This window comes from Pedobacter aquatilis, from assembly GCF_032678425.1.
Lineage (GTDB): Bacteria > Bacteroidota > Bacteroidia > Sphingobacteriales > Sphingobacteriaceae > Pedobacter > Pedobacter aquatilis_B.
The window spans coordinates 1-57,671 of the sequence record NZ_JAVTSG010000007.1; the positions used below are offsets into that span (position 1 = coordinate 1).

General features: G+C 38.2%; 38 protein-coding genes and 2 tRNA genes. 28 read left to right on the plus strand and 12 right to left on the minus strand.

Annotated features, from left to right (window positions below; genetic code table 11):
- On the plus strand, positions 1 to 1,013 hold a 1,013-nt coding region (locus tag R2Q16_RS18380; RefSeq protein ID WP_316739280.1), incomplete at its 5' end, for a glycosyltransferase family 2 protein.
- A 394-nt stretch (positions 1,014 to 1,407) separates the two neighbouring features.
- Here the strand turns inward: R2Q16_RS18380 and R2Q16_RS18385 are convergent.
- Complete coding sequence (locus R2Q16_RS18385; protein WP_316739283.1) at positions 1,408 to 1,545, minus strand: hypothetical protein; 138 nt, start codon at positions 1,543 to 1,545, stop codon at positions 1,408 to 1,410.
- A 450-nt stretch (positions 1,546 to 1,995) separates the two neighbouring features.
- Here R2Q16_RS18385 and R2Q16_RS18390 point away from each other — a divergent pair, with 450 nt between their 5' ends.
- Complete coding sequence (locus tag R2Q16_RS18390; protein ID WP_316739284.1) at positions 1,996 to 3,021, plus strand: transposase; 1,026 nt, start codon at positions 1,996 to 1,998, stop codon at positions 3,019 to 3,021.
- Between the two features lie 53 nt (positions 3,022 to 3,074).
- On the opposite strand, the gene R2Q16_RS18395 is transcribed toward R2Q16_RS18390, so the two are convergent.
- From R2Q16_RS18395 to R2Q16_RS18420, 6 genes are all read right to left on the minus strand, one after another.
- A tRNA-Glu gene (locus tag R2Q16_RS18395) sits at positions 3,075 to 3,146 on the minus strand.
- A 29-nt stretch (positions 3,147 to 3,175) separates the two neighbouring features.
- A tRNA-Met gene (locus tag R2Q16_RS18400) sits at positions 3,176 to 3,251 on the minus strand.
- A 239-nt stretch (positions 3,252 to 3,490) separates the two neighbouring features.
- Positions 3,491 to 4,690, minus strand: coding sequence for a site-specific integrase (locus R2Q16_RS18405; protein ID WP_316739285.1), 1,200 nt, complete (start codon positions 4,688 to 4,690; stop codon positions 3,491 to 3,493).
- Between the two features lie 221 nt (positions 4,691 to 4,911).
- Positions 4,912 to 5,214, minus strand: a complete 303-nt coding sequence (locus R2Q16_RS18410) for a hypothetical protein (protein WP_316739286.1) — start codon at positions 5,212 to 5,214, stop codon at positions 4,912 to 4,914.
- Between the two features lie 516 nt (positions 5,215 to 5,730).
- On the minus strand, positions 5,731 to 7,308 hold the full coding sequence (locus R2Q16_RS18415; protein ID WP_316739288.1) for a 7TM diverse intracellular signaling domain-containing protein: 1,578 nt from the start codon (positions 7,306 to 7,308) through the stop codon (positions 5,731 to 5,733).
- 152 nt (positions 7,309 to 7,460) lie between these two features.
- Complete coding sequence (locus R2Q16_RS18420; RefSeq protein WP_316739290.1) at positions 7,461 to 7,820, minus strand: hypothetical protein; 360 nt, start codon at positions 7,818 to 7,820, stop codon at positions 7,461 to 7,463.
- Positions 7,821 to 8,205: 385 nt separating this feature from the next.
- Between R2Q16_RS18420 and R2Q16_RS18425 the strand changes: the two genes are divergently transcribed.
- The 15 genes from R2Q16_RS18425 (at position 8,206) to R2Q16_RS18495 (ending at position 32,150) form a co-directional block, all read left to right on the plus strand.
- Positions 8,206 to 8,514, plus strand: a complete 309-nt coding sequence (locus R2Q16_RS18425) for a hypothetical protein (RefSeq protein WP_316739291.1) — start codon at positions 8,206 to 8,208, stop codon at positions 8,512 to 8,514.
- A 1,328-nt stretch (positions 8,515 to 9,842) separates the two neighbouring features.
- Entirely contained in the window at positions 9,843 to 11,516 is a 1,674-nt protein-coding gene (locus R2Q16_RS18430) for a DUF6377 domain-containing protein (RefSeq protein WP_316739293.1), read from the plus strand.
- A gap of 369 nt (positions 11,517 to 11,885) precedes the next feature.
- A complete protein-coding gene (locus tag R2Q16_RS18435; protein ID WP_316739295.1) occupies positions 11,886 to 14,834 on the plus strand; it encodes a TonB-dependent receptor in 2,949 nt (982 codons plus the stop codon).
- Positions 14,835 to 14,840: 6 nt separating this feature from the next.
- Entirely contained in the window at positions 14,841 to 16,313 is a 1,473-nt protein-coding gene (locus R2Q16_RS18440; protein WP_316739296.1) for a RagB/SusD family nutrient uptake outer membrane protein, read from the plus strand.
- Between the two features lie 69 nt (positions 16,314 to 16,382).
- Positions 16,383 to 17,738 carry an alpha-amylase family glycosyl hydrolase gene (locus R2Q16_RS18445; protein WP_316739297.1) on the plus strand — a complete coding sequence of 452 codons (1,356 nt, stop codon included), beginning with the start codon at positions 16,383 to 16,385 and terminating at the stop codon, positions 17,736 to 17,738.
- Positions 17,739 to 17,769: 31 nt separating this feature from the next.
- The gene (locus R2Q16_RS18450; protein ID WP_316739298.1) at positions 17,770 to 19,608 is read left to right on the plus strand and encodes a glycoside hydrolase family 13 protein; all 1,839 of its coding nucleotides are present in this window, start codon (positions 17,770 to 17,772) and stop codon (positions 19,606 to 19,608) included.
- Between the two features lie 1,169 nt (positions 19,609 to 20,777).
- Complete coding sequence (locus tag R2Q16_RS18455) at positions 20,778 to 21,011, plus strand: hypothetical protein (RefSeq protein WP_316739300.1); 234 nt, start codon at positions 20,778 to 20,780, stop codon at positions 21,009 to 21,011.
- Positions 21,012 to 21,276: 265 nt separating this feature from the next.
- Positions 21,277 to 21,510 (plus strand): hypothetical protein, encoded by a 234-nt coding sequence (locus R2Q16_RS18460; RefSeq protein ID WP_316739302.1) that lies wholly within the window; start codon positions 21,277 to 21,279, stop codon positions 21,508 to 21,510.
- 69 nt (positions 21,511 to 21,579) lie between these two features.
- A complete protein-coding gene (locus R2Q16_RS18465) occupies positions 21,580 to 21,789 on the plus strand; it encodes a hypothetical protein (protein ID WP_316739304.1) in 210 nt (69 codons plus the stop codon).
- Between the two features lie 95 nt (positions 21,790 to 21,884).
- A complete protein-coding gene (locus R2Q16_RS18470; RefSeq protein WP_316739305.1) occupies positions 21,885 to 23,090 on the plus strand; it encodes an HlyD family secretion protein in 1,206 nt (401 codons plus the stop codon).
- Entirely contained in the window at positions 23,087 to 25,303 is a 2,217-nt protein-coding gene (locus R2Q16_RS18475) for a peptidase domain-containing ABC transporter (RefSeq protein ID WP_316739307.1), read from the plus strand. Before R2Q16_RS18470 ends, R2Q16_RS18475 begins: the two co-directional genes overlap by 4 nt.
- Before the next feature lie 282 nt (positions 25,304 to 25,585).
- Positions 25,586 to 26,422, plus strand: a complete 837-nt coding sequence (locus tag R2Q16_RS18480) for a methyltransferase, TIGR04325 family (RefSeq protein ID WP_316739309.1) — start codon at positions 25,586 to 25,588, stop codon at positions 26,420 to 26,422.
- Positions 26,423 to 27,943: 1,521 nt separating this feature from the next.
- Positions 27,944 to 29,329, plus strand: coding sequence for a PAS domain-containing protein (locus R2Q16_RS18485; RefSeq protein WP_316739311.1), 1,386 nt, complete (start codon positions 27,944 to 27,946; stop codon positions 29,327 to 29,329).
- A 129-nt stretch (positions 29,330 to 29,458) separates the two neighbouring features.
- On the plus strand, positions 29,459 to 30,784 hold the full coding sequence (locus tag R2Q16_RS18490; RefSeq protein ID WP_316739313.1) for a paraquat-inducible protein A: 1,326 nt from the start codon (positions 29,459 to 29,461) through the stop codon (positions 30,782 to 30,784).
- Positions 30,785 to 30,815: 31 nt separating this feature from the next.
- On the plus strand, positions 30,816 to 32,150 hold the full coding sequence (locus R2Q16_RS18495) for a paraquat-inducible protein A (protein ID WP_316739314.1): 1,335 nt from the start codon (positions 30,816 to 30,818) through the stop codon (positions 32,148 to 32,150).
- 29 nt (positions 32,151 to 32,179) lie between these two features.
- On the opposite strand, the gene R2Q16_RS18500 is transcribed toward R2Q16_RS18495, so the two are convergent.
- Complete coding sequence (locus R2Q16_RS18500; protein ID WP_316739316.1) at positions 32,180 to 33,058, minus strand: hypothetical protein; 879 nt, start codon at positions 33,056 to 33,058, stop codon at positions 32,180 to 32,182.
- Positions 33,059 to 33,423: 365 nt separating this feature from the next.
- On the opposite strand from R2Q16_RS18500, the gene R2Q16_RS18505 reads away from it, so the two are divergent.
- The 3 genes from R2Q16_RS18505 (at position 33,424) to R2Q16_RS18515 (ending at position 39,227) form a co-directional block, all read left to right on the plus strand.
- Entirely contained in the window at positions 33,424 to 36,696 is a 3,273-nt protein-coding gene (locus tag R2Q16_RS18505; protein ID WP_316739317.1) for a TonB-dependent receptor, read from the plus strand.
- Between the two features lie 34 nt (positions 36,697 to 36,730).
- Positions 36,731 to 38,254 carry a RagB/SusD family nutrient uptake outer membrane protein gene (locus R2Q16_RS18510; RefSeq protein WP_316739319.1) on the plus strand — a complete coding sequence of 508 codons (1,524 nt, stop codon included), beginning with the start codon at positions 36,731 to 36,733 and terminating at the stop codon, positions 38,252 to 38,254.
- Between the two features lie 70 nt (positions 38,255 to 38,324).
- Positions 38,325 to 39,227, plus strand: a complete 903-nt coding sequence (locus R2Q16_RS18515; RefSeq protein ID WP_316739322.1) for a glycerophosphodiester phosphodiesterase family protein — start codon at positions 38,325 to 38,327, stop codon at positions 39,225 to 39,227.
- Between the two features lie 308 nt (positions 39,228 to 39,535).
- Here the strand turns inward: R2Q16_RS18515 and R2Q16_RS18520 are convergent, their stop codons facing one another.
- Together R2Q16_RS18520 and R2Q16_RS18525 are read right to left on the minus strand one after the other, a co-directional pair.
- Entirely contained in the window at positions 39,536 to 40,099 is a 564-nt protein-coding gene (locus R2Q16_RS18520) for a hypothetical protein (RefSeq protein ID WP_316739323.1), read from the minus strand.
- Positions 40,089 to 40,640 (minus strand): hypothetical protein, encoded by a 552-nt coding sequence (locus R2Q16_RS18525; protein ID WP_316739324.1) that lies wholly within the window; start codon positions 40,638 to 40,640, stop codon positions 40,089 to 40,091. The genes R2Q16_RS18520 and R2Q16_RS18525 overlap by 11 nt, the downstream gene beginning before the upstream one ends.
- 525 nt (positions 40,641 to 41,165) lie before the next feature.
- Here R2Q16_RS18525 and R2Q16_RS18530 point away from each other — a divergent pair.
- The 8 genes from R2Q16_RS18530 (at position 41,166) to R2Q16_RS18565 (ending at position 53,669) form a co-directional block, all read left to right on the plus strand.
- The gene (locus R2Q16_RS18530; protein WP_316739325.1) at positions 41,166 to 41,891 is read left to right on the plus strand and encodes a hypothetical protein; all 726 of its coding nucleotides are present in this window, start codon (positions 41,166 to 41,168) and stop codon (positions 41,889 to 41,891) included.
- 919 nt (positions 41,892 to 42,810) lie between these two features.
- Positions 42,811 to 43,401 carry an RNA polymerase sigma factor gene (locus R2Q16_RS18535; protein ID WP_316739327.1) on the plus strand — a complete coding sequence of 197 codons (591 nt, stop codon included), beginning with the start codon at positions 42,811 to 42,813 and terminating at the stop codon, positions 43,399 to 43,401.
- Between the two features lie 67 nt (positions 43,402 to 43,468).
- Positions 43,469 to 44,407, plus strand: coding sequence for a FecR family protein (locus tag R2Q16_RS18540; protein WP_316739328.1), 939 nt, complete (start codon positions 43,469 to 43,471; stop codon positions 44,405 to 44,407).
- A gap of 51 nt (positions 44,408 to 44,458) precedes the next feature.
- Positions 44,459 to 47,803, plus strand: coding sequence for a TonB-dependent receptor (locus tag R2Q16_RS18545; RefSeq protein WP_316739329.1), 3,345 nt, complete (start codon positions 44,459 to 44,461; stop codon positions 47,801 to 47,803).
- Between the two features lie 8 nt (positions 47,804 to 47,811).
- The gene (locus tag R2Q16_RS18550) at positions 47,812 to 49,347 is read left to right on the plus strand and encodes a RagB/SusD family nutrient uptake outer membrane protein (protein ID WP_316739330.1); all 1,536 of its coding nucleotides are present in this window, start codon (positions 47,812 to 47,814) and stop codon (positions 49,345 to 49,347) included.
- Between the two features lie 12 nt (positions 49,348 to 49,359).
- A complete protein-coding gene (locus R2Q16_RS18555; protein ID WP_316739331.1) occupies positions 49,360 to 51,141 on the plus strand; it encodes a metallophosphoesterase in 1,782 nt (593 codons plus the stop codon).
- A 123-nt stretch (positions 51,142 to 51,264) separates the two neighbouring features.
- Positions 51,265 to 52,617: an ectonucleotide pyrophosphatase/phosphodiesterase gene (locus R2Q16_RS18560; RefSeq protein WP_316739332.1), complete on the plus strand. Its 1,353-nt coding sequence runs from the start codon at positions 51,265 to 51,267 to the stop codon at positions 52,615 to 52,617.
- A gap of 170 nt (positions 52,618 to 52,787) precedes the next feature.
- A complete protein-coding gene (locus R2Q16_RS18565) occupies positions 52,788 to 53,669 on the plus strand; it encodes a DUF808 domain-containing protein (protein ID WP_316739333.1) in 882 nt (293 codons plus the stop codon).
- On the opposite strand, the gene R2Q16_RS18570 is transcribed toward R2Q16_RS18565, so the two are convergent.
- Entirely contained in the window at positions 53,656 to 54,474 is an 819-nt protein-coding gene (locus R2Q16_RS18570) for a response regulator (RefSeq protein WP_316739335.1), read from the minus strand. The two genes, R2Q16_RS18565 and R2Q16_RS18570, sit on opposite strands and share 14 nt — an antisense overlap.
- The gene (locus tag R2Q16_RS18575) at positions 54,459 to 57,629 is read right to left on the minus strand and encodes a two-component regulator propeller domain-containing protein (protein ID WP_316739337.1); all 3,171 of its coding nucleotides are present in this window, start codon (positions 57,627 to 57,629) and stop codon (positions 54,459 to 54,461) included. The genes R2Q16_RS18570 and R2Q16_RS18575 overlap by 16 nt, the downstream gene beginning before the upstream one ends.
- Between the last annotated feature and the right edge of the window lie 42 nt (positions 57,630 to 57,671).

Here is a 57,671-nt window from a genome sequence, read left to right on the forward strand (position 1 = left end):
GCACTTTTAAACTGGTTGAAGCTACATTCGGTAAACATCCTGTAGTAAAGGCATTTTCAAAACCAAATGGCGGGAAAGCTTCAGCTTTAAACTTTGGTATTACCCAGGCTTCATCTGATTACCTAATCTGCATCGATGCCGATACGCAATTGAAAAAAGATGCGGTTCAGGAATTGATGCTTTACTTTAACGATGAAAGTACTGCCGCGGTTGCCGGTACAGTAAAGGTTGGAAATGCAAAGAATTTGATTACCCAGTGGCAATCCATTGAATATGTTACCTCACAAAATATGGACCGCAGGGCTTTCGACCTGCTCAATACCATTACCGTTGTGCCCGGGGCCATCGGTGCATTCCGAAAAAATGTGGTTTTAGAGGTTGGCGGCTTTACTACGGATACCTTGGCAGAAGACTGTGATTTGACCATGCGTATTCTGCGTGCTGGCTACAAAGTGAGAAACTGTTCGACTGCCATAGCCTATACAGAGGCGCCGGAAACTATAAATATGTTATTGAAACAACGTTTCAGATGGAGCTTTGGTGTAATGCAGAGTTTCTGGAAAAACAAAAAAACGCTGTTCAATAAAAAGTATGGGTATTTCGGACTGGTAGGCCTGCCCAATATTTTGTTTTATCAGATAATCCTGCCAATATTTTCTCCTTTGGCTGATTTTTTTATGCTCATATCGCTTATCAGCGGACTTTTTTCGCTGGCCACAATAAACAACTTTACCCTGTCAGGATTCTCTGGTCTGCTGAGCCCGGAAAATGGCTTTGCGCAGGTTCTGTTTTATTACCTGCTATTTATCCTGGTTGACATTATCTTTGCTGCCATTGCTTTCAGTATGGAGGGCATGAGTTATAAAAAGCTAATTTACATCTTTCCACAACGTTTCTTCTGGAGGCAACTGATGTACATTGTACTGTTCAGGGCATTAAGAAAAGCAATAAAAGGAGAACTCAGTCAATGGGGTACATTGAAGAGAACCGGAAATGTTACGGTTAAAAATTAAAAAAAGTTGCTATTGATTTTTAAAGTTCGAGAAATAACTGTTGCGAAGCTCAACATCCCAATAATGCTTCACCTACATATATCTCATGATTAAAATTTGCCTGCACCATAATTAATTCAAATTATCGTGAAAAACTCATTTTATCAACTTACGGAAATCAATCAACACAAAATTTAAATACGTGAACATGCAATCTCAAGGCATATGAGGGCTTGGCAGAAACTTATGAAGTAACTAAAGATTTTAAAAATGCGATTAATATTTGCAAAAAAAAATCTGGAGATTGAACCGTTAACACAAATGCTAGTAAAAAACTTGATGCTTTCAAAAACAATTAGAATTACAGACTACTCATTTTATAGACTTTAGCAATTAAAAGGATGCAGTTATCCGTCTAAATCATGAAAACGGCAACTGCAGAACGGGCAAAAACCTTTTGAAGATTCTGAAGGTAAATATCGATTGTGTATTTGATTATAGTAGAGATTTCGGCATTTATCTTGTTTAAATTGTATAATATCGAATTACTCATTATTGGGTATTTTTTAGCCGTAATTTATATTGTAAAGCGGTAACATTTTGCTAAGCATTGCTAAATGATCAAACCACTACGCGAAGATAATTACCCCGAATCGAATAAAAATAATTATCTTTAAGTACACCTCTGATTATATGCACATAATCTAATTTGCCAGCCTGAGAGTGATAAGTCGTTTGGCTGCGGGGAGATTAACTCCCAACTGATAGGCTTACTATCCATACTTATTATTCAGATTGAAAGCTATAGATGCCCTGAACTTTACTATATGATGGTAATTGAATAAAGGCCTAAGTAAACCATTAATTTAGAGCATTAAGGTATGATTGAGGAGAATTTGATTCGCGGATTTATAGTATGACAGCCGGACGGAATTAGTATTAAAATTAGGTAGGACCTGGATTACGATGTAATGTCCGGCTGGCCAGGGCAAAAAAATGGAGTATGAAAAAATTCGGATTTTTTATCGGCTTTGACATCGGCAAGCTCTACCTGGACGTCTGCGTAACAGATGGAACCCGCCCCTTAGTTAGCGATCGAATAAATAATAAAACAGATGACATAAAGGTATTCTTAGCTGCCCTGAAAGCATCTACTGGTGTAAAGGCTTCCAATACTGTTTTTGGAATGGAACAGACGGGTATATATGGCAATCATCTGTTAGCTGTTTTGCTAAAGATGAAAGCTTCAATCGTAAATGAAAACGCAGTACACATCAAAAATTCTTTGGGGCTTTTAAGGGGTAAAAATGACAAACTTGATGCATTCCGCATTGCAGAATATTTATTTCGTTCCAGAGACAGGCTTTCACTATGGAAAGGTAAACGCGAAATACTTATCGAGCTATCCGCGCTATTAAGCTTAAGAGAACGTCTAATGAGTATGTTGCACATCTTAAAAGTGCCGTTAAAGGAAGCGGAAGGCTTCACCAAAAAAACTTCTTTAAATCAAAACCTGCTGCTTTGTTTGGGAACCATTAACGCAGTGAAGGTGGATATCGTGCAGGTCGAATCCAGCATCACCTCCCTTTGGTCTTCAGATGAGCCAATCGCTGCACAAATGAAAATAATCTGCTCTATTCCCTGCATCGGAGAACTCACCGCACTAAATATTATTATCACGACAAATGAGTTCAAAAACATCACTTCAGCCAAGAAGTTTGCCTGCTATGCTGGTATCGCTCCCTTCATGCGTCAGTCGGGAAGTTCTGTAATGGGTAAGAGCAGGATTTCCCATATTGCCAACAAAAAAACCAAATCGTTATTGCACACCTGCGCCATACTGTCTGTGCGTTTTGTTCCTGAACTTAAAGCTTATTTTATCCGCAAAACTGAAGGTGAGCATAAAAACAAAATGCTGGTCTATAATGCAATCCGTTCAAAACTAGTTTTAAGGGTTTTTTCCTGTATAAAAGCAATGAGGATGTTTGAGCAAGATTACGATTATAAACAAATGCAAAGTCATCCGTAGCGCCGGAGGAAACATAAAAAAAGCGCTGAATCAGTAAATTCAGCGCTTTTCTGTAGCCCGTAGGGGAATCGAACCCCTGTTTCCAGAATGAAAATCTGGCGTCCTCACCCCTAGACGAACGGGCCATTTTAAATTGAGTGTCTTTCAACTCATTTGGTAGCGGGGACACGACTCGAACGTGCGACCTTCGGGTTATGAGCCCGACGAGCTACCAACTGCTCCACCCCGCACTCTATACCTCATTCTTTTTCTTTGTTTGAGGGAGTGCAAAAGTAGGAATTGTTTTTGAAAATGCAAGGCCTATCGACAAAATTTTGAAGGGATTTTTGCTGAAATTATAATTTTTATTTTCAATTAACTGTATTTAAGCGTCTTATCTCGTTGTTTTTTTTAATAAAAAAAGTTGACTCAACAACCGATAACTTCAAAAGCTGTATGAATAAGTTCAATAAAAGAATAGCTACTAGGACTAAACCTTTTCAGATTTACTCTTTTCCAGATTGTAGGTGTCGTTTAATTTTTTCATGGACGTTATCAGGTCTGCCCGCAAGCTTTTGGCATAGATTTCGGTTCTTAAAATACTGCTGTGTCCGAGTAATTCTTTGACCTGGTTCAAGTAAGCACCATTTTCGATCAGATTGGAAGCAAATGAATGCCTTGCACAGTGAAAGCTGATGTTTTTGCGAATGTCAGCTGATTGCATCAATACTTTTATCTGCCGGTTGAGTACAGCCGCTGACATCTTAGGGAGTAGCGGGGATTCAGGGCTATGTTTGGATTGGTGGTGATATTTTTTAAGGATTGATTTAGCATTCAGGCTTAAAGGGATGATTAGGCTTCGCTGCGTTTTAATGATTTTAAGTTCAATCCTATCCGGCAATTTTTTAATGTGCTCGGCCTTTAAATTCATGATATCCGAATACCTTAATCCTGAAAAACAGCTAAATAAAAATAAATCCCTGACGCGGTTCAAAAACCCATTTTTTTCGGGAATATTAACGTTCATCACTTTTCTAACTTCCTCAATAGAAAGAAAGCTACGTTTGCTGTCTGATGCCCGGATTTTGAAATTTTTATATGGGTTTTCCAGAATATAACCTTTTAAAACTGCCTGATTGAGGATGGATTTAAAGGTTTTATGTTTGGTAAAGGCACCGTTGGCACTATTTTGCCTGACCTTCCTGAGGTAAAGTTCAAACTTTTGGATAAACTCGTAGCTTAAGTCTTCGAAATCCAGATCAGGCTTGAATATTTGCAGGATATTCAAAGTGGAACGATAACTTTTCAGTGTATTTGTTGCTTTGGCAAACTGCCATAAATCCAGTTGCTCTTGAAAGAAATCAAAAAAACTATTCTGATTAGCATCCTTGGCAAAGAAATCTTTTGCCGTTATGAGATTTACTTTTTTTCCCATGGATGCCTGGCATTCCAGGTAAGCCTCAAAGGCGGCGGCTGTTTTACTTAAAAACTTTGAAAGCAATTTTAATTTCTTTTTCTTTCGCTTTGGCGCACAGTGCTTTTGGCTCCAGTGTTTGCTTTGTATAAACTTTCCGGTGCTTATTTTTGCTGAAGCACCGCCAATATTTATTAGGAATTTGATGGGATAGGAACCATCTGCTCCGGGATTATCCAAATCAAGTATATTTTGGATGTTGAAAATAATTTTCATAAACGTATAAACTGTACCGTGTAATCCACATAAGTTGACCAAGGGATCGGCGTAGCCGACTTGTTTTTATTACGGACTCTAACAACCAATCGAATAAACTTCGTTAGGATAAAGATTTTACGGGCAGATTGAATTTGGTTAGCGGGTGCTAATCTACTACTTTTAGGAATGAGAACTGAGCCTTAGTTACAGAAATATTTTTGGTCTTGATTTGGCCTGCCTTAACCTTCTTCCTTTGCAAGCAAGAGTTTTAAAAGAGATGAATCCCGGTTGGCTGATTGCGAAATAGCGTTTTTAAGGCTTTGATTGTCCAGGCTCACATCTAAAAACATATTTCTAAGCCTTTGATTCTCGTCTTTAAGATTAACCATTTCACTAGCAATTTCCCCCAATTCACGGATGTAGGTATCGAATTGTTCCCGGCTAATATTCGATTCCAGACAGACTTGCTGTATATCCTGCCCCTGGTAGTAGGCTTGCAGTAAATGGACAATATCCTTAAATGAAAACTTTAATTCTTTCATAATCCTGTAAGTAAAAACTTGATTGGCGCTGAAATCATCCCTAACCAACGCCTGGGAAATCAGGTCGCACATTAATGGTTCAGCAAAAGACAGATTTTTACCCCATAAAGTTCAAAAATCAAATACGCAGAACTACGCAAGCCTATTAACTATTTGATGGTGAGCGCGAAAATATTTCCCTTGCATATTGTTGCAGATATATTTTGAACCAAATTTACGTTAATAATAAGCCATGCCGCCGGTGGTAAATAAATCATCCCAGATAAACCTTTTCCGTTGACATGGCTATTGCTAAAAGCGACCAAAGAAATTCATCAGATGGATTTTGTTTGGCTTTGACGATCATCTTGCTTTCAGGTATGCTCATGCAAACAGGATGCTGTTAAGCAGATTGACACATACGCACAACTACGCAGATGGTTTTAACCTGTTGTTTTTTAAGTGTTTGAATGATGTAAGTCATGGGGGTTCTGTCAGGCATAAATGCTTCTGCATCTTCCAAGAACTGTCTTGATTTTAGGACGTTTCAGCTAAATTCATTAGCCAAAGCTGCAGATTGGTTTCGCTATCCAGCCCGAGTTTCTTCCTGAGTCTGTATTTTCTGCTTTCTACGCCACGGACGCTCTGCCGGTAAGCCATTGCTATTTCTTTCGTGCTCAGATTCAGCCTCAGCAGTGCAGATAACTCCAGCTCAGAATTAACAAGTGTAGGGGCTATCGTTCTAAGTGATTGGATAAAGTGCTGCTCGTTTTCAAGAAATATGCTAAAAAATGCGGGATCTGCTTTTCGGGCCATGGCGGTAAGCTCGCTGAGCGTATAAAAATGCTTTTCCACTTTCACTTCCAGCTGGTTGCGATAGCCTTCCATCTGCATTCTCAACTCGATTTCCTGTTTGCGAAAATGCGCATTATGCCTGGAGAGCAATCTTAAACGCTGTCCAAATAAGCCAAGGCTTATCAAAATGCCTTCAATCATGCCCGCAAGACTTAAAACATTAAGGGTGTAAGATTGAAATGTCAGCACATCCTGCAAACAAAGCATCACATAAACAGAAACCAGTGCCACCGGTAGCCAGCCAATCACGTACAGCCTGTTCATCACATTGGGCAAACGGCTGTCTTTTTTAGCAATAACTTTCAGGCTGCTGTAAAAAATCAATACTGAGGTGCTAAAAGAAAGGCATTGTGTGATTACATTGGTAAGCGGGATGTTACCCAGAAGAGATAATAGTCCATGCAAGGCCCAAAGGCCGGTCAACCATTTAAAAAATTTAAGCATCAGTGGCATATTTTTGCGCAGTTTCAGAAAGCGATTATTGAACAGGATTGAACAGATGTAACCCCCGGCGATAAAGCAGTGGGCATGCCCCATGATAAACCGCGCGATATCAATATCGAATAGCAATCCATAGCCTTGCAGGTAAAAGACCATACCAAAATAATAAAGTAGCACAATTCTACCAATGTAAAGCGCAAACAGCCGGCTTCTGGTCGTCAGGTACATGAAAACATTGAAGATTAGCAAAGCAAGCCCAATTCCTGCATAAAAGAGCTGTAGTCCGTCGGTTTTCAGTAGCAGATTGTTAAGGGTGTTTTCGGGCAGAATTTTCACTGGGGCAAGCAGTGTATTGCTGGCTCGCATCCTTAAGTAAACCGTTCCGCTATTTTTTTTAAGTCCGTATAGCGGAAAAGCATACCCGGTTCCACTGATAAAACGGTCGCCTTTAGTGCCAAACATGCCTGAAGGGAAATGACGAACCTGCATCAGGCTGTCCCTGTAATATAAGTCGATGCTGTCAATATTAGCATAATTGATGTATAGGAAGGCCTGGTGATCCCCGCCGGTTGAGGCACTTAACTTCATCCACCAGACCATGCCGCTTGAACGCCCGTTGAATATTGCACTTTTACCGAGACGGAAATCCCGGCCTGATTTTTCTACCTCTTCGAAACTTGCATGTGTAGAGCTGTCAGGAAAGAAATAGGCACATTTCCCCTGATTTGTAAGCGGATATCGCTGCTGAAAAATCGCAGACTGGCAAAATACGGATTGACCGGAGAGGAGCCAGGCAAAAATAATAATCAGGATTCTCATAAAAGAAACCGTTTGTAATCTGATTGGGATGATTCATTTTACAGTCTTGGAAAATAGAAATTATTCACCATTACCTCCAAATTAAAATTTTACGCAAACGTTTGACTTTAAGAATTATTTTCAAAACTATTAAAATCACTCCACACGAATCATCATTTAATTGCTGTCAGTGTCCGGACCTTAGCCATAAGCACATCCAGGTCAAATGGTTTTTCCAGGTAATCATCCGCCTGTGCCAGCCTGGAAATTTCAGGCAGCTTAAAATTAGTGGATAGTAGCATCACTGGTATAGGATCGGCGCGCAGAATGCCCTTTACCTTGGCGCTGAACATTGCGGTGGTGGAAAGACCCGGATAATGATCGATAAGTACCAAAGCAACTTCCTGCCAGTTGATTTGATTGAATTCTGGAATATCACTAAAGCGAAGGGGATCAAAGCCTGCATCACGCATACAAAAATGCAAGATTTCGGCAATAGCATCATCACGCTCTATAATTATCACAATGGGCATCTCTCTGAGTAAATGTTTACAAAACAAAAGCATTTAAGCTTTCATACTTTAAGATGCAGCTACTCGATATTACGCGCAGCTGTTATCTTGCTGATATACAGTAAGTAAAATTTTGCGCAAAACCTTTATTAATCCGTCTACCTGGAGCATGTGGCGGGCTAAAGATAAATTGCCCGAATCATTTCATTCGCTTAAAAAACTACAGCAATGAAATGTAGGGAAGCTGCCATTTTCGATTCAAATAACACTGGATTTTTAATTAATTTTGTACGGCAGGAACTTTACAGTCCTGGATATAGTCACCATCACAACTGCTATTAAAAAATGATTTATTTACCCAAAGGATTTATAGATGAACGCGCCAGTCTCTGTGCAACTTAAAATTATGAACGCCGACTCGCAGGCAAAATTTAGTAGCGTGTCTGGCTTGGAACCTAACCATCATGCTGCTCAGAAGTTGCGATTCACGGATGGCAAAATTTTCGGAATTGCATTTTTAAGGTGGTTTGCGCAATCCCGAAAAGTCGTCTGCAAAGAAATGGAAGTTTTCTTATGGAATGATGAAACACTTTTATATAAATGGAAACTGCTCGATGTCACTTTGAGTGACTATCAGATCAGTGACAAACAGGCCACAGAGGAATATATGTTATTTGATTTCGTTGAACTGTTGGTGCAGCGGGTCGAAGCCTGAACTGGCAGTCTGGGCATAGTTCAATTTCTGAAAGCAAAATTTCAATGTGCGATGGTCAGGCATTTAGCTCTACGACTGATTGAATTGGCATAGAATTGCACAGATTGTGTAGCTGAATCGGTAAAGTACCTCTATGTATGCGCGGCTCTATCTAATCCTCGCGATGGCATGATAAATTTAAAACACCGTAAATAAGAACACTGCTAGAAGATGTAAAAAGGAAATAGTATACACTTGGATGCCGAATATAAGGTTCGCAGCAAAATAACCGATTGTTCACCGCTAGACGTTTGCTTTAACTAGCTAAATCAGCCATCAACAATTTCGATATTTGGTTGTGGTTAAATCCCCATTCTTTTCGTACATTGACAATCATTCCAAGCAAATCGGCATATGGTGCTAAGTTGTAAAGGATTTTAATAGGCTATTCTTCGATAACTACCCCCTTTAACCAATGGATGCTGCTCCATATTTTTAGTTCATAATCGGTTCGTAATTACCAACGATTTCTGAAATTTTTCTTATGTAATTTTTTGCTCAGATTAAATACCACTTTTGCCGGAATATCCCCTCTAGATAAACACAAAAAAATATTCCCCTCAGCACCAGTTTTTTAAGATGTCAGCTCATGCGGTTATGAATGCTAAAATTATATTTGCGTCATGACCGTAACCGTAATACCTACTTTCGAGACTGAATTCAAGCCATAGAATCCCTGGCAAAGATTATGAATGATCGCTTGGAGGGAATAGCAAAAGAACTCCAGACCCAGCACTTGAAATCCCTAAACGAACGTGGCTTTTCTACAGATGATTTAATAATTTACCTTTGTTATAATCCCAAATACAAAATCCGTTACTGCATAGTCTATGACATACCCGCAGATATTCAGTATTTCGTGGCAGAGCTATGGGGCCATTTAGGCTTTATACTTTGGAAAAGGATATTAGTCGAAGTCTAGTTTCAGGTTGATAGCGGATTAATTAATCAAGAAGATTTAATACTATAGTAGACTATTACGATATCTCCGTAGCCAGGATTTCTATAATAAATCATGAATGTTCATAATTAACCTGAATTATCACTAATAAAACCACTATATCTTTTGCTGAGCTTAATAATATGATCAAATCGAGAGTTGAGCGTTATTCGTTTGTAACATCCCTGGAGGAATAGAAATTTATTACCGTGTTTCATTATATTTGATTAGACCAAATATGTAAGTTTTGGAACTGTAACACTTTTCCAATACTTACCGAATAAACCAATATTGCCATATGACACGACGCCCGCTTTACTTTGAAAGGAATACATTTAAGTTTTGTGTGATGTTTATTATAGGTTTACTTATCTTTATAAATCCAATTTCAGCATCAGCGAAATCCGATAGCCTTAAAAAAGCACTCAATGAGGTATTGCAGAATAAAGCGAGTTTTGACGTAAAAAAAAGGCAATCCATTGGTAAATTAAAACAGAAACTTAAAATAAATTACCAGGATATTAATTTACGTTACCAAAATTATTTAGACCTCTTTAACGCCTACAAGTCTTATATCCATGACTCAGCATACATTTACTCCAGTAAGGCAGCTGATTGCGCTTACCAAATGAATGACAAGCAAAAAATCAACTATTCCAAAGTTAACCTGGGCTTTGTTCTGATCTCTTCAGGTATGTTCAAAGAGGGGCTTGATACTTTGCATAGTGTAAATCCTAATTTTCTGAATCCCCGTCAGCAGTTCGAATATTATTTTCTGATGGCAAGAAGCAATTTCGATCTTACGGATTATAATAAAATCCACGATTTCAGTGAGCACTATAAATCAAAAGGCTTAAAGTACTGCGATACCATTATCAACAGCTTTCCCAAAAACTCTTACGAGTATTTATCGGGTAAAGGTTTAAAACTACTTCGCAGTAAACAATACCAGGCGGCAATTGCGCCATACGAACAGCTGCTCACCATGAAATCCAGTTATCAGGATAGTGCCATCAATTACAGCTGCCTGAGTTATTTATATTTCAGCGTAAAGAAACCGGACCAAGGTTTGAACTATTTGTTTCAATCTGCGATTATAGACAACACCCATTCTATAAAAGAGTCGCTGGCGCTAGTCAACCTGGCCAAATATCTGTATGGAAAGGGGAGTGTAAAAGAAGCTTTTAATTACATCCATAACGCCATTGAGGATAATAATTTCTATGGGGCAAAACAGCGTAAAGTAGAGATCAGTAACATACTCCCGATTATCGAAAAAGACAAAATTAATGATATTGAAAAGCAAAAACGGTCACTTTTAATCTATGCCTCGATCATTACGGGACTAATCATACTCCTGATTTACTTTGCAAGCAAGACATTCAAACAATTAAAAAAAATCAGAATTGCAGACAGGCTGATCATCGAAAAAAATCACGACTTAAATAAGGTCAATGATGAGTTGCTTAAAATAAACACCTCGCTTGATGTCGCAAACCGATCTTTAACCAAGACCAACCGTAAGCTAGATGAGGTCAATCTGATTAAAGAAGAATATATCGGACATTTCTTTAATATCAATGCAGATTATATCGAAAAGCTTGAACGGCTCAAACGAAGCCTTGAAAAAATTGTACACTTAAAACAGTATGATGAATTGCAGCTGGTGATTAACCGCATGAATACCAGCACAGAAAGGGAGCATTTTTTTCAGCGTTTTGATGAGGTATTCTTAAACCTTTTCCCCGATTTTATTCAAGAATTCAATGCCCTGTTTTTAGAAGAAGACAAAACGCATCCCTGTGCGGGACAATTGTTAAGTAAAGAGCTTAGAATTTTTGCTTTAATCAGGCTGGGTATAGATGAAAATGAGACCATCGCCAAAATCCTTAACTACTCCGTAAATACAATCTATACTTATAAAACCAAGGTTAAAAACAGATCGATAGTAGCCAACGAAGCATTTAAGGAAAAAATTATGAGCATCCGCACGGTTAAAAGCGAATTTCCGCTGGACCATTAATATCCCTTTTTATCAAGATGGCATTCTGAGCTCATTTAAAAAAAAATCAGCTGCCGTAATCAACATTCCAGAAACAGGCTTTTTTGCCGCACCTCAGCTCGAAATTTGCCAAGCCAGCCTATTAAATTCATTCCTAAAGGACTAAAAACCTATTTTGTTTTCCATATTTTTTTCCAATTCATCTATATATTCTGGAATCAAAGTTAAATTTAACTAGCTGATAATAAGTTGTTTATTTCCTTGCAAAGACTTTTATTTTTAATATTCTAGTTTTCTAGCCTTGCGATTGGTTTTAAACTCCTCTTACTTTGATTTGTGATCACTGGAAGCCATTTCAGTCTCCAACTAACCAAATACTAATCAAATATTATGATGAGAAAAAATTACTTTCTTTATTCCTTTAAGTATGGTCTTTTCCTGCTCTTTCTATTCACTTTAAGCTTGACTTTCGCCCAGCAGTCCGCTTTCAATGGTCGAGTTGTTGACGAAAATAATGATCCTCTGGCTGGCGCAACTATTCAGGTCAAAGGAACGAGTCAGCGGACAACGACCAATTCTAAAGGAGAATTTCAGTTTTCTTTAAACCAAAACGCGTTAACCATCCAAGTCAATTATATGGGTTACGATGCAGCCGAGCGCACACTCGTTGGAGGTAAGGTGGCCATTATTCAGCTCAGACCAGATGCCAAATCATTATCAGATGTCGTGGTTGTAGGTTACGGCACAGCCAAAAAATCAGATGTTACCGGTGCAGTAGCCAGCATTAACAGTAAAGATTTTAACCAGGGTGCTATTACCAGTCCTTTGCAGCAGATCGCTGGAAAAGCGGCGGGGGTGGTCATCACACAAACTGGCAGCGAGCCGGGGAGTGCACCAAATATCAAAATCAGGGGCATCACTTCAATCCAGGGTAATAATAATCCACTGGTCGTTATAGATGGTGTACAAGGAGATGTCGGGTTTTTAAATCAGATTCCGCCAACAGAAATTCAGAGTATTGAGGTGCTTAAAGATGCTTCTGCAACTGCTATTTATGGTTCTCGCGGGGCATCTGGTGTCTTAATTGTAACGATGAAAAAAAGCAGAAGTGGTACCTCTATTGAATACAATGCTAATTCATCGGTCGATGTGGTGACACGGCAGCTCGAAATGCTTTCAGCAGCGGAATGGTCTCAGCAAGCGGCAGCCCGCAGTATTCCAGCTTCCTCAAATTTTGGAGCAGATACGGATTGGTTTGGTCTTTTGACCCGTAATGGGACCACCCAAAACCATACACTCACCCTTGGTGGTAGCAGTGATAATTTCTCCTACCGCGCATCACTTGGAATGGTTTTACAGAATGGTATTGTCATCAATTCAGACAATCAGCGCTTCATCGGCCGCATTGAAGCCACTCAAAAAGCATTGGACAATAAGCTCTCCATTACGATGACCTTAAATGGTACCAATGCACAGAATAATGGAAGTCCCGGTTCTATCGGAAGAGCCGCATTTACCTCCAATCTGATTTCTAATGCCTACATATCCCGGCCAACCGACCCCGTATATAGGGCAGATGGAAGTTATTTTACCGACCCGAATTTATTTCAGCCATTGAACGTTCTAGCAGCCGCAAACAGCATCGTCAGCGAATCTGAAAATAACCGGTTGCTCGGTTCTATGAGGATTAATTATAAAATAATAAGCGGGCTTTCTGCTGAGGTATTTGGGAGTTGGCAGAAAACAAACGGAACATCCGGTAACTACACTCCCGCAATCTCAACGGTTGCAGCAGCGATCGACCAGAAAGGTTATGCAAGCGTAAACAACAATAATTCAGATTATAAGCTGATGGATTTTCAGCTGAACTATAGTAAAGACTTTGGCGACCATCATTTTGACGCAGCTGCGGTGTACGAATGGCAGGCGCAGATGGATTCGGGTAGCGGAAGTGCTGCAAGAGGCTTCGTTAATGACTTGGCAACTTATAACAATTTAGGTTTAGGAGATTTTTCCAAAGTGCAGGCCGGTGATTATTCATCCTACCGCAATCAGAGAAGAACGGTTTCGGTATTGGGCCGTGCTAATTATTCATATAAAGATAGATACCTTCTTACAGCCAACTTTAGAAGAGATGGCGCGACAGTATTTGGCGCAAACCATAAATGGGGAAACTTCCCTTCAGCATCCTTGGCCTGGAAGATTGATCAGGAACCGTTCATGAAAAATCAGCATATTTTTACGGTACTGAAACTTAGAGGTGGTTTCGGAATTACCGGAAACCAACAACCGCTGAATGTATTGCAATCGTTACAGATTGTACAAGGATCAGGAACAGTATATTTTGCCGGAAATGTGCAGACTAATTTTAGGGTTACACAGAATGCTAATTCAGATTTAGAGTGGGAGCAGAAGAAATCAACTAACATTGGTCTTGATTTCGCTTTGTTGAAAGGCCGGTTGAATGGTAGTTTTGATATTTATAAAAATGTTACCGATAAGTTGTTATACGGGTACACCGTTCCACAGCCGCCTTTTCCAACAGGCTCAATTCAAGCTAATGTGGGTAGCATTCAGGGTAGGGGTGTTGAGATGGCTTTGAACTATGACCTTATCAGTAATGCTTCAACCAGACTAACACTCGGTGGAAACGTAACACTTATGGACTCTAAAGTGCTTAACCTTAGTGGCTCTTTAAATGGGGTGCCGTTAATCACCAACAATGTTCCATATGGTGGACAGAATGCATACCTGGTGGTTGGGCAAGCTATAGGTTCGTTTTATATTCTTCAGCATGGCGGGGTAAGTGCCAATGGCACGCAGATAATTGTTGACCAAGATAAAAATGGAAGAATAGATGCGGGTGCAACCAGTCCGGATAGAATTTTTGCAGGACAAAGTCAGCCCAAATATACCTTCGCCTTTACGCCAAGTTTTAGCTACAAAAACTTCGACGCATCGGTACTCGTCCGTGGATCAGGCGGTAATAAATTATTCAACGCACTTCGTTCTAATTTAAGTTTTTTAGAAAACCTTGGGAAATCCAACCTGTTACGTAGTGCTATCGATGATAACCTGTTTACCTCTGCTTATCCCCTGGCATCAGACTACTGGCTGGAGGATGGAAAATTCATCCGGTTAGAAAATGTAAATCTGGGTTACCGTATACCAACAACTAAATCAAAACACATCAGTGCTGTACGCTTCTCACTTACCGGACAAAACCTGTTGTTGATTACCAAGTACTCCGGCATTGACCCCGAAGAGACAGGCGGTGACAATGGAATTTATCCAAGGGTCAGGAATATTGCTGTGGGTTTGAACATAATTTTAAAATAGAATACCATGAAAAAAATAATTATCACTACCATAATCGCTGCAGGCTTGATGGTAAATAGCTGCACAAAAGTTGATGAAAATGTTTATGATAAATACACTGCGGGTCAATTCTTTGCAGACCCTAAAGGACCAGATATTGCGCTGGCCAGCGTATATGCCCGAATGCCCCAATTTGGAGGCGGAGACAATGGCTATTATGATACTAATAATATGTGCACCGATGAACAGGTTGTCCCACATAGAGTGAGTGGAGACTGGGGGCCGGAGAATGCCTGGTTGTACACCCGGGCCTGGACACCTGCCTTAGGTCAGATAAATAATACCTGGAATGCTTGCTATAACTCAATATATCTGGCCAATCTTGCCGTTGAACAGCTTGAAAAAGCAAATGCACCAGCAGCAAAACTAGCCGAAGTCAAAATATTACGTGCATGGTTTTACTACCTACTTATCGATGATTTTGGCGATGTACCCTTTTACACGGACAACAATATCACGACCGCTCAGCTGAAAACACAAACCAGAACGCAGATTTTTAACTGGATCGTGGGAGAAATTACGGCTAATGCTGATATTTTGCCAGAAACTAAAGGTGGTGTTTTTTACGGCCGCTTCAATAAATGGGCAGCATATACCTTTCTTGCGAAAATGTACCTGAATGCTGGAGTGTACACGGGTACAGCTAAATGGAGCGAATGTCTGGCAGCTTGTACAAAAGTGGCGTCCGGTGGTTATTCACTTCATCCAGGAACAGCAAACGCTTCAAGTCCATTGGGTAATAGATACTTCGAATTATTCGGAGATACCTGCCCGGATGATGAAACTATCTTGGCTATCTGGTTAAAAAGAAATGTTATCGGAAATAATGTTTTAGCGCTAAGGAGTGTGAACGGTCCGAATGGAGTCGCAATGTTTGGTTTTGCAGGATGGAACGGTACAATAGTCCCAGAAGAAACTTATAATAAATATGCTTCAAACGACGTCAGGATAAAACAGTTTCTGATAGGTCCCCAACCAGGAGGGGTCACCTATACACCAAAGGTAACTTCATTAATTAATCCCGGTGCAGGTATTACAGAGGGCGTCAGAGGTGTGAAATTCTACCCGGTCGCTCCAAATGATGGAAGCGGCAGTTCAAATGATTTCCCCATTTACCGATATGCGGATGTATTACTGATGATAGCAGAATGCCATCTACGCCTTGGCAATGCAGCAGCTGCAAAACCCTTTATCGACCAGGTGAGGGTAAGGGCAGGCGTTGGGGCCTTGCCTGCAAACCCTACATTGGAAAATATTTATGACGAACGTGGTTTTGAACTTAATTGGGAAGGCCACCGCAGACAGGATATGATCCGGTTTGGAACTTTTACACTTGGACACGGGCTGGTTCCGGCGGTAGATGCACATTGGCAACTATTTCCCATTCCCACGGCAGCAATGAATGCGAATCCTAATTTAAAGCAAAATGCCGGATATTAATAGTGATTAAAAATAACCAGGAAGGACAATAGATATCTTCCTGGTTCAATAAAAACTTAAATAGCATATATGAAAAAAAGACGATTGATACAATTTCTTGCAGTATTATACGCGCTGACTTTACCTTTGCTAAGTCTTGCTCAGGACAGGCCTTATCCCGCTCAGTATGGCAAGCCCTTTAAGGGCGTTCCAGAACGAACTGATGTTATACTTTATCAGGTGAATACCCGCGCTTTCAGCGAGGGCGGAAATTTCGCGGGAGTAACTGCAAGACTGGATGAAATAAAAGATCTGGGGGTTAATGTGATCTACCTCATGCCTATATATCCCGTTGGTAAGCTTAAAGGTGCCAATTCTCCTTATGCTACGATGAATTATGATGAAGTAGGAAAAGAATTTGGAACGCTGGACGATTTGAGAAACTTGGTTGATGGTGCCCATAAGAGAAATATTGCTGTGATGCTCGATATTGTAGCCAATCACACCTCCTGGGATCATCCATGGATTGAAAAGCCAGGATATTACCTTCGCGACAGTACCGGAAATATTAAATATCCGGAAACCTGGCGGGATGTTGCCCAACTGGATTTTCGGAGCCAGGAACTTCGACAATCCTTGATTCATTCCATGAAATCCTGGGTGTATAAAGCCAATATTGATGGCTTCCGCTGTGATTATGCAGATGGCCCTCCGCTTGATTTCTGGAAGCAGGTAAATGATAGCCTGAAGACCATAAAAACACATAAACTTTTAATGCTAGCTGAAGGCAGTAGCCCAAAATATTTGAGTGCAGGTTTCGATTACTTTTTTGGCTTTAATTACTTTGGAAATCTGAAAGGTATTTTTGCTAAAAATAAATCCGTTAAGTCAATTGACGGCTTGAACGAACGTGACTATAAAGGCGCACAGCAAGGGCAGGCCGTGGTACGTTACCTAACTAATCACGATGTAAATGGGTCGGATGGGACCCCGCTTGATTTATTTGGTGGAAAGCGTGGTTCCATGGCAGCTTTTGTGGTCACCGCTTACATGAAAGGTATCCCAATGATTTACAACGGACAGGAAATTGGAACACCCTTTCGGCTAACGTTTCCCTTTACAGGCAGGCGCATCGATTGGTCACTCGAAAAGGCTAACAAGGATGTCCTTGCGGATTACAAAAAAGTAGTGTCTTTTTGGAATAAAAGTAAGACCGTTCGTACTGGTGCATTGGCTTCATACAGCAGCGACGATGTTTGTGTTTTTACCAAAACCCTGAATGGACAAAGCGTATTAGTTGTTTCCAACTTAAGAAATAAGCCCTTAGAATATAGCCTTCCAGTTTCAATCACTGGCAATTGGAAGGATGCTTTTAGTGGCTCAAAGACTAATTTGACAGAAAGCCTGAAACTGGAGCCTTATCAATATATAGTGCTTCAGAAATAGTGCTTAATCCTAATCAATAATCTCAATCGCAATGTATAAGAAAATAATAAACCTATTGGTGTTGGCCGTTTTTTTAAGCGCAACACAAGCCTTCGCTAAAATATCAATTAGCAGGGTAGAACCGGAAAACTGGTGGACAGGTATGAAAAAATCCGAATTCCAGATTCTGGTTTATGGAACGGGTATTGGTAATGCTAAAGTAACCCTGAATTATCCAGGGGTCACTTTAAAACAGGCTGTAAAAGTCGAAAATCCCAATTACATATTCCTTTACATTAACGTTGCTAAAAACGCAAAATCCGGAATCGTTCCCATTACTTTTTCTGATGGTAATGAAAAATTTATCCATAGCTATCCTTTAAAAGCCCGTGTAGATAACAGCGGTGTATTAGGATTCAACGCCTCAGATGTATTGTATTTGATAACGCCTGATAGATTTGCTAATGGAAATACGGCTAATGACAATTGGGATAGCGTATCAGTTAATCGAAAAAGTCCAAATGCACGTCATGGAGGTGATTACGAAGGGGTAAGGCAAAAACTGGACTATATGAAAGATCTGGGTATCACAACAGTATGGCTAAACCCCATTCAGGAAAATAAAATGAGGGGCGGCTCTTACCATGGATATGCTATAACTGATTTTTACCAGTCAGATCCACGTTTTGGAGGTAATGAAGAGTTTAAAGCGCTAACCAAAGCCACTCATGAGAAGGGTATGAAGATGGTGATGGATATGGTGCTCAATCACTGCGGAAGCTCGCATTGGTGGATGAAGGACTTACCATCCAAAGACTGGATAAACAATGACGGTATTTTTCTTCAAACTAATCATGCAACGGTTTCAGTTATGGATGTTCATGCCTCAGAGACTGAACGCAATACATTTCTGAATGGATGGTTCACCCGCGGGATGCCGGATTTAAACCAAAGGAATCCACACCTGGCAACATATCTGATTCAGAATAGCATCTGGTGGATAGAGTATTCCCGCATTGATGGCATCAGACAGGATACATATTCTTACATGGATTTTGATTTCCTAGCTAGATGGAATAAAGAAGTATATGATGAATATCCGTCATTTAATATCGTTGGAGAGACTTGGTATAATAAAAAAACCTCACCAGCATGGTGGCAGGCAAATTCTATATTGAGTAAAAAAAATCCTCATTTGAAAACCCCGATGGATTTTTCGCTCACCTTCACCATGCAGAAGGCATTTGACGGAGAAACCGATAACGGTTATCTGGGAGATATCTTTGAAGATGTTGCTCAGGATTTCGTGTATGCAGACCCCTATAATGTACTTACCTTTCTGGATAACCATGATCTCGGGCGTTTTAGCAGAAAAGAAGACAAAGATTTAAAAAGATATAAACAGGGGCTGGCATTTTTACTTACTACACGAGGCATTCCGCAGATTTATTATGGTACGGAAGTACTTATGATTGGTACTAAAGAAGATGGTGATGGCCGCCTGCGTGTGGATTTTCCGGGTGGATGGCCTGAGGATAAACAGGATGAATTTACCAGAGGTGGCAGAAGTGAAAAGCAGAATGAAGCCTGGGATTATTTACAGAAACTGCTGCAATGGCGAAAAACCAGTGAAGCGGTAACAGCGGGAAAAATGATCCACTATGCGCCAAAAGACGGGATATATGTCTATGGAAGAATTAAAGACGGCAAGCGGGTACTGGTTATTTTAAACAGTTCATTAAAAGACCATGAACTGAAAATGGATAGATTTAGCGATGTGATCAACGGTTTTACTTCAGGCAAAGACGTCATCACAAGCAAGCAACTTTCCTTCAGTCAGGCCATCTCCGTACCCGCAAAAGGGCAGTATATACTCGAGTTAAGTAAGTAAGGTTAATGGCTTTTCCCTTGATCATAGCAAAGGGATTTGATAATGTATTGAGGGAAATTCGAAGCTACCCTTAAATTTGGTTATGTCACGGGGCTTGCCGGAGGGCTGCCCCTTATATTCTTGCGGATAAATTTAAATTGTGTATGTTAGGTTCTAAATTTATTTGTCAATAGATGGTTCGTTAATAATACAGTTAACATTTGCTAATATCATTTTGGCTGTCCTAATTCTGATAAAACCTTCAAGTCCTCAAAAAATTGGTTCGTGTTAAATTCGGCATAGGGTACATTACCGGAATGAAAACTTTAATAGTTTTTATTCCGGTTTTTTTATGCTTTGATTTTTCTTAATCTAGTGCCTTTACATGTTCAGTAGGTCAATATTAACCAATATTTACTTGATTAATTTTAAAGACCCCATTATCTTCATTTAAAAGATTTTGGGTATTAGCCTGTGGATGATAGAGAATTGGGGCAATATGTTATATTGTTGTTGTATTTCAGTATGGAGACTTGGGTTTTATTAAACCAGAATGAGTTGGGGTGGTTTCTACTTACTCTAAATCAAGCAATTCTTTCAGAAAGACATCTGCGATTTCCCGTCATTGCGAGGAACGAAGCAATCTTTTGTTTGAGGTGAACGCTGGTAAAACAGATTGCTTCAGCTCGCTCATTCCGGCTTCGCAATGACGGAATTGTATTTTGGTGCAAAAAGCGGCTCATCGGCTCTATAATTTTGTCAATAGGGTTTTTAGGTGAATTTTTAATTGCAAAAAATCACCTTGATAAGAAGGTATCATTCTTTTCAAGGGATAAGAATTGATGAAATAACCCGACAAGTGAAGGCGAAATGTTCGTAGTTTGTTTCATCAAAATAGAAAGAAACAATGTTTCACACTCTATTTTGGTGTAGGCTGGCTTGCCGTATTCTGCGTGAAATCTTCGTTTGCTGAAAGCTAGTGCGTGCGTTAAACGTTTCTTTCATCCAACTTATTGCCTGGAAAGGTACAACCTTTGTTTATAACCTACTCGCAGGGGTTGTTGTTAAATATGGGCCTAAAAAAACCTAAATCCAATTCTTCCCGTTTCTATATCAACACGCCGCAAGGCTGTGCAAGGGTTAGCCGAAAACCTAAAATAGAGTAGGCAAAATTAAAATTAGAAAACGTTATGAAACTTCAAGAGTTAAATTTAAACGAAATGAAAGAAATCAACGGTGGTGGTTTATTAGGTGGCAATGATTCAGCAAATTCAGGTGGATTATTAGGTTCAATCGGAATTGGTAATTTATTATCATTCTCTAACGAAACCCAAGACGGAGATGAATCGAGTAAAACCTCGTTCTCTTTAGGGAATAACATTGGTGGAAGCTTAGAAGGATTATTCCAAAGCTTAACCAGCTAATTTGAATTAAAACCTCAATTTATAAAAAGGGTTCTGAATTATCAGAACCCTTTTTTGGTTTAGTTTTAAGTAAGGGTATGTAGGTAATTGTTTTAAAATATCGACAACCAGAGCGTTTAACTTATTCCGATTGATTGTTTTAAACAAGCCATTTGCAAAATCTAAGGTGATTACAGATGCGTTTATAATTTAAATGAGGTTAAGACCTCAAAATTAGGGGAGACCGAAAACCTTTAAAAGAGTAGGTGAAAGTAAAATTACAACTATGAAAATTCAAGAGTTAAATTTGAACGAAATGAAAGAAATTAACGGTGGCGGATTATTTGGTAACAATGATTCTGCTAATTCTGGTGGTATCGGTGGTGGATTAGGAATTGGTAATTTATTATCATTCTCTACAGCAAGCAAAGATGGCGATGAAGCCAGTGCGAGTTCATTGTCGATTGGTAATAACATCGGAGGCAGCTTAGCCGGATTGTTTGACAGTATCAATAGCTAATACAAATGATAAATTATCAGTAAAAGGAGCGTTTTTTTGCGCTCCTTTTTTATTTTAAATTTTAATGTTATGAAAAATTTATCAAATACAGAATTAAGGGAAATTAATGGTGGCGGCAATTCCAACGGTTATGGAATATCAGTAAGCAGCTCTACAGAAAGTTTATTAAACTTAAGGTTTGAGCGCTCTTATGGCGACCATCACAGCGTTACTGAAATTTCAGTTGGGAACGATATCAATTTGGATTTCTCGATTTTTGGACTTGGAAATCAGCAATAATTATAATGTTTAATGATAAAGGAGAGCCGAAATTTTGGCTCTTTTTTATTTCTGCTAAAACTAAATGGCCTCAGTTTCGTATATAATTCTTAGATATGGATAGCGAAAAATATATATTTCCGAAAGAAGTTATTGAAAACACAGCCGAATATCATTTTCATTCGCATAACTCTAGAACCAAAATTATTTATCAAGTACTCCTGGTTACTTTGATAATTGCATTTGTTTCTATGTTCTTAATCAGGGTAGACGTGAATGTAAAAAGCACCGGTTTATTTAGGCCAACAGCCGAGCGCAACGAAATTAAACCCTTAATCGCAGGGCGGATTGATTCTCTTTTTATTAAGGAGAATATGCATGTAAGGGCTGGTCAGGTGCTGCTTACCATTAAAAAGGAAAACATAGAAAGTCAGGACGCTTTAAACCAGTTTCAACAAACCGATGTTGAAGACCAGCTTTTTGATTTGGGTTTGCTAATTAATGCCTATCGGCGAAACGATTGGTCGAAAAAACTACCCTTAAAATCTGGCGTTTACGGTCAGCAATACAGTTATTTTATGCAGAGGGTTACCGAAGCAAAAGCCAGGTATCAGCTTGCTGTAAAAAACTTCGAACGTTATGCCTATCTCTACAAAAGAAAGGCTGTTTCTGCAGTTGAATATGATGAGGTAAAGCTTAAAAAAGACAATGTTTTTAATGAACTATCACTGATTGGAGAAGAACAAGGCAGTAAATGGCAAACTGAACTTAACCAGCTTAATATTCAAAATCAGCAACTCGATACACGAGATAAGCAGTACAACGAAGAGAAGGAGTTTTACACGATTAAAGCACCATTAACCGGAACGGTGCAAGAATTGAAGGGGATTCAGCCTGGAAGTTCCATTTCGGCAAATGAAATTCTTGGTGAAATTTCGCCCGATTCGGGTTTAATTGCAGAAACCTATGTTCAGCCCAAAGACATTGGCCTGTTGAAGATTGGTACCAAAGCCCGCTTTCAAATCGATGCCTATAATTATAACGAATGGGGAATGGCAACCGGAAAAATTATCTCCATTTCCAGCGATATTTTTATGCAGAACGGTGCACAGCCCTTCTTTAAGGTGCGTTGCCTGCTCGATAAAAATAGTTTAAATTTAAAAAATGGCTACGTAGGTAAAATAAAAAAGGGTATGACCTTACAAGCCCGTTTCTTTGTAACCCGACGTACACTTTTTCAATTGCTTTATGACAAGGCTGATGATTGGTTAAATCCGAATGTTATTCCCGATGCTAAAGAGACACAGACCACCAGCCTATGAAACTAAATACATTTTTTAGCAATCTGAAGGGAAAATTTTCTTCAAATAAGCAAGCTAAAAGAACCATTATAAAACAGCACGATGTTACCGATTGTGGTGCAGCTTGCCTGGCTTCAATTGCCATTCATTACGGTTTGGATATGCCAATCGCCAGAATCAGGCAATACGCTTCAACCGATAAAAAAGGCACAAATGTTTTAGGTTTGATAGAGGCTGCAACCAGATTGGGTTTTTCGGCAAAAGGTGTTAAAGCCGATTACGATAATTTGTTCAGCATTCCCTTGCCCGTAATTGCACACGTTATTCAAAATAACCTGCCGCATTACGTGGTTTTGTATGCAATCCATTCAGATTATATCGAAGTGATGGACCCCGCTTATGGCGAAATGCAACGTTTAAGCCATAACGAGTTTAGGCAAAAGTGGACAGGTGTTTTATTGATGCTGTTGCCTGGTGATGATTTTACCGCCGGAACAGAAAGAATTTCGCTTGAAAAAAGGTTTCTGTATTTGTTATTGCCACATAAATCGATATTAATTCAGGTTTTAATTGGGGCTGTTTTTTATACGATTCTAGGTTTATCTTCCTCAATTTTTCTGCAAAAGATTGTAGATAATGTTTTGCCTGAAGGCAATACCAACTTGCTCAATCTGATGGGAACGGTCATGATCATTATCATCCTACTTCAGATTTTTATCAACTACGCCAAAACTTTGCTCACGATTAAAACTGGTCAGCAGATTGACGCACGCTTAATTTTAGGTTATTACAAGCATTTATTAAAACTTCCTCAACAGTTTTTTGATACCATGCGGGTCGGTGAAATCATTTCACGGATGAACGATGCTGTAAAAATCAGGGCTTTTATCAACGATGTTTTAATCGGCTTTGCCGTAAACATTTTTATCTTGATATTTTCTTTTGCGCTAATGTTTACCTATTACTGGAAACTGGCGCTGATTATGCTGATTGTAATACCCTTGTATGCGATAATTTATTATTTCTCAAATAAGTTAAACAGAAGTACACAGCGTAAACTAATGGAGAAAAGTGCCGATTTGGAAAACCAATTAGTGGAATCGGTAAATTCTGTAAGTACAATTAAACGCTTTGGCCTGGAAAATTTCTCCAACCTTAAAACAGAAATCCGATTTGTAGAGTTGCTTAAAACCGTTTACACATCAGGCACAAATTCATTGTTAATCGGTAATGCGAGTAGTTTTGTATCGAGTATCTTCTCTGTCATTTTATTGTGGGCGGGTGCAAGTTTTGTGCTTCAAAATTTAATTACACCAGGAGAACTGTTATCATTCTATGCCATTATTGGATATTTTACCGGACCAGTAATTGGATTAATTGGTATGAACAAGGTTTTTCAGGACGCCAGGATTGCTGCCGACAGGCTCTTCGAAATTATGGATTTGGAAAGGGAAAGCACTGAAAATCGGACTGAATTTACGCCGGATATGCTTGGCGATATCGAATTTAAACATGTTAATTTCCGTTACGGAACTCGTGTAACTGTTTTTGAAGATTTTAACCTTAAGGTTGAAAAAGGTAAAATTACGGCGATAGTTGGCGAAAGTGGTTCGGGTAAAACGACATTACTTTCTTTACTGCAGAATATTTATCCGCTGCAATCTGGAAATATTATGATTGGAGAATTTGATATCAATTACCTAACCAACGAAAGTTTGAGGAAATTGGTTGGCGTGGTGCCACAGGATGTCCATCTATTTGCCGGAAATGTTATTGATAATATTGCTGTTGGAGAGATGGAACCCGATATGAAACGTATTGTGAAAATTTGCAGTCAGCTGAATATTTTAGATTTTATTGAGAACTTGCCACAAGGTTTTCAAACATATTTGGGAGAAAATGCGACAACACTTTCAGGTGGTCAAAGACAAAGATTGGCAATTGCAAGGGCCTTGTACCGCGAACCCGAAATTTTAATTTTGGATGAGGCCACTTCATCACTGGATTCTACCTCAGAAGAATACATACACAATGCAGTTTCAATTTTGAGGGAAAAAGGTAAAACCATTATCCTGATTGCACACCGTTTAAGTACAGTTATTAATGCCGATAAAATTGTGGTTTTGAATAAAGGTGAAATGATTGAAGAAGGTAATCATAAATCGTTATTGAAAAAAAATGGCATTTATAAGGAAATGTGGATGAAGCAATTTCCCCTAGTTGAATCTGTGTAGATATATATGTTCGGGTGAATACTGATGAGCAAAAACGAAAAGGATACCGGATAAAAGCCTCAGAGAAATCTGAGGCTTTTTTGTTTAAATAGTAAAGCTGAGATTGTAAACATTATATGCTGCAATTTTGATTCCTTTCCAGATATTATCCATTTCCCTAAAATGCTTAGATTTTGCCATCACATCGAATGAAAAATTTAATTCTTCATAACATTTTACTTGCAGTCTAGCTAAAACCAAATTCAAATTCTATCTTTAGTGAAACCCTTAATACTAAAGATTATGAATAAAGCGCTCCTCAAACAGTTTATTCCTCCAATTATTACAAATGCCCTCGTAAAGTCAAAATACACAAATACACCAGTAAAATACAGTGGTAATTATAATACTTGGATAGCGGCTAAACAGGATAGCATTGGTTATGATGCTGCGAATATCTTAGAAAAAGTTAAAACATCTATTCTTAAAGTGAAAAACGGAGAAGCAGCTTATGAACGCGACTCTTTAGCTCAAGATAACATACAATATTCATGGCCATTGTTGGGTGCACTTCAGCATATTTCAATTATTAAAGGTAACAAATTAAGCGTAATCGATTTTGGAGGTTCACTTGGTTCTTCCTACTTTCAGAATAGATTAGCGTTATCACACCTAAATAATCTCCGTTGGACAATTATTGAACAAGAACACTTTGTTAAATGTGGCAAAGAATTTATCGAGGATGAAGTTTTAAAATTTCATTATACAATTGATGAAGCATGTTTAGAAAATGACTTCGATGTAATGGTTTTATCAGGTGTACATCAATGTATGCCAGATACAGTCAATTTTACACAGGATATTTTATCAAAAGGTTTTGAATATATCTTAATTGATAGAGTTTCATTTATAGAAGATTCAACTAGATTAGTTGTCCAGACCGTGCCAGATTGGCTATATAGAGCATCTTATCCAACCTATCTTTTTAGAGAGGAAGAGTTTATTCAGCCTTACTTATCTAATTATGAAGTTATTTATGATTTTGATTCTCAGGTTGATGAAGATGAAATTAGTGATGATGGGAAAAGAATGTATTGGAAAGGCTTTTTCTTAAAAAAAAGAATATTAAATAAAGGCTAAGTTCACCAGTTTAGGCCGAAATAGATTGTCACCTTGAAGCGAAATCAGCTGTCAGCATAAATCCGAAATCACTATATACTTACTGTTTTAGCGGTTAGTAAATAGTTTTCGGTTTTCAGTAGCAATTAGTGTGAGAAAAAGGATTATGTTGAAGTCCTTTAAACTTTTTAGCGTTTTTTTGATGCCTGAAGCACTTTAGCTTATTTGTGAATTGCTATTAGGGAAACCAAAAAAAGCTCAGGACGACGCACAATCAGATTTTATCTGAATTGCGCTGCGCTTAACATTTCGAATAGCAACGATAAACTAAGTATGCGTAATTATTCACGAAATAGAAATGAAGATAATACTGGTTATCAATACTGTTATTAGTATCGCTGCTATAAGCACATATAATAATCTTTCTAATGCATCAAGTGGCTTCATAATTATTTCAACCACGGAAGCTAAAGTTAGTTTGAACAATAAGCGGTTTGAATAAAATGAATATCTAGCCAATCGGACCGCAAAAAATATCATACAGCTCTAATGCTGCCGTAAACAGTAATCCAACGATAATAATGAATAGCATGAACAGAATCAGGAATCGTGATTTATCAAAAGTAATCATAACCAACACTTTGCAATTACTTTGCCATTAAACATAGTTGGAATATGAATAACAATCAAACACTCCACTCTGTTCGAAATGTTTCACATGGTTGTTAACATTACAAATAGCTTGTTTCTAAAATGCAAACATTGTTACGATTTGTGTAACAATAAATAAATTAAAATTTCCGGTTTAGATAGAGGCAGAATGGATACGCCTGCATCAGTTAAGCAGATGTTTAATTTGAAACTTTTTTTGTTGAAACTTTTTTTCGTTTCAACAAAAAAAGTTTCGGTTTGGAGAAACAAAATATCGCGAAACAAAAAAAAGTTTCTCTTGAAAAAGTTTCTAATTCAGAAAATTAAAATTAAGACTTCAACTTTTATTTTTTTAATTTATGGGTTAAAATGTCTTTAAACGGCTATTAGTCAAAAAATGACGATGTTTTCGGACGAAACGATTTTAAATCTCTTTGTAGTTTTAATAATACTTATTTGTGGTGATATTAGCCAGTTGTCAGTTATCAGTGGTCAGTTATCAGTAGTCATTGACAAGTTTCTAGTGGTGGTTTTGAGGAACTTATTGGATGCTGTGTTTTCAGGATATTAAGCGTTGACTTAAAGGTAGGAGCAGCTTATGAAGGTTTAAAGCCAAACAAACAATGAAACTGCAACAATAAGGCCCATTATAAATATTGCTGATAGTAAAATAAATACAAATTTCTCGAATGAATCTAATGGTTCCATGTGCTTTTAACTCAAAAATAAGCGAATTGGTTTTGTAATAATATAGTTGCTTTTTTGAGCATGTTAATATACATCAAAAATTCACTAATGAATGAATTATTAATATAACTCAGAATCAAACAACTAACCTGCTAAACTGTTAATTTGTATGCTAAAACCAAATTATTACTAACAGCAAACAAAATGGAAGGTATAGAAGAAGAGCGCATCCCAGAGGATGATGAATTGGCAAGGCTTGCCGCCTTAGAACATTACAGAATTGTTGGTACACCGCCTGATGCGGCTTTTGATGAGCTCGCAAAACTCGCCACCCGAATATTTAATGTCCCGATTGCATTGATTTGTTTTATTGCGAAAGATACCGTGTATTACAAATCCAATATAGGTTTTGAGGGGCAGCTTTCTCAGCTTCGCTCCGAAAGTTTGTGCGATAGGGCCATGCAGGCCGAGGGCGTTACTATTATTGAGGAACTACTTAACGACCCGGATTTTGCAAATAATGAACACGGCATACGTTTTTATGCAGCAGCACCTTTAGTTGCTTTAAGCGGATACAGAATTGGAACAATTTGCATAATGGACTATAAGCCCAACACGTTTGATCACAATCAAAGTGAAATTCTTTCGGGTTTGGCTAAAATTGTGATGGACAGAACTGAACTCCGCCTTGATGCCCTTGATGATGCAATGTTGAAAAAACAAAACCGGTACATCATTTCATTTAATAAACAGATTTCTGATCGTAATTCAGACTTAATGGCTTACCAGGAACAAGTTTCTCAGGCCAATAATCTTTTAGAAAGTGTGCTGGATAGTTATGAACGCCTTTTTAAAGATACGCCAATTGCCATAGGCATCTGTTCGGGAGGAACCAAAGAAATATGGCAGGCAAATGATGCCTTAAATGCACTTTTTGTAATAGAAGGGCAAACTGCAATCGGTCAGAAACTTAATGCATTAATTACTGATGCAGATGGAAAGGATTTTCTTAACTTATTAGACAAGGTGTATCAGGAACGCAAAGCCCATCATTCATCAGGTGTTAAGTTGAAGATAAATGATGATGGAAATTCAAGAAGCATTTATGCAAATCTCTCTTTACAACCTGTTGCCAGAATGGGCGATGAGCCAGATAATATTATGTTCATTATTGCTGATGTTACGGAGCAGGTTGTAGCTAAACAATTAACCCAACAATCAAATAATGTATTGATGAATGCCATCGAAGCTGCCGGAATGGGCTATACAGTCGTTGAGTTTCACACAGGTCTGATGGACTCGAATAATCAGCTAAAGAGCAATTATGGCTATAAAGCAGATGAAAATTTTACATATCCTGACTTGTTGGAAACAATATTGCCAAAATATAAGCAAACCATTAAGGCTGCTGTACAACAAGCACTAGATGCCAAAAGCATTTACCGGGCAGAATATGAAGTGAAGTGGCGAGATGGCAGCATTCATTGGATTAGAGGTTTTGGAAAACCCATTTACGATGAGAATGGCAAGCCAACGCACATTATTGGTTTAAATAAAATTATTAAAGGTCCGGATTCGCCGGATGAATAATTATTCATTATTGCAATAATTCTAAAACCTTTTTAAGCGTTGTGGGTTTTATTTGCCGATGCCTGACACATTTCGCATTCGAGCTGCCATAAATGTTTGCTTTAGCATCGAAACTCAAAAAAGAACATCTTGGAAACACAATTAAAAGATAGCGGCACAAAGAACTCTTTTAGACCTAAACTTCTGCTCATTCTGACACTCGCGATTTTGCTTGGAGTAGAAGGCTATTTTGGGTTTAAACTGCATCAGCTTTCTGAGGCGCAAGAGCAGATTAAGGAAGAATATTCCGGCATCAACAACATTACCTACGGCTTGTTCTCGGTGCAGCAATGGAAAAATAATGTTGCAAAGATTGTGCATAAGCAAGTGCGCAACCTCAAAATGACCAAAAAACAGAAACAGGTTTTGCAAGGTGAGGTTGAGGAGGTTTTACTAGCATTGATTGATAAAGCAGAAGCCTTAGTTAACAAACCAAAGAAAACCATCAGCGGGAAAATACAAAAGTTTGCCATTAAAAACTTTGTGAACTCGGATAGTATAAAAGCCCAGGTGCCGGGTTTTGCCAGGAATATTATCGCCGAAGTTGATAACCCTAAAAATAAAAAGCAATTAAGTAAAATGGCCATTGGCGAGTTTAACCAACTTGCCGAAGAAGAAAGCCTGGACAGTGCATTTGTTGCGAACGGTACTGCATTAAAAAAGCTGGAGCAAAAATACCAGGTTTCATCAAATGAGACACTTAACAAGAAATTAAATGAATCGTTGGCGGATATTCGTACTAAAACTTACGCCTATTCTTTTGGCATGTTAGCCTGCATTACCGTTGTGCTTTTGCTTTGGTGGGCTTTGCGAAAACGAAGAGATTTACACGTTACACTTTTTGTAATGTCGTTGCTGTTTGCATTTATTTTATTAGCGGTTGGGCTAACGGCCTCTATGATAGAGGTTGATGCCAGAATACGTTCTTTGGATTTTGTTTTACTGGGTGAACACGTAACCTTTAAAGACCAGGTACTCTTTTTCCAAAGTAAAAGTATAATGGATGTTGTTCGGGTGTTAATCAGTCAGCCTGGCATAGATTCCATCTTAGTTGGGGTTTTAATTCTGGCTTTCAGCATCCTGTTCCCGGTGGTAAAATTAAGTTCTACCGGAATTCATCTTTTAGGAAAAAAGAAACTTGCCGAAAATGGTGTTATCAAATATTTCGCCTTTCAATCGGGTAAATGGAGTATGGCAGATGTGATTGTAATCGCAATCTTGATGGCCTACATCGGTTTAAATGGTTTACTGGAAGGACAGCTTCAGGCATTGAATATTAAAAATGATTCGTTAACCATCTTAACCACCAATAACACGGCCTTACAACCTGGTTACATCATTTTTATAAGCTTCGTTCTTTACGGACTTATCTTATCAACCATATTAAAATTTATTACCCCGCATGATGCGCATTAACCGATTTTGCTAAACGCCTTTGATAAAATTTATGGCAAACAATATAAATTCAGAAAAGAATATCCAGCCAAAGAAAAGCATATTGGCGCCAGTTTTACTGATGATTGGTTTATTGGCTTTATTGATGGTAACTGCTTTTTCGGGCTATCGTTTTTATCAACTTTCTTTTGAGCAAAAGCGTATTAAAGAAGATTTTAGCTTATCTAACAACATCACCTTTGGTATTTTTTCTGTTGATAGATGGGGCGAGAAGATTTCTGTGGTGGTGGATAGACGGGTGAAAGGTTTTAAGCTAACCAAAAAGCAAAAAGCCGATATGCAGGAAGAAGTGGAAAAGGAATTGCATGGGTTAATTAATAAGGCTGTTGCAGATATTACTAAACCACAAAAAGGCCTCGGCGCCAAGCTTAAAAAACTGGCTTTTAAAAGCTTTGTAGAGGTTGATGAATTACATGCGCAAGTACCTTCTTTCGCCAGAACGATTGTGCAGAAAATAACAAGTCCGGCAAGTTTAAAAAAGATTAAAGGCATTGCAACCAGTAAGGTAGATGAATTGGAAGCGCAAACTTACGATCGCTCGGATACCACGATTACCACCGTTGAACGTAACATTTATCACAAGTACAAGGTTAATAATGCTAATGATTTTGACCGCGTAGTAAAGGCAAAACTAGCCGATATCAAATCATTGAGTAATCAATTTGCTTTGATTATGGTAATTGCTGTAGCAATAGTATTGATTTTGTGGCTGCTTTTACGCAAACGCGAAAATCTTCATGTGCCATTATTTATCGCATCGCTTTTATTTGCCTTGGTTTTGCTAACCGTAGGTGTAATTACACCAATTATAGAAGTTGATGCCAGAATTGAATCTTTAACGTTCGCTTTATTGGGCGATAAGATTGCCTTTACCAATCAAGTGCTGTTTTTTCAGAGCAAAAGTATAATAGGCATTATAACTACATTGCTAGAGCAACCTAAGCCCGATGCTGTTCTAATAGGTATTTTATTATTGGTTTTTGTAGTGATTTTGCCTTTACTTAGGTTGATTGCCCGCGGTGTACACATTTCTTGCAGTAAGCTTTTTAACAATCCAAAAGTGCTCCGCTTTTTAGCATTTGATTTAGGTAAATGGGATATGGCCGATGTGATGGTTGTCGGCATCGCCATGACTTACATAGGTTTGAACGGTATTCTTAAAAGCCAGCTTTCGGGTTTAAATATGGAAAACGATACGCTTAAAACCGTTACAGCAAACAATTCTGCCTTGCAACTGGGCTTCTTCATTTTTGTTGCCTATGTTGCTTTTGCTAAGGTGCTTTCCTATCTGCTAAAGAAGATTGATGAGCGGAATGGTCCTTGTTAAAATTTAGAACTAATTAAGGTTTGGGGAAACTACCGCCCAAACCAGCCAAAATTCATAAAACTTACATTGTTCTTTTTGGAAGAACTTACGGCGATGCCTTTTTCTGTATTGTCGGTAAAAACGAAACCTTCCAATTCATCGGCTTTATCAGTATCAATAACGTCAATCACAGCTTCTTTACCATCGGCGATTGATTTTTCAAGGTCGAGGAAGGTAAGGCGCCACTTGCGACCTTCAATTTGATTTTGAACAAGAACTAAAATGCCTTTCTCCTCTAGCCAGAACAAATTTTGCACCCAAGGTGAGCAGGAGAATTTGGTTACCAGAATGCCTTTTTCGTTAGTTGATTTTGCTTTAGCTAAAAGTTTCGGTTCGTACAAACGAACTTCATTGTTTTTATTGCCATAATCGGCAGTTGCCACAAACCATTTGCCTTTATGTTTAACATATTCTGGTCTGGTACCCTGAATGCAGGCATCATCATCAATAGTCGAAATCAGGTTTTCATCAAGGGTTTTTTTCTTTAAAAACCCTTCCCAGTTAATTTGATTAATAACCGCTTTCCACTTTGTACCTTCAGGGTTTAACCTAACCGAATTGCCAACAAAAGTTGGTAAGCCTTTATGGTAAGCAATTCCGGTTGGGTGCTTAATTGCATTTTCGCCCTTAACCGTAAATTTATATTCAATACCATCATAAGCAAGCGAATCGCCACTTAAACGATAGCTTCTCATCACCCCAACTTCTCTATCACCATATAAAAAGTATTTTCCGTTTTGATAAGAAATGCCCTGGCAAGCACCTAAAGAATCTAATGAACTTGTGCGGTTAATTTTGCCAATTATTGCGCTTTTAAAGCTAATCATTAACAAAAAACCTATAATGTATAACGGGGCTGATAATTTCATGCACTAATCTCCTTTAAAATTTAAATCTGTTGAATGCGACATTGCTACATCGCATTGTTGCAAACTAAGGGTTAAGCAGTTAAGCTAATATTAAGCTGCTGTTATTTTTTTAACCATGCGCTTTATTGCCCAATTGGCCCGTTTCAGGCTTAACATTCTGTTAACGGTAGGCGCCAGTTGTTGTTTTTAAGTTAATCTAATGGATACATAGTGTTAAAAGTACACACTTAGTTTTGCCCTCAGAATAACGCTCCCCCAAACAAATTTTTAACGTTAACAAAATGCCTATGTGAATTTGAAAATTACAAGCCTTTCAAAAACATAAACAAATTTCTATTTCTCAAAAATTACTAATTATAAAAAAGATGATATCATTTTTTTCAGCATCAGGTATTAGGAGTACCTGCCGAAAATTGCTTTTGCCTATCGGTTTATTAGCCGTATGCAATTCTACAGCTTTTGCCATTGGCAATAGTAAGTTGGTTTCAACAGTAAAATTAAACAATCGTTTTTTAGCCATCAGCGGAACAGTTGTTGATGAAAAAGGCGAAGCATTACCAGGGGTAAGCGTTTACGATAAGCAAACCAAAAAAACTACTTCTACAGATGCAAACGGTAAGTTTAGCATCGATGTACCAGCAGGTGCAACTTTGGTATTCTCTTTTATCGGATACGAAACACAGGAAGTTTTGGTTTCAAGCACTAAAACGATTAACGTTAAATTAAAAGAAAGCAGTAACAACTTAGATGAGGTTGTCGCTATCGGTTATCAGAAGATTAGAAAGTCGGATGTTACGGGTGCAATTAGCAGTGTTAAGGCAAGTGAAATGAACTTAACTTCGCCTACAATCGGGCAGGCACTTGTTGGTAAAGTAGCCGGTGTACAAGTATCGCAAACCAGTGGTGCACCTTATGCCGGTACAAAAATCCGCGTTAGGGGTGTTGGTTCAATCAACGCCAGTTCAAACCCATTATATGTAATTGATGGTTATCCTGCCGGAAATAACGTATTCATCAACCCAGAGGATATTGAAACCATCGATATCTTGAAAGATGCGGCTTCTGCAGCCATTTACGGTTCGAGAGCTTCGGGTGGTGTGGTTATGATTACCACCAAAAAAGGTAAAGAAGGTAAAGGTCGTTTTGATTATGATGTACAAGCGGGTATTACTCAATTACACAAAAAAGTGAAATTGTTGGATGCAACACAATTTATCCAGTTAATGATTGACGGACGTAACAACGCCTACAAAGATTTAGTGGTAAACGGTGGCAGAATTACCTGGAACGATTCGATGTTTTCAGATAATAATACAACTCGTACGGCGAATGTTGGTAACAGTTCATCGGTAAGTATTCCGACAGACATTTACAATTTCGCAACGCAAACGGCTATTGCTCCGGCATATAATACTGATTGGCAAGATGAATTGTATCAAAATGCTTTCTTCCAACGCCATAACCTTGCATTTTCTGGTGGAAATAAAGACATCAGATATTTTGTAAGTGGAGGTTACCAGGATCAGGATGGTATTGTAACCAATACGGCAATGCGTGCTTTAAACTTCCGTTCGAATATAGAAGGACAAGTGAGCAAAAAGTTAAGGGTTGGTGCAAACATCTCTTTAACGCAAACCAACAATAAGGAAGTTGGCGAAGGACGTTTTAGTCCGATGATGTCGGCTTTGCTTTATTTACCATATTTGCCTGCAAACGATGCAAACGGCAATCCGATTAAATACGGAATGTCTGCTTTGGCAAATCAATTTGGTTACCAAGGTTTAGAAAATCCGGTGGCAACCGTTACCGAAATGAAAGTTAACCGTTTGGGTAATCGTAATCAATTTAATGCTTTTGCAAATTATGAAATTATCAAAGGCTTAAATTTCAAAGCCAATTTAGGAACAACCAATTACAGCGAGAAGTACGATTATTATCGCCCAACAAGCTTAAGTAATGGTGGTGGTAATGCACCGGGTTCACCTTCATCAATTGCAGCGGCAAATTCTGTCGCACAAAATTTAACTCAGGTTGATAAACTTGCTGAATTTACCTTGGATTATAACAAAACCTTTGGTAAACATAACCTGGATATCTTGGGTGGTTATTCAGCTCAACAAAACACAAGTGATTTAGTTAGGGTAACCGCAACAGGTTTCACGAGCGATAAAATTGGCGAAATCTCTGATAAAGGTGCTGCGCCTACAGATTTTGTATTAAACAACGCAAATAAATCGGTAACTACATTATTATCTTATTTCGGCCGTGCCAGCTATAACTTTGATGGCAAATATTATTTAAGTGGTACTTTCCGTATGGATGGTTCTTCGAGATTTGGCCCGAATAATAAATGGGGTGCTTTTGCTTCAGCAGCTGCAGGCTGGAATTTATCACAAGAAAGCTGGTACAATGATTTCTTAGGAAGAGGTTCATCAGTTAAACTTAGAGGTAGCTGGGGTTTAAGTGGTAACAACAACATTGGAGATTATAACCACACCCAAACCGTTAACTCACCGGGTGGTGTAGTATTTGGTCCTAACGCCATTTCAACAGCCATTTGGTCGGGTGGTATTAAAGACCAGAACTTAGGTTGGGAATCTACTTCACAATATAACTTCGGTACCGATTTAAGTTTCTTCAACGGTCGTTTATCCCTTATTGCAAACTACTACTACAGTTTATCGTATAACTTATTATTTAACCAGCCAATTTCTGCTATTTCGGGTTCGACAACCATTTTAACCAATTTAAGAGATAGTAAGGTAAGAAATAAAGGTTTCGATTTCCAGCTAGACGGACGTGTGGTGAGCACAAACGACTTTAACTTAGGTTTAAGCGGAAACATTTCTTTCAACAAAAATAAAGTATTAAACCTTGGTGGTAACAGTACCATTTTCAGTGTCGGAGCAGAAAGACAGTATATTACGCACGTAACACAAGAAGGTCAATCCATCGGTATGTTTTACGGTTACCAGGTTGCGGGCAGGGTTACACCAGAATTGTTAGGTAAAGTTGCACCATCTTCGGCACAATCTAATCCTTACAAAGTAGGCGATTTATATTTCGAAGATACCAATGGTGATGGCATTGTGAACGATGCCGATAAAAAAGTAATCGGTAATCCATATCCGGATTTCACTTACGGTTTCTCGATGAATGCAAACTATAAATCATTCGATATTCGTGCTTCATTCAACGGTTCGCAAGGCAATGACGTTTTAGATGGTCAGGATTATTACCTGTACAACTTTGAAGGTTCTGGTAACCAGTATGTAGAAGTTGCAGACCGTTACAGAAACGAAGCAAACCCTGGAAGCGGCTTAAACTATAGAGCATCTCGTGCGGGTACGCAAAGTAACAGTACACGTTTATCATCATTCTATGTTCAGGATGGTTCTTATTTAAGATGTACGAACATCACCTTAGGTTATAATTTCCCGAAAACGGTTGCTAAAACCTTACACGTAGAAAACATCCGCATTTTTGGAAGTGTGGATAACGCATTTACCATTACCGATTACAAAGGTTATAACCCAGAGGTAGATTATAATGCCGGCGCAAACTTAACGCCTGGTGTAGATTATGGTAACTATCCATTAGCAAGAGGCTACAATTTGGGTGTTAAATTAACTTTTTAATCAACCTTTGAAACCATTTTTAAAATATATCAAAATGAGAAAAAATATATTCATAGTTTTTGTAGGATTGATTTCATTATCAGCCTGTAAAAAAGATTTTCTTGAACAAACCGACCCAAATGCGGTAACTGTTGACCAGTTTTTCACCTCGCCGAACGATGTGCTATTGGCTGTAAACGGTGCTTATCAATCTTTAAGAAGCGGCAATAACATTGGCGAAACCAGTAGTCTGTACACCGAGCAACGCTCAGACAATACAGGTACAAACGATAACCAATCGAATGCAGGCGAGCCCTTTCAATTTGGCGATTTCAGCATTTTGCCAAGTAATACCTATTTAAAAAGTCACTGGGTAAGTTTATACACCACCATTACCAGATGTAATGTAATTACTTCGAATATTGATAAGGTTACGTTCACCAATGCTGATTTAAAAGCACAATACCTGGCTGAAACCAAGTTTATCAGAGGCTTAACTTATTTTCACTTAGTGAGAAAATGGGGCGATATTCCTTTGGTAACAAAACAATTAACCAGTAATGATGAAGTGGTTGCCAACACTTACAGACAACCACAGGCTACGGTTTATGCGCAAATTGTAACCGATTTAAGAGAAGCCTTAAACAGTAATTTATCTAACCTGGCAACAGGTGCAAATGCAGGCAGGGTTTCTAAAGCGGCTATTAATGCTTTGTTGGGTCAGGTTTATTTAACCATGGCTACCACTTTGGATGCTAATAAAACCGAAAACCTGGCCAATGCAAATACATATTTGCTTGCGGCTTACAACATGAAAAGCTTTACCACGCTTGCGGCAATTCCTTACGCTGATGTTTTTGATGTAACCAAAAAGTCAAACAATCCGGAGGTTATTTTTGAGATTGTAAATATTCAGGGCAATATTACTTATGCATCAAGCATCGCGGCAAATAATCAAGCATTTGGCGAAACCATTAACTCTAGAAGGGCACCAACAGGTGTTGGAGGTAACGTTACACCAGATTTAGTTTTGGATTATGAAACCGGCGACCCAAGAAAGGATTTTTCAATTAAATATGCTGCTGATACCAGGGTATTAGATTGGTTTATCACGAAATACCGTGATGCAAGTGAAGCGGCAACTGTTAACGGTTATGGTGGTAATAACTTCCCATTAATTCGTTTTGCTGATGTAATTTTAATGCTTGCTGAAATAAATATGTTGCAGGGAAATAATGCGGCTGCCATTCAGTATTTAGATATGGTTAGAGCCAGAGCAGGTGTTCCGCTATATGCTGTGGCAAGTACCAACGCAACTTATGCTTCAAAATACCCAACACTTAAATTGGCAATTTTACACGAGCGTAGGGTAGAATTGGCTTTCGAGAACCACAGATGGTTCGACTTGTTGCGTAATTTCACAACTGCCGAATTGGTTACTTATTTCAGAGGCAAAACGCAGGCAAACTTTGGTAACGCAAGGCTGACTAATTTTACTACAAAAGATAGGTATTACCCAATTCCTTTTGATGAGTATAAATTAGACCCGGCTAAAATGTACCAAAACCCAGGTTATTAATTATTAAATACAGGCAAACAATACAGGCGTTCTGAATATTCGGAACGCCTTTTTATATTAAATTTAGGTGATGAAAAAGACATATTCAATATTGGTTTTATCAGCGTTGCTGATGAACGTAGCTGTGGCTTTTGCCCAAAATCCGGCAGCAAAGCTTGATAAGTTATTCAATGAAAAGAATAAAGAAATTTTGGTAGCAGCGCATCGTGGCGATTGGCGCAATGCCCCTGAAAACTCTATGAATGCCTTATTGTATTGCATTGATAAGGGGTTTGATATGATGGAGCTGGATGTTAAAATGACAAAGGATAGCCAAATGGTCGTGATGCACGACAATACCATCGACCGTACCACAAATGGAAAGGGAAAAGTGAGCGATTTTACATTGGCCGAATTGCAAAAGCTAAAACTGAAAAATGGTTTAGGAAGGGTAACGCAAAATTCAATTCCCACATTTAAAGAAATGATGCTTGCCGCTAAAGGGAAAATAATGATTAACGTTGATAAGGGTAACGACCATCTTTCGGATGTTTTCGCAATATTGGTTGGAACGGGCACACTTGACCAAGCCATTGTTAATGTCGGTGATAACATTAACCTGGTGCAGTTAAAATCAGAAGAAAAAATCCCTGAAAATGCTTCAATTATGGTGGTGGTGAATATGGCTAATCAAAATGCTTTAGAAACTATTGCAAACTATAAAACCTTTAACCGAAGCGTAATACAGCCTATTTTTAATACGGATACCTTGCAAAATTTAAACGAGCTGCCAAACATTGCTAAAACACAGGTAGTTTGGTTAAACAGTTTGTGGCCATCTTTAAATGGTGGGCATGATGATGATAGGGCAGTTGAGCAAAAGCAGGAAGCGGAAAGCTGGGGCTGGTTAATCAATAAAAAACCATCCATTTTGCAAAGCGACAGACCAACAGAATTGATTTTTTATCTGAAGAAAAAGAAACTTCATAAATAAATAAAATAGGTCAGGCTCAAGCCTGACCTATTTTATTGGTGGTTAAATCTCCTTATCAAAAAATAACCCAATCTGGTTTAAGTGTTCCCAAAGGGCCAATAAATCTACTCTGAAAACCAAGGTCTCTGACCGAAAACCAGCAGGGCAAAAAAAATATTACAATCCTTAATATTTTATTAACTATGCTCAGATGCAGTCTTCGGTTATACTAATAGATTTAAGTAACCGCTGAAAAAGCGAACACTTAAACCAGAGGAGCTGAAAGGCGAAGAATTAAATATCTTTACACCAAGATAAATTAATATGATTTATTTTCGAAAGTGTGTTAAGTTACGCATATGTTTAATTTGTTTTTCAACCTCTTGACTTAACTCTTTTTTAGGAACCCTTTGCCTCTTGAATCTGGTTTTCAATATATCTCTTAATGTCTTATTCCATCTTTCATCTTGATTTAGGTCCGGTATTTCCATGAGAACTATATTATCGTTTGTTTTCTTACTAATTTTTTCTCCTAGAAAACCATGTAGAATATACAGACCTCTTGACTGGAAAATTGCATCAATGAGAGCACTATTTTTTTCTAATGAAAATTCTATGTAAAAGGAAAAGTTTCTAGGTTTTGTAAACGAAACAGATAGTATCCAAGATTTCGGTTTAAAAAATTGATTTAAAGGTGTAGCCCATTGCGTAATGACGTCTCCTTGTTCAACTGAATTAATGTGGGCTTTCAAAAAATCTTTTAAATCCTCACCAAATTTTTCATTATTTAATACTACTGCCGGAATCAGTCTACCATCAGCAAAATCTGGTACAGAAATTAATCCATTCTCTTGAATAATATATATAGGTAGGTCATTCTTTCTAATCTCCATAATCGATATCTCTTAGAAGATTGCATATAACAGATGATTTGTTTCCTAAAACATCTTGTAAAATAATTTCGTAATAATCAACCCTCTTTCCCAAAAGACTTTTAGGGAAATTAAAAATTAGCCAACCTGATTTAATTTCCCTATCATCGATTCTAATTTGCTTAGAGAATTTTACTAAATTATTGTGGTATTCGAGGTGAAATAAACTTGGATCATGTTCGATTAAAATTTCAGTTTTTTTATTTTCATTCATTAGATAAACAATTTTTAATTGAGCTATAAAAGATGTTTTAAGTGTTGAATAGTTGTTTATCCTAATATCGAATAATATAAATTTTTCGTCCTCAATTTTATAGTTAAATCGGTAGCTGTTTTCTAAATAAATTGAAAATTTTGATTTCTTATTTTCAGAATCTGCTTTATCAATCTTAAATTTTCTCCAATTAATTCTATAAGAAAGTATAGCAATTAATAGTACAAGAATCGATATAGTTATGGATATTGTAATGTTCGTTTTTAGATAGTTGATAATCTCATTCATAGTTTTTAAATTATTACTGATAACCTATATCGAGAAATCTCTATATTAAAGACTCCTCAGAGCACTGTATTCAAATAAACACATTTGATTTCTCTTTTCTAATTTAGCACTTCATCAAATTCAATCAATAATTTGAAACAACCAAATCCCATAAACGCCAAACCCGATTAGGTTCAATAAAGAAAACAAGTTGAGATTGAGCGTAACTAATTTAGTACCCCTAAAATAGAAATAAAAAAACGCTAAACAATAAGGTATAACTAACTATCTAACTTGCTCCCAATCCACAGCAAAATAATTTGAAAGCTCAATAATTTTTGCAATATTGCTGTACGATTTCACAACATTTATCGCTCTGAAATCATTCCTGAAAAGATCTATTAAAAAAACTGGTCTTCGCCATTCGGCTTTATTTTAGGCAAAAAGCATCCTGATTGCTGCTTAAAATATCTAAATAAAATTTGTGCAAATCCCCAATAAATCCTCCCTGCTTTAACCGATTTTAAACCTTATAAAACAAATTTTATGGCCTCAACATCAGAAGTTGGCTTTGCCAAGCAGCTGGCAGATTTCGAAGATTTTACCGAATTATTAGCAAAATTAGGCGATGCCTTTGTGCCTCCGAAACGTGAACTTAATTTAAACAACCTGCAAACACAATTGGCTGCGGCAAAAGACGTAATGCGGGAAGTAAGCAGGACAGCTCCAATTTATAGCGTGGCCGTAGATAACCAGGCACTGGCCTTTAAAAATTTAAATGATAAAATTACCAGAAGCCTTAATTACTATAAAATCTGCATCAGTAATCCTGCGCAAATCGATACGGCCAAAAACCTGGCAGATAAGATTAGGGGGATGGTAAAAAGCACAAAAGCGCCTTTAGATTCCGAAACATCAGCAGTAAAAAAAGTATCACAGTCGCAAATGTCTTATGATAGCCGGATAGAAAACATGAGGCAATATATTGATGTATTGGTGCTCAGCGGGGAGTACATCAACCCCGGTAGCGGAATTGATATTGACGATTTAAACCAACTGTTGATAGGTATGGAAAAAACAAATAGCGATGTGGCTAGGTTAAAATTTCCATTAGATGAAGCGCGCAACAAACGAGCATTAATCTTTTATGCCCCCGATACCGGCCTTGCAGATTTGATTATCAAAGTAAAACGTTACCTCAAGGCAACATTGCCCAAAGACCATACTTTATACCCTCAGTTATCAAAGTATACTATCCGAAAAAGAGTATAACACACCTCAATATTAATACATCCCAGATAACAGGCGTTCGGAATGTTTAGCATTCGAACGCCTTTATTATTTCAAAACCATAAAAATCATTTTTAAGGTGTGTCAAGATACTTTTGGGATATGGTAAATCACTTTTAGGGTATGGCAAATCACTTTTAGGGTATGGTAAATTACTTTTATGGTGTGGCAAATCACTTTTATGGCGTGGCAAATCACTTTTATGGTATGGTAAATCACTTTTAGGTTATGGTAAATTACTTTTATGGTATGTCAAAACACTTTTATGATATGGTTAACCCCAAAGGGCGTAATCTGGTTTAAGTGTTCCCGCAGGGCCAATAAATCTACTTTGAAAACCAAGGTTTCTGACCGAAAACCAGCACGGCAAACAAAATATTACAATCCTTAATATTTTATTAACTATGCTCAGATGTAATCTTCGTTTATACTAATAGATTTAAGTGACCGCTGAAAAAGCGAACACTTAAACCAGAAGAGAATATCAAAACACAAACTTCAAAGATTTCTCCGCAAGGTCGAAATGACGGTGATAATGCTGAAAGGGCGTAATCTGGTTTAAGTGTTCCCAAAGGGGTCACTTAAATCTACTTTGAAAACCAAGGTCTCTGACCGAAAACCAGCAGGGCAAAAAAATATTACAATCCTCAATATTTTATTAGCTATGCTCAGATGCAATCTTCGTTTATACTAATAGGTTTAAGTGACCGCTGAAAAAGCGAACACTTAAACCAGAAGAGTTAAATCTCCTTATCAAAACATAACTTCAAAGATTTCTCCGCAAGGTCGAAATGACGGTAATAATGCTGAAAAAGCGAACACTTAAACCAACAGAGTGTGGTTATTAAAAACTAATAACTTAAAATTAATTTAACATTGGCTTTTTTAGCTTTGCGAGCAAATGGATGGTCAACCTAATTTGCTGATTTCCCGTATTAAACAAGATGATGAGCTTGCCTTTAACCAGCTTTTTGATTTGTATTGGGAAAAACTATATGGTTTGGCCTGGGCGAGGGTGAATAATGCAGATGTTGCCCAGGATATTGTTCAGGAACTTTTCATTAAACTGTGGCAGCGTAGAAAATCGCTCGATATTAAAGGCTCCCTGTCCGCTTACCTGCATACCGCCGTAAAACTAAGTGTAATCAGTTATTTCCGTTCCGTTTCTAAAGAAGAACTGCAACTTCAGGATGCCGCAACGCGGATGAGCATTATTCAGGATGCTGCCGGCGATTTAGAAGATTACCTTTTACTCGAGCACCTCATCGCCGAAACCGTAGCCAAAATGCCAGAATTGTTGCAGCAGGTTTACACCATGCGCAACGAAAGCAAAAGCATAAAGGAAATTGCTGCCGACCTCGGCATTGCAGAGCAAACCGTAAAAAATTATACCGCAGAAGTTTTAAGGCGATTAAGATTGGTTATCCAGGAAAAATATCCGGAGAAATATGCCGCATACCTATCTATTTTAATTGTACTCGTTAACAAATAGTTCATTAAAGCTTAACATAAATTAAAAGTACTTCCGGTGCTTTCTGGCGACATATAGGCAGAAACACATGGAAAGTATAAAACAATTCAGAAAATCGTTAAAACGATTTTTTACAAAATCCAAGGATACCAAGAACCAGCAAATTGTAAACGGTTGGTACAAATCTTACGAAGCGTTAGAAAAATACGCTTTTAACGATGTAGATAAAAACCAGGTCCGCGAAAACCTGTTGCAAGGCATCCGCGGACAAATGCTCCAATCTAATCCGCACCGTTTGCGTTGGTTATCGGCAGCGGCAGTAATACTGATTATGGGCAGCTTCGGTTTATGGTTAGTTAAAAGCCAGTCGCAAGATAAGCCACTCACTTATGTAAGCTCTGCTACCAAAACCGGAATGCTTAAGTATTTGGTTTTATCAGATAGCAGCGAGGTCTGGTTAAACGCCTCCTCACAATTCAAATACCCTACAACCTTTGCCAAAGCATCAAGAACGGTTTATCTTCCACAGGGTGAGGCCTTCTTCCAGGTAAAGCGAGATGTGAAAAGACCATTTAAGGTTTATGTTGGTAAACTGGAAGTTCGGGTACTCGGCACATCCTTCAACATTAACAACTACTCCGATTTTAAAACTCAAACCATTGTTGTCAACACCGGAAGGGTACAGGTATCTGCCAAAAACAAAGTGCTTGCTGTTTTAGAGAAAGGCAAACAACTTACTTATAATAAAACAACCGGAGTTTTCGATGTAAAAGAGGTTAACCAGGCACTAAGCTTTAGCTGGCGTGATGGCAATACGGTTTTACAGGATGCCAGTTTTGAAACGGTTGCTACGGTTTTTAAAAATCTTTACGGTGTAGAACTGAAATCAAATATTCAGAACATCCACCAGTTCAGCTATACACTTACCATTCAAAAACAGGTTTCGCTCGAAGAAAACCTATCCCTTATTTGCAAAATGCATCACATTAATTATAGAAAGGAGGGTAGTGTGATCCTGCTTTACTAAACCTTTTTCAAAATCTATATAAACAAACAAAATTATAATAAAATCAAATCAATGAACAATAAACAAACCATATGGAGGCTATTTATGCGAACATCATTACTACTATCCATATTATTCCTGGCACTTTTTTCTGTTAAGGCCGAAGTGCTTAATGCACAATCGCTGAGTACTAAAATCGATATTCAATTTAATAAAGGAAGCCTAAAGAGTGCCATTAAACACCTCGAAAAAACGGCTGCCATTAATTTTGCCTATGATGAAAATTACCTTTCGTTGGATGATACTTCAATCAACGCTAAAAAATACCAGCAACAGGCTGTTGGTTTAATTTTAGCCGATTTATTGCAGGGCAGTGGCTTAACTTTTAAGCAACAGGCCGCCAATGTTGTGCTTTTTAAAAGGGTTAACGGCGTTGTAAAAGGGGTGGTTAAGGATGAAGAAGGACAAGCTTTACCCGGTGCAACCGTTAGGCTAATTGGTAAAAATACCCTCGCTGTGGTAACCAATACAGATGGTTATTACGAATTTAAGGCAGAAGAGGGGACATATACTTTAGAAATCAGCTTTGTAGGTTATGAAACCGCCAAACAAGGCAATATTTATATAAATGCCGCCAAACCTTATGTATCAAATTTTACGCTTCGCTCAGGCACATTGCTTAGAGAGGTGAACATTAGTTATGGTAAGCAAAAGGCAAAAGAAGTAACCAGTTCGATTAGTGAGGTAGATGCAAAAGAATTTAAGGATATGCCGGTTATTCAGTTTGCGCAAGGCTTGCAGGGTAAGGCTGCCGGTGTTCAGGTTGCTTTAAGCAGCGGACAGCCGGGTCGTGGCATCGAATTCAGAATCCGCGGTGCGGCATCTCTGTACTCGAGTAATCAGCCGCTTGTGGTAATTGATGGAATGCCCGTTACCGGAAGCATCAACAATATTAATCCCGATGAGATTGAATCTTTCTCGATACTTAAAGATGCTTCGGCAAGTGCTTTATATGGTTCAAGAGCAGCAAATGGGGTTATTTTAATCACCACTAAACATGCTAAAGCCGGAGATGCACAGGTTGAATTTCACAGCAATTTTGGTTTGCAGAAAATACCAATGCGCAATGTTCCGGATGTAATGAACGCCCGCGAGTGGGTTGAATTTCAGAATGAATATTACCAGGACAGGGTGAAGTATGAAAACTTTACCGGAGCAATTGACCCGATTTATGCGAACCCTCAAAACTATGGCGAAGGTACAAACTGGTTTGATGTTTTAACCAGAACAGCGCCTATACAGAGTTATGATTTAACGGTTAAATCGGCCAGAGAAAAATCATCTACAACGGCAATTGCAGGTTACCAGGAACAACAGGGTGTGCTGATTAATACCTCAACAAAGTTGTTCTCTTTTCGCTTAAACCACGATTTACGTTTGGCTAATGATAAAATTAAAATTGGTTTTAACATTGCACCAAGCTACCGCATGGACCACAACAACCGTTTAGGAACGGATGGTGTGGGTGGTATGTTCGAGCGTATTTTCGAAGCCAGTCCTTTGTATGACCCGATAAATCCAGATGGCTCTTATACCAAATATGTATCATCACCACCAATGGTGCTTTATTTTAACCCTTACGCACAGTTTATGCTTGCGCAGGATGATTATAAAACCACCAGAATTTTAGGTAACAGTTACTTTAACTACGAGTTTTTAAAAGGATTAACCTTAAAAACAAACTTTGGTGTAGATAAGGGTACAGAAACGCGGAGCACTTTTAACCATTCATTAATGAATGCAAATGATATTGCATCAGGTGTTGCAGGCGCTACCGATAATTTCTCGTGGACCGCAGAAGCTAACTTACAATACAATAAAGATTTTAAAGGCGGACACCACATTGATGCCATTGCAGGTTATTCAGTTCAAAAGTTCGAACAATTTAGCAGTACGGTAACGGGTACCGGTTTTCCTAGTAATGATGTGCCTTATATTAATGCCGCAACCGTAATCAGTAATGGTGGCAGTACGACTACCGATTATTCATTATTATCGGTTCTTGCCCGTATCAATTATGCTTTTAAAGGCAGGTATTTACTTTCTGCAGCTATGCGAAGAGATGGTTCATCAAGATTTGGCTCTAACCAGAAATACGGAAACTTCCCTTCAGTATCTGCAGGTTGGGTAGTAAGTGATGAATCTTTTATGAAAGATTTTAAATGGCTGGATTTATTTAAGGTTCGTGCCAGTTATGGCATCACCGGAAATAACTTCTTCCCTAATTACGCCGCAGTTTCTACCATTGGCGAGTACAACTATGTTTTAGATGGTGCACTCGTACCGGGTACAACGATAAATAGTTTAGGAAATGCGGATTTAGCCTGGGAACGTGTGAAACAGTTTGATGTTGGTTTCGATTTGTCAATTCTGAAAAACAGAGTTTCCTTCACTTATGATTATTACCACAAAATTACCGATGGTTTGATTCAAGACAGGCGCATTCCGAGGGCTTCGGGTTTCTCAACAATCAAATACAATGTGGGTGCTTTTACCATGTGGGGACATGAATTAACTTTAAATACGGTAAACACTACTGGTCAGCTAAAATGGAATACCAATATCAATGTTTCTTTTGATAGAAACATCATCAACTCATTGGTTAGTCCGGGTTTTATCAGAAGAAATAATACCGTAACCTCTGATTATTTCCGCCAGCAGGAAGGGAGAAGTTTAGGTGAGTTTTATGGCTTTGTTTACGAAGGTTTATATAAGGATGCGGCAGATTTAGCCAATTCTCCGAAGTATAAAAATCAATCGGATGTAGGTACAATTAAAGTTAAAGATTTGAATGGTGATGGTGTAATTGATGATGTTAACGACCGTACATTTATCGGCGACCCAACCCCTGATTTTACTTTCGGTATGACCAACAACCTGGCTTATAAAAACTGGGATTTCTCGATAACATTTGCAGGTTCAGTTGGTGGAGAGATTTTGAATGCGGCTCGTTGGGCTTACCGTACCAATATGGACGGTGCAAGGATGTTAACTGCTGATGTAAAAGACAGATGGCGTTCGCCTGAAAATCCGGGTTCTGGATTATATCCACGTACCAAAACCGGAACAACGGCAATGGGCCGACAAGTGAATACGCAATGGGTTGAAAACGGCAGTTTCTTAACGGCAAAAAACATTACCCTTGGCTATACCCTAAACCTTAAAAATAATTTCATCATGAGAAATTTAAGGGTTTATGGTTCCGTTCAACAGGCTTTTGTAATCAGTCCGTATTCAGGTATGAATCCAGAAATCAATTTCGCTGGCCTTGACCCAACCTTAGGCATTGGTATTGATGAGAATGCTTATCCAATTCCACGTACATTTTCTATTGGTTTAACTGCAACTTTCAAATAATTGAAACGATGAAAAAAATCTTTTTATTAATATTAGTAGGCTTTTTTGCAAGCTCTTGTAAGAAAACTTTTCTGGAGTTAACCCCACAGGATCAATATTCTCCGGGTAACTTCTACAATACCGAAGCCCAATTCAGACAGGCTGTTAATGCAGCTTACACGCCCTTAAGGGCTTTGCTTGATAATGATTATTTTACAGCAGAAGGTCGCTCTGGAAATACCCATTACGAATACAACCAGGGTAATCGCGGTACAGCTTATTTACAGCGTGAAACCATTGTAGATTTTACAGATGACCCGACAAATGCTTACAGTAATGCGGTTTACTTCCATTGCTACAGCAGCATTGCAAAAGCAAATATCGTTATCGAACGTATTGCAGGCGCAACTTTTGCAGCAACGGCTAAGAATACTTTAGAAGGCGAGGCTAAGTTTTTAAGGGCATGGAATTATTTCCGCCTGGTGCGTTATTTTGGTGGCGTACCGCTTTATTTAAATGAAGTAAAAACCGCTGATGAGGCCTTTTTGCCAAGAGCAACTGTAGACCAGGTGTATGCGCAAATCATTGCAGATGCGCAGGATGCTATAAATAAACTGTCGCCTCCTGCTAAATTTCCGCAGAGTGGAACGGCAACCAAGGGCGCAGCAACAATGTTACTGGCTGAGGTTTACATTACTCAAAAGAAATGGGCAGAGGCAGAGGTGTTGTTAAACACTTTGCCAGCGATGGGCTATCAGTTGTTAAATAATTACGCTGATGTATTTTCAACGGCTAATAAGAACAGTCGTGAGTCTATTTTCGAAGTACAATTTTTAGAAGGCTTACAAGGTGGACAACAAAGTAATTTTATTTACTTGTTTTTGCCAAGAACCACCAATACAACTTTAATTACGGGTGTTGCAACCAATAACACCGGAACAGGTGGTTGGAATACGCCAAGTTTGGATTTAATCAACAGTTACGAAGCTAATGATAAACGTAAGGATGCTTCAATAGGTATGGCAGAAGGTACGTATAACAGCAGTAAGGTGTTTACGATATCAGCCAATAAGAGTGTTGTAAATTATACGCCTGCGGCCGGTAAAGTTGGTGTTCCATACATTAAGAAATACCTTACTCCGCACAGCAACCCAAACAATACCAACGATAACTGGCCAATCTACCGTTATGCAGATGCCTTATTGTTATTAGCTGAAGCTCAGAATGAACAGAATAAAACTGATTTGGCACTTTTAAATCTGAACAGGGTAAGAACAAGAGCAGGTTTAACTGCTTTGTCAGGACTTTCGCAAACGGTTTTAAGGGGAAGAATTGCACAAGACAGACGTTCTGAACTGGCATTCGAAAATCACCAATGGTTTGATTTGTTGCGTACAGGTACAGCCATTGCAACTATGAATGCTTACGGAACGAAATTAAAAGCAACCAATACCTATTTAACTGCAGATAGTTACCAGGTTACCGAACAAAGGCTTTTATTTCCTATACCACAATCTGAAAGAGAAATTAATCCACAGTTAACGCAAAACCCCGGATACTTTTAATAAATAACACATATGAAATTTAAAGTCAATTTTGGTCAGAAGGTTACAAGTTTAGCTTTGGCTGCGGTAATGATGGTGAACAGCAGTTTTGTGCTTAATAAACCTGCTGATGAATCGGGCGAATTCAGTATTGCAATTCTTCCGGATACGCAGTATTACACTTCAGAAAAGAACGGTGGTAAAAACGAAATGTTTATTGCCCAAACAAAATGGATTGCAGAAAATGCGGTTAAGCAAAATATAAAATTTGTTATCCATTTGGGTGATATTTCTGATGATGGCGAGAAATTCCCGGTACAATGGGAAAGGGCATGGGCAGCAATGTCTATTTTGGAGAAGCCACAGGAACTTTATCCACAAGGAATACCTTATGGAATGGCTGTTGGCAACCACGACCAAACCAAAAGTCAGTTTCCTTTAACGGGAAAAACCGAGCAATACAATAAGTATTTTGGAATTTCGCATTTCAAGGATAAAAAATGGTATGGTGATCATTACCAAAATGATAACGACAGCCATTATGATCTTTTTGAAGCCAATGGTACTAAAATGTTGGTGTTGTTTCTGGAGTACGATTCTTATGATGAGGATATTGAAGGCTTAAACCAGTGGGCAGAAGGCGTATTGAAAAAATACAAAGACAGACAAGCCATTTTAGTGAGCCATTCATTTATACATTTCAATAAAACTGCCGGAACGAATGAGAAAGGATTTCCGAAATTCTCTAAACAGGGTCAACGCCGTTTTGATGTTTTAAAACGATATCCGAATGTAATTATGACCCTTTCTGGCCATGTTGGAGATAACGGAGAAGGTTATCGTCAGGATGGAGTTGCAGGGAATATCATTAAGTCTTTCTTATCAGATTATCAAAGCAGACCACAAGGCGGACATGGCTTAATGCGTTTAATGACCTTTTCTAAATCCAAGGATTTGATTAGCGTTAAAACCTTTTCTCCTTATACAGGTGAAGATGAAAAAGATGCCGATAGTGAATTTAGTTTACCTTGGTTGCACCACACAACAGTTGCCAGACAACTTGATTTTAACAATGACCAGCAAACGGATATTGCGACTTTTGAAGATGGAAAATGGACACATTCTGGCTCAACAAAACAATTGGGTAAGGCAGGAGATATCCCTGCACCGGCCGATTATAATGGCGACGGACAAACGGAACTTGCGGTATTCAGACCATCAGAAGGGAAGTTTTATTTAGAAAATGGTCAGGTGATTGCTTTAGGCAAAGCGGGAGATATTCCGGTATGCGGTGATTGGGACGGAGATGGTTTTGCTGATGTAGCCGTGTATCGCCCTGAAAATTTAACCTGGTATTTCAACGGAATGGATAGCGTTAAATTTGGCAATAAAAACGGTATTCCTGTCCCGGCAGATTATGATGGCGATGGTATTTTAGACGTGTGTTTTTTTAGAAAAGACAATTCGTTATGGCAAAGCAGTCTGGGTAATATTCCATTGGAAGTTAAACATACACCGGGCGATATTCCTGTGCCGGGCGATTATAACGGTGATGGAAGAGCTGAAATGGCCGTGTACCGACCATCAACAGGGGAGTGGTTGATTGATTTTAAACCCGCAATTAAGTTCGGTGTGGCAGGCGATATTCCAGCACCGGGCAACTACCTTAAAGATGGTAAAACGAATATTGCTGTTTATCGCAAAGGCAAAATTGTTTTGCAATCGGGAAAATCATTTGATGCAAAGGTTGGAGATAAAGCACAATTGCTGAATATCCCACAGCAGGTAAGAATGAACTTTAAGGAAAAACAATAAATAGAAATAGATTTTTAAATAAGAGCCGCCTAAAAAACGGCTCTTATTGTAAGTAACTTTTTCTTAATACTCGCAAAACATTAAAGGCATTTTAGTTGAATAATTTGCTTCAAATTAAAAAACATGAAAAAAATAAATACGTTAATATTCTTCATCCTTTTGGCAGGTTATTCATTTGCGCAGGAATCTCATGTGGTATTGATAAGTGTTGATGGCTTAAGGCCAGAGTTTTACTTAGATGCCGAATGGGGTATGGTAAATGTTCGTCAGGGGATGAAAAAAGGCGCATATGCGGATGGTGTTCGTGGTAGTTTTCCAACGGTAACTTATCCATCGCACACAACAATGGTAAGTGGGGTATTACCGGCAAAACATGGCATTTATTACAATACACCTGTTGAACCATTGGGCATTACAGGCAAATGGTTTTGGTATTATAAAGATATTAAAGTGCCAACCCTTTGGACAGCTGCAAAAGATGCAGGTTTAAAAACTGCCGGTGTAAGCTGGCCGGTTACGGTTGGTGCACCCATTGATTATAATTTGCCAGAATATGTTATCCTGCCTAAAAATAAAGGCGAAAAGCGTGATGAAATTAAGGCGATGTATGAGGAATCAAATCCGAAAGCATTGTATCAGGAAGTTCAGGATAATGCAATTGGCAAGTTTGGTGAATTTGGCGCAACACTGGATTACTACACAAGCGACCAAAATAAATCAAGAATGGCGGCCTATATTCTGAAAAGATACAAACCAGCATTTATGGCGGTCCATATTGCTTTAACCGACCATTTTGAACATGAGCAAGGACGTGACGGCGATAAAGTGCGTTCGGCAGTTGCCGGCGCAGATGTTGCTATTAAAACCATTATGGATGCTGCGGAAGCCGCAGGAATTAGTGAGCACACAACTTTCATCATTACCGGCGACCACGGCTTTGTGGATATCCATACACAATTTAAACCTAATGTGTTATTGGCGCAATTGGGTTTGTACGATGATAAGAATAAAGAAAGCTGGAAAGCTTATTTTCAGCAAAGTGGTGGTTCTGCATTTTTGCACCTTAAAAATCCAGCGGATAACGCAACGTTAGAAAAAGTTACCAAAGCTTTAGCACAATTGCCAGCTGGTTATCAAAAAATGTTTCATGTGTTGGATAAAGATGCAGTTGCCAAAGCGCAAGGCGACCCGAATGCTGCTTTAGCTTTGGCGGCAAACCAAGGTTTTAGTTTTGGAGCTGCTGCAACAGGAGAAATGCTTACCCCGGCAAAAGGTGGCACACATGGTTTTCTGCCAACTGATTTTAAAGAAATTCAAACTGGTTTTGTAGCTTTTGGAAAGGGTATTAAATCGGGCACTGTATTACCGTTGATAGGGCAGGAAGATATTGCACCAATCATTGCCAATCTGCTGAAGCTTAAGCTTCAAACTGATGGGGTTTTGTATCCGGGTATCCTCACATCCAATACAAAATAAGCAATCAAAATATTTGGGGGAACTGAAAGGTTCTCCCTTTTCAATATTGCGCCTGCTGATAAACTGTTAATTTTTTATTGCAGATGCATATATTTTCAACATTCTGCATAAAATTAATCACTAATTCAAATATGAATTTATATTTTGCGGCAGATAAAAGGTACTAATTTATGGCTTCGGGTTTTTTCGCAATTTTAGATGATATTGCAGCTTTAATGGATGATGTGGCGGTGACCGCCAAAATTGCGACAAAGAAAACCGCAGGAATTTTAGGCGATGATTTAGCTGTAAATGCAGAAAAAGCGACCGGATTTTTGTCATCCAGAGAGATACCAGTTTTGTGGGCCATTACGAAAGGCTCATTAATCAACAAAATTATAATTGTACCAATAGCTTTATTGCTAAATGTATTTTTCCCCATCGCGATTAAATACATATTAATCTTGGGTGGTTTGTATCTCGCTTACGAGGGTGTAGAAAAAATCATAGAGTTTCTTTTCCATCGCAAAAAACCTGTAAAAGAAGCAACAAAAGAAGTTATTCAAAGCGATACCGAAGTTGAAAAAACGAAAGTTAAATCGGCCATTACTACCGATTTTATTCTGTCTGTTGAAATCGTCATTATTGCACTGGGCACTGTTTTAGATAAAAGCTTAACGCTTCAAATTTTAACGGTTTCGGTCGTTGCATTGGTTGCAACGGTTGGTGTGTACGGCATTGTTGCGCTAATTGTAAGGATGGATGATGCAGGTTTCAAGCTTATAAAAAACTCAAATGACAAAGGTTTCCTATCCAAGGTTGGACATTTGTTGGTTAAAGCATTGCCCTTAATTATAAAAACCTTAAATGTTGTAGGTACAATTGCCTTAATCTTGGTGGCAGGTGGTATTTTTAATCATAATATTGATTTTATTCACCACATTTTCCCGACACTTTTAACAATTGTAAAAGAAGTTGCATTGGGTTTAATTGCAGGTTTATTAATGGTTCCTGTTGCAGCCGGAATTAAAAAAATATTCAAAAAGAAAGTGGCTAATTCTACTGTTTCTTAGCATTCCTCGATTGAATATACTCTGACGGAGACATGCCAAATTGCTTGGAGAAATTGCGTCCGAAGTGTGTTTGAGAGCTGTAACCAACCTGTTCGGATATTTCGTAAATTTTTAAATCGCCATCATTAAGTAGCTCGGCAGCTTTTTTTAAACGAGCAATGTTTATCAATTCATTCGGACTTAAATTAGAGATGGATTTAATTTTACGGTATAAGGTGGGGCGGCTCATATTCATATGGTCTGCTAAATGCTCTACATCAAGTTCAGGATTATCCAATTGCTGATTAATCAAATTTTGTAGCTTCTCTAAAAATTGCTCATCGCTTTTAGAATAAGCCATCGTTTTAATGTGAATTAATGGCGAACTGGCAAAGTATGCCTTAATCTTATTTCTGTTTTTGATTAAGGATGCCACCTGAACCTGTAAAAATTCTGGTGAAAAAGGTTTTTCCACATATGCATCGGCACCCATTTCCAAACCTTCAATTTTGGCTTGTAAACTATTTTTAGCGGTGAGTAAAATTACCGGAATGTGGCTAAACTCTAAACTCGATTTCATTTTTTCGCAAAGCTGATAACCGTCCATTTCTGGCATCATTACATCGCTAATCACTAATTGTACAATTTCTTCGCTCAAAATTTTTAAAGCTTCAATGCCATTATTTGCAGTTAAAACCTGATACTTCTCGCTTAAATCATCAGCAATAAATTCAAGAATTTCTTCTTCATCATCAACCAATAAAACCACAAATTTTTCCATTTTATCTTCCTGTCCGATTAAATCGTTGGTTATTGCTTTTTCCATTTTCCGCTCAAGTTAAATTCAATTTGTTGATGTATAGGTAGTTCGAGTACAAATATGTTTTGCAGATTGGCATTGCCTGTTGCAAATAAATTTCCATCGTGCAGTTCAGCAAGCGATTTTGAAATTGATAGGCCAATTCCTGTACCTTGTTTAATTTGTTGCTCAGTTGCCCTAAAAAATGGTTCAAATATTTTCTCCCTTAAGTCGGGTGCAATAAATGGCCCATCGTTTATAACTTCAATTCTAAAGAAATCTATTTTATTCTCATCGATAACCAATTTTATCTCGGTTAGTTGTGCTCCATACTTAATCGCGTTATCGGTTAAATTGCTTAATATTTTATAAAAAGCTTCAGTATCTACGTAGGCAAAAAAGGGATCTTCTGGCATCGATATAATGAAATTTAAGCTTTTTTCTTCAGCCATAGGCTGAAAAATAACATGTATATCGTTTAAAATTTCGGATATGTTTGCATTTACAAAATTTAAGGAGAAACCGTTTACTTCTGTTTTTCTAAAATCGAGCAATTGATTGGTTAATTTTAACAAACGATTTGTATTCCTGTCCATTGTACGAAGGTTTTTCTCGATAAATGGAACGCTTGCAGCTTCTTTAATTACCTTTTCCATGGGGCCTTTTATTAAAGTAAGCGGGGTTCTAATCTCATGGGCAATGTTGGTAAAAAACTCGATTTTAGCCTGATAAATTTCCCGCTCCTTTTTGTTTTCGAAAAGCTCCATTCTGCGTTTTGTTCGGCTTTCCATTTTTAAATGGTAACTACGAATGAGGTAATAAGCCAGTGCTGTTAATACAATTGCATAAATCAGGTAAGCCAAATTGCTTTCGTAAAAGGGTGGGAGAATGGTTATTGCAATTCGTGGGTTATTTTCGCTCCAATTTCCTGTTCCGTTTACAAGTGCTTTAACTTCGAAAATATAGCTCCCTGCGGCTAGTTTCGTAAAATATACTTTTCTGTTTGTTTGCAAATGAATCCAGTTTTTGCTTAAGCCCGACATTCGATAAGCATATTGGGTCATATCTGGAGAAACATAACTCATCGCCGCAAAATCAATACTGAAAGAGGATTGTGAATCGTTTAGCCTAAGGTTATCTGTATATATAATCGATTTTTTTAATACAGAATCCGGGTTCGATATTTTACTTTCCTCATTGTCGATTTGAAAACCAGTAAGCTTAACCGATGGTGTTATGGCATAGTTTTTTAATTCTTCTGGTTTAAAGCTGATTAATCCCCTAACGCTACCAAAATAAATACGTCCATCTTCATCTCTAAAACCAGAATTATAATTAAACTGATCGGTAAGTAGGCCATTGGAACGCGAATATGTTTTTACGGTTTTATCGCTTGGATTGTAATGGATTAATCCGCGTGTACTACCAATCCATAGTTTATTCTCCTTGTCTTCGATAATACGGAATAGAAAGTTACTCGGCAAACCATCTTTGGTTGTTATTCTTGTGAAGTTATTTTCCCTTGCATTATAAAGATTTAATCCACCACCATCGGTACTTACCCAAATGTTTTTTTTACTATCCTGAATTACGCCATTTATGGTATTATGGCTTATACTTTTATTGTCTTTCAGGTTGTTTTTATATTGGCTTACATCGTTCCTGTCTAACCTGAAACGAAATACCCCATCATTAAAAGTTCCAGCCCAAATATTCCCCTGGTCGTCTTCAGTCATTACTTCATAAAAAGTAACCGGGATATTTGGAATCAGATCAAAGTCGTCGTTCTTTTTGTCATAGAGATACATTCCGGCTATAGTTGCAACCAGAATTTCGCCTTTGCGGGTTTTATAAAAGGTTACGATAAAGTTTGTGCGGAGTTTGTTTCCTTTGCCTGCAGCATAATGCTTTATAACCTTCTTTGTTTTGATGTCGAAAATGTCAAGACCATGTTCAAAGGTTCCAATCCACAATTTATTTCCATCAACCAATAAACCATGGATGTTATAATAGGAAATGCTTGATGGTTTTCCATTAGGAAGGTAATTTGAAAACAAACCCGTTTTGGTATTGAGCATATTTAAACCCGCGTCCTCTGTACCAATCCATAAATTGCCATCGCCATCTTTACAAATTTCGCGAACATCGCTACCGCTTATTGAATTGTTATCTCGCTGAGGAAAATATTTAGTAAAAATCGAGTACTGGCTAGAATAATAATTTACGCCGCCAAAATAAGTACCCGCCCAAATTCCATTTTCTCTATCTTTAAAAACCGTATAAATCGCATTATCGGTTAAGGAGTAAAGGTTGCTGTACTGTTTTTTAAGGCGAATAATTTTTTCGCTCGAATAGATGTAAACGCCAGATTCTGTGGCAATCCAAAATTCGTTGTTCGCAGCTTGCACCATATCCCGAACGTAAATGGACGTTTTATCATCGTTAAAGGTTAAAATGTCTTTTGTTAAACCCGTAGTTCTGTCAAATAATTTTATGCCTTGATTTGCTGTTCCAACAAGTATTTTATTATTGCCAACATCAAGTGTTTTGGTTGTCCAGCTACTTTCCTGCGGATTGGTTTTACTCATCACATAGTGAGATTTAAAACTTTTGCGCTGTGAATTATATTCTTCAATAGTGCCCTGCATTGTACATATCCAAATCGAGCCATCGTTCATCACCGAAACAGAATTCGCATCAAAATTGGCTCTTTTACCAAAGGCGAATAACTTCTTTTGCTTAGGGTTGTAGAGGTAAATCCTCCATGAAGAAATTATCCATAGGTTCCCATCTTTATCAGCATTCAAATCATTTATGCGCAGATTTTCAGTACCCTTAATTTGTCGGAATTGCTCGGTTTGTGGAATGTACTGGTAAACACCATTATTTGTACCAATCCATAGTCTGTTATCAGCATCTTTCTGTAAATCGTAAACTAAATCGTTTCCTAAACTACCGGGTTGGTCGGCATCGTGTCGGTAAGTTTTAAACTGGTATCCATCAAATCTGTTTAAACCATCTTTTGTGCCAAACCACATAAAACCATTTTCGTCTTGAGCAGTGCAAAAAACGGTATTATTTGAAATTCCATTTTCTACCTGGTAGTGCCGGAAATAGTAAGGTTGAGCAGAACAAAATTCTACTAAAAACAGTAAAAAGGCTACTACGATTAATTTTTTCAAGGCGCTTATATTCGGTTATCAAATATATTAAACGACTGGCCT

Coding starts and splice junctions, on each gene's coding strand:
- R2Q16_RS18455 (WP_316739300.1), top strand. CDS start 20,778: ATGAAACTTCAAGAGTTAAATTTAAACGAAATGAAAGAAATCAACGGT.
- R2Q16_RS18475 (WP_316739307.1), top strand. CDS start 23,087: ATGAAACTAAATACATTTTTTAGCAATCTGAAGGGAAAATTTTCTTCA.
- R2Q16_RS18545 (WP_316739329.1), top strand. CDS start 44,459: ATGAACAATAAACAAACCATATGGAGGCTATTTATGCGAACATCATTA.
- R2Q16_RS18460 (WP_316739302.1), top strand. CDS start 21,277: ATGAAAATTCAAGAGTTAAATTTGAACGAAATGAAAGAAATTAACGGT.
- R2Q16_RS18560 (WP_316739332.1), top strand. CDS start 51,265: ATGAAAAAAATAAATACGTTAATATTCTTCATCCTTTTGGCAGGTTAT.
- R2Q16_RS18510 (WP_316739319.1), top strand. CDS start 36,731: ATGAGAAAAAATATATTCATAGTTTTTGTAGGATTGATTTCATTATCA.
- R2Q16_RS18505 (WP_316739317.1), top strand. CDS start 33,424: ATGATATCATTTTTTTCAGCATCAGGTATTAGGAGTACCTGCCGAAAA.
- R2Q16_RS18465 (WP_316739304.1), top strand. CDS start 21,580: ATGAAAAATTTATCAAATACAGAATTAAGGGAAATTAATGGTGGCGGC.
- R2Q16_RS18550 (WP_316739330.1), top strand. CDS start 47,812: ATGAAAAAAATCTTTTTATTAATATTAGTAGGCTTTTTTGCAAGCTCT.
- R2Q16_RS18525 (WP_316739324.1), bottom strand. CDS start 40,640: ATGAATGAGATTATCAACTATCTAAAAACGAACATTACAATATCCATA.
- R2Q16_RS18385 (WP_316739283.1), bottom strand. CDS start 1,545: ATGAGTAATTCGATATTATACAATTTAAACAAGATAAATGCCGAAATC.
- R2Q16_RS18530 (WP_316739325.1), top strand. CDS start 41,166: ATGGCCTCAACATCAGAAGTTGGCTTTGCCAAGCAGCTGGCAGATTTC.
- R2Q16_RS18405 (WP_316739285.1), bottom strand. CDS start 4,690: ATGAAAATTATTTTCAACATCCAAAATATACTTGATTTGGATAATCCC.
- R2Q16_RS18430 (WP_316739293.1), top strand. CDS start 9,843: ATGTTTATTATAGGTTTACTTATCTTTATAAATCCAATTTCAGCATCA.
- R2Q16_RS18500 (WP_316739316.1), bottom strand. CDS start 33,058: ATGAAATTATCAGCCCCGTTATACATTATAGGTTTTTTGTTAATGATT.
- R2Q16_RS18520 (WP_316739323.1), bottom strand. CDS start 40,099: ATGGAGATTAGAAAGAATGACCTACCTATATATATTATTCAAGAGAAT.
- R2Q16_RS18415 (WP_316739288.1), bottom strand. CDS start 7,308: ATGAGAATCCTGATTATTATTTTTGCCTGGCTCCTCTCCGGTCAATCC.
- R2Q16_RS18445 (WP_316739297.1), top strand. CDS start 16,383: ATGAAAAAAAGACGATTGATACAATTTCTTGCAGTATTATACGCGCTG.
- R2Q16_RS18435 (WP_316739295.1), top strand. CDS start 11,886: ATGATGAGAAAAAATTACTTTCTTTATTCCTTTAAGTATGGTCTTTTC.
- R2Q16_RS18425 (WP_316739291.1), top strand. CDS start 8,206: ATGAACGCCGACTCGCAGGCAAAATTTAGTAGCGTGTCTGGCTTGGAA.
- R2Q16_RS18515 (WP_316739322.1), top strand. CDS start 38,325: ATGAAAAAGACATATTCAATATTGGTTTTATCAGCGTTGCTGATGAAC.
- R2Q16_RS18440 (WP_316739296.1), top strand. CDS start 14,841: ATGAAAAAAATAATTATCACTACCATAATCGCTGCAGGCTTGATGGTA.
- R2Q16_RS18535 (WP_316739327.1), top strand. CDS start 42,811: ATGGATGGTCAACCTAATTTGCTGATTTCCCGTATTAAACAAGATGAT.
- R2Q16_RS18480 (WP_316739309.1), top strand. CDS start 25,586: ATGAATAAAGCGCTCCTCAAACAGTTTATTCCTCCAATTATTACAAAT.
- R2Q16_RS18420 (WP_316739290.1), bottom strand. CDS start 7,820: ATGCCCATTGTGATAATTATAGAGCGTGATGATGCTATTGCCGAAATC.
- R2Q16_RS18540 (WP_316739328.1), top strand. CDS start 43,469: ATGGAAAGTATAAAACAATTCAGAAAATCGTTAAAACGATTTTTTACA.
- R2Q16_RS18390 (WP_316739284.1), top strand. CDS start 1,996: ATGAAAAAATTCGGATTTTTTATCGGCTTTGACATCGGCAAGCTCTAC.
- R2Q16_RS18485 (WP_316739311.1), top strand. CDS start 27,944: ATGGAAGGTATAGAAGAAGAGCGCATCCCAGAGGATGATGAATTGGCA.
- R2Q16_RS18555 (WP_316739331.1), top strand. CDS start 49,360: ATGAAATTTAAAGTCAATTTTGGTCAGAAGGTTACAAGTTTAGCTTTG.
- R2Q16_RS18470 (WP_316739305.1), top strand. CDS start 21,885: ATGGATAGCGAAAAATATATATTTCCGAAAGAAGTTATTGAAAACACA.
- R2Q16_RS18450 (WP_316739298.1), top strand. CDS start 17,770: ATGTATAAGAAAATAATAAACCTATTGGTGTTGGCCGTTTTTTTAAGC.
- R2Q16_RS18565 (WP_316739333.1), top strand. CDS start 52,788: ATGGCTTCGGGTTTTTTCGCAATTTTAGATGATATTGCAGCTTTAATG.
- R2Q16_RS18495 (WP_316739314.1), top strand. CDS start 30,816: ATGGCAAACAATATAAATTCAGAAAAGAATATCCAGCCAAAGAAAAGC.
- R2Q16_RS18570 (WP_316739335.1), bottom strand. CDS start 54,474: ATGGAAAAAGCAATAACCAACGATTTAATCGGACAGGAAGATAAAATG.
- R2Q16_RS18410 (WP_316739286.1), bottom strand. CDS start 5,214: ATGAAAGAATTAAAGTTTTCATTTAAGGATATTGTCCATTTACTGCAA.